53 protein-coding genes, 1 tRNA gene and 1 pseudogene (2 of these 55 running past the window's edge) are annotated in these 57,514 nt (G+C 62.9%); 38 read left to right on the top strand and 17 right to left on the bottom strand.

Going from position 1 to position 57,514, the window contains the following annotated elements; genetic code table 11:
- The 7 genes from ACWIVK_RS03640 to pgl all read left to right on the top strand — a co-directional run.
- On the top strand, nt 1-1,790 hold the 3' portion of the coding sequence (locus ACWIVK_RS03640; RefSeq protein WP_448575197.1) for an AMP-binding protein. It extends 175 nt beyond the left edge of the window; the window shows 1,790 of its 1,965 coding nt (coding positions 176-1,965); its start codon lies beyond the left edge, outside the window; it ends in the stop codon at nt 1,788-1,790.
- Nucleotides 1,787-2,308, top strand: coding sequence for a nitroreductase family deazaflavin-dependent oxidoreductase (locus ACWIVK_RS03635; protein WP_448575196.1), 522 nt, complete (start codon nt 1,787-1,789; stop codon nt 2,306-2,308). The genes ACWIVK_RS03640 and ACWIVK_RS03635 overlap by 4 nt, the downstream gene beginning before the upstream one ends.
- A gap of 116 nt (nt 2,309-2,424) precedes the next feature.
- Nucleotides 2,425-5,250, top strand: a complete 2,826-nt coding sequence (locus ACWIVK_RS03630; RefSeq protein WP_448575195.1) for a bifunctional transaldolase/phosoglucose isomerase — start codon at nt 2,425-2,427, stop codon at nt 5,248-5,250.
- On the top strand, nt 5,247-6,197 hold the full coding sequence (gene gnd / locus ACWIVK_RS03625) for a phosphogluconate dehydrogenase (NAD(+)-dependent, decarboxylating) (protein ID WP_448575202.1): 951 nt from the start codon (nt 5,247-5,249) through the stop codon (nt 6,195-6,197). Before ACWIVK_RS03630 ends, gnd begins: the two co-directional genes overlap by 4 nt.
- Nucleotides 6,194-7,738: a glucose-6-phosphate dehydrogenase gene (gene zwf / locus ACWIVK_RS03620; protein WP_448575194.1), complete on the top strand. Its 1,545-nt coding sequence runs from the start codon at nt 6,194-6,196 to the stop codon at nt 7,736-7,738. Before gnd ends, zwf begins: the two co-directional genes overlap by 4 nt.
- Before the next feature lie 25 nt (nt 7,739-7,763).
- On the top strand, nt 7,764-8,918 hold the full coding sequence (locus ACWIVK_RS03615) for a glucose-6-phosphate dehydrogenase assembly protein OpcA (protein ID WP_448575193.1): 1,155 nt from the start codon (nt 7,764-7,766) through the stop codon (nt 8,916-8,918).
- A gap of 12 nt (nt 8,919-8,930) precedes the next feature.
- A complete protein-coding gene (gene pgl, locus ACWIVK_RS03610) occupies nt 8,931-9,716 on the top strand; it encodes a 6-phosphogluconolactonase (RefSeq protein WP_448575192.1) in 786 nt (261 codons plus the stop codon).
- On the opposite strand, the gene ACWIVK_RS03605 is transcribed toward pgl, so the two are convergent.
- Nucleotides 9,713-10,891 (bottom strand): polyamine ABC transporter substrate-binding protein, encoded by a 1,179-nt coding sequence (locus tag ACWIVK_RS03605; protein ID WP_448575191.1) that lies wholly within the window; start codon nt 10,889-10,891, stop codon nt 9,713-9,715. The two genes, pgl and ACWIVK_RS03605, sit on opposite strands and share 4 nt — an antisense overlap.
- 105 nt (nt 10,892-10,996) lie before the next feature.
- Between ACWIVK_RS03605 and ACWIVK_RS03600 the strand changes: the two genes are divergently transcribed.
- Genes ACWIVK_RS03600 through ACWIVK_RS03585 form a run of 4 tightly spaced genes read left to right on the top strand, consistent with a single transcriptional unit; the run spans nt 10,997 to nt 14,210 of the window.
- A complete protein-coding gene (locus ACWIVK_RS03600; RefSeq protein ID WP_448575190.1) occupies nt 10,997-11,407 on the top strand; it encodes a DUF420 domain-containing protein in 411 nt (136 codons plus the stop codon).
- Between the two features lie 7 nt (nt 11,408-11,414).
- A complete protein-coding gene (locus ACWIVK_RS03595; protein ID WP_448575189.1) occupies nt 11,415-12,524 on the top strand; it encodes an alkaline phosphatase family protein in 1,110 nt (369 codons plus the stop codon).
- On the top strand, nt 12,521-13,480 hold the full coding sequence (locus ACWIVK_RS03590) for an ABC transporter ATP-binding protein (protein ID WP_448575188.1): 960 nt from the start codon (nt 12,521-12,523) through the stop codon (nt 13,478-13,480). Before ACWIVK_RS03595 ends, ACWIVK_RS03590 begins: the two co-directional genes overlap by 4 nt.
- Before the next feature lie 7 nt (nt 13,481-13,487).
- Complete coding sequence (locus ACWIVK_RS03585) at nt 13,488-14,210, top strand: ABC transporter permease (RefSeq protein WP_448575186.1); 723 nt, start codon at nt 13,488-13,490, stop codon at nt 14,208-14,210.
- Between the two features lie 3 nt (nt 14,211-14,213).
- Here ACWIVK_RS03585 and tsaA read toward each other — a convergent pair whose 3' ends face one another.
- The 3 genes from tsaA to ACWIVK_RS03570 are packed head-to-tail and all read right to left on the bottom strand — an operon-like array spanning nt 14,214 to nt 16,747.
- Nucleotides 14,214-15,029, bottom strand: coding sequence for a tRNA (N6-threonylcarbamoyladenosine(37)-N6)-methyltransferase TrmO (tsaA, locus tag ACWIVK_RS03580; RefSeq protein WP_448575185.1), 816 nt, complete (start codon nt 15,027-15,029; stop codon nt 14,214-14,216).
- A 30-nt stretch (nt 15,030-15,059) separates the two neighbouring features.
- Nucleotides 15,060-16,508 carry a molybdopterin-dependent oxidoreductase gene (locus ACWIVK_RS03575; protein WP_448575184.1) on the bottom strand — a complete coding sequence of 483 codons (1,449 nt, stop codon included), beginning with the start codon at nt 16,506-16,508 and terminating at the stop codon, nt 15,060-15,062.
- Entirely contained in the window at nt 16,505-16,747 is a 243-nt protein-coding gene (locus ACWIVK_RS03570) for a hypothetical protein (protein ID WP_448575183.1), read from the bottom strand. The genes ACWIVK_RS03575 and ACWIVK_RS03570 overlap by 4 nt, the downstream gene beginning before the upstream one ends.
- A 548-nt stretch (nt 16,748-17,295) precedes the next feature.
- On the opposite strand from ACWIVK_RS03570, the gene ACWIVK_RS03565 reads away from it, so the two are divergent.
- Complete coding sequence (locus tag ACWIVK_RS03565; protein WP_448575182.1) at nt 17,296-17,772, top strand: CpXC domain-containing protein; 477 nt, start codon at nt 17,296-17,298, stop codon at nt 17,770-17,772.
- Nucleotides 17,769-18,143, top strand: a complete 375-nt coding sequence (locus tag ACWIVK_RS03560; protein WP_448575181.1) for a hypothetical protein — start codon at nt 17,769-17,771, stop codon at nt 18,141-18,143. The genes ACWIVK_RS03565 and ACWIVK_RS03560 overlap by 4 nt, the downstream gene beginning before the upstream one ends.
- A 30-nt stretch (nt 18,144-18,173) precedes the next feature.
- On the opposite strand, the gene ACWIVK_RS03555 is transcribed toward ACWIVK_RS03560, so the two are convergent.
- Nucleotides 18,174-18,845 carry a 50S ribosomal protein L25 gene (locus tag ACWIVK_RS03555; RefSeq protein WP_448575180.1) on the bottom strand — a complete coding sequence of 224 codons (672 nt, stop codon included), beginning with the start codon at nt 18,843-18,845 and terminating at the stop codon, nt 18,174-18,176.
- A 408-nt stretch (nt 18,846-19,253) separates the two neighbouring features.
- Here ACWIVK_RS03555 and ACWIVK_RS03550 point away from each other — a divergent pair.
- Nucleotides 19,254-19,457, top strand: a pseudogene (locus tag ACWIVK_RS03550) (MarR family transcriptional regulator); the annotation flags it as partial.
- 158 nt (nt 19,458-19,615) lie between these two features.
- On the opposite strand, the gene ACWIVK_RS03545 reads toward ACWIVK_RS03550, so the two are convergent.
- On the bottom strand, nt 19,616-20,839 hold the full coding sequence (locus tag ACWIVK_RS03545) for an MFS transporter (protein ID WP_448575179.1): 1,224 nt from the start codon (nt 20,837-20,839) through the stop codon (nt 19,616-19,618).
- Between the two features lie 234 nt (nt 20,840-21,073).
- Here ACWIVK_RS03545 and ACWIVK_RS03540 point away from each other — a divergent pair, with 234 nt between their 5' ends.
- The 9 genes from ACWIVK_RS03540 to ACWIVK_RS03500 all read left to right on the top strand — a co-directional run bounded on the left by ACWIVK_RS03540 (nt 21,074) and on the right by ACWIVK_RS03500 (nt 32,589).
- Nucleotides 21,074-21,649: a TetR/AcrR family transcriptional regulator gene (locus tag ACWIVK_RS03540; RefSeq protein ID WP_448575178.1), complete on the top strand. Its 576-nt coding sequence runs from the start codon at nt 21,074-21,076 to the stop codon at nt 21,647-21,649.
- A 487-nt stretch (nt 21,650-22,136) separates the two neighbouring features.
- Nucleotides 22,137-23,075: a phytoene/squalene synthase family protein gene (locus ACWIVK_RS03535; RefSeq protein ID WP_448575177.1), complete on the top strand. Its 939-nt coding sequence runs from the start codon at nt 22,137-22,139 to the stop codon at nt 23,073-23,075.
- Complete coding sequence (locus ACWIVK_RS03530) at nt 23,051-23,878, top strand: alpha/beta hydrolase (protein WP_448575176.1); 828 nt, start codon at nt 23,051-23,053, stop codon at nt 23,876-23,878. The genes ACWIVK_RS03535 and ACWIVK_RS03530 overlap by 25 nt, the downstream gene beginning before the upstream one ends.
- Complete coding sequence (locus ACWIVK_RS03525) at nt 23,875-25,053, top strand: glycosyltransferase family 2 protein (RefSeq protein ID WP_448575175.1); 1,179 nt, start codon at nt 23,875-23,877, stop codon at nt 25,051-25,053. The genes ACWIVK_RS03530 and ACWIVK_RS03525 overlap by 4 nt, the downstream gene beginning before the upstream one ends.
- Nucleotides 25,019-26,590, top strand: a complete 1,572-nt coding sequence (locus ACWIVK_RS03520) for a carotenoid biosynthesis protein (protein ID WP_448575173.1) — start codon at nt 25,019-25,021, stop codon at nt 26,588-26,590. The genes ACWIVK_RS03525 and ACWIVK_RS03520 overlap by 35 nt, the downstream gene beginning before the upstream one ends.
- Entirely contained in the window at nt 26,591-28,132 is a 1,542-nt protein-coding gene (gene crtI, locus ACWIVK_RS03515; RefSeq protein WP_448575172.1) for a phytoene desaturase family protein, read from the top strand.
- The gene (ispH, locus tag ACWIVK_RS03510; protein ID WP_448575171.1) at nt 28,129-29,112 is read left to right on the top strand and encodes a 4-hydroxy-3-methylbut-2-enyl diphosphate reductase; all 984 of its coding nucleotides are present in this window, start codon (nt 28,129-28,131) and stop codon (nt 29,110-29,112) included. Before crtI ends, ispH begins: the two co-directional genes overlap by 4 nt.
- 73 nt (nt 29,113-29,185) lie before the next feature.
- Nucleotides 29,186-32,125, top strand: a complete 2,940-nt coding sequence (locus ACWIVK_RS03505) for an FAD-binding and (Fe-S)-binding domain-containing protein (RefSeq protein ID WP_448575170.1) — start codon at nt 29,186-29,188, stop codon at nt 32,123-32,125.
- Between the two features lie 38 nt (nt 32,126-32,163).
- Nucleotides 32,164-32,589, top strand: coding sequence for a hypothetical protein (locus ACWIVK_RS03500; RefSeq protein WP_448575169.1), 426 nt, complete (start codon nt 32,164-32,166; stop codon nt 32,587-32,589).
- Here ACWIVK_RS03500 and dnaA read toward each other — a convergent pair.
- Nucleotides 32,583-33,980: a chromosomal replication initiator protein DnaA gene (gene dnaA / locus ACWIVK_RS03495; RefSeq protein ID WP_448575168.1), complete on the bottom strand. Its 1,398-nt coding sequence runs from the start codon at nt 33,978-33,980 to the stop codon at nt 32,583-32,585. The two genes, ACWIVK_RS03500 and dnaA, sit on opposite strands and share 7 nt — an antisense overlap.
- A gap of 320 nt (nt 33,981-34,300) precedes the next feature.
- Between dnaA and ACWIVK_RS03490 the strand changes: the two genes are divergently transcribed.
- From ACWIVK_RS03490 to ACWIVK_RS03460, 7 genes are all read left to right on the top strand, one after another.
- Nucleotides 34,301-34,765 (top strand): MarR family winged helix-turn-helix transcriptional regulator, encoded by a 465-nt coding sequence (locus ACWIVK_RS03490; RefSeq protein ID WP_448575167.1) that lies wholly within the window; start codon nt 34,301-34,303, stop codon nt 34,763-34,765.
- A gap of 2 nt (nt 34,766-34,767) precedes the next feature.
- A complete protein-coding gene (locus ACWIVK_RS03485; RefSeq protein WP_448575165.1) occupies nt 34,768-36,390 on the top strand; it encodes an MDR family MFS transporter in 1,623 nt (540 codons plus the stop codon).
- Between the two features lie 502 nt (nt 36,391-36,892).
- Entirely contained in the window at nt 36,893-37,456 is a 564-nt protein-coding gene (locus tag ACWIVK_RS03480) for an OsmC family protein (protein ID WP_448575164.1), read from the top strand.
- A gap of 60 nt (nt 37,457-37,516) precedes the next feature.
- A complete protein-coding gene (locus tag ACWIVK_RS03475) occupies nt 37,517-38,416 on the top strand; it encodes a sulfurtransferase (protein WP_448575163.1) in 900 nt (299 codons plus the stop codon).
- Nucleotides 38,417-38,507: 91 nt separating this feature from the next.
- On the top strand, nt 38,508-38,951 hold the full coding sequence (locus ACWIVK_RS03470; RefSeq protein WP_448575162.1) for an iron-sulfur cluster assembly scaffold protein: 444 nt from the start codon (nt 38,508-38,510) through the stop codon (nt 38,949-38,951).
- A gap of 43 nt (nt 38,952-38,994) precedes the next feature.
- A complete protein-coding gene (locus ACWIVK_RS03465) occupies nt 38,995-40,392 on the top strand; it encodes a selenium-binding protein SBP56-related protein (protein ID WP_448575161.1) in 1,398 nt (465 codons plus the stop codon).
- Between the two features lie 78 nt (nt 40,393-40,470).
- Nucleotides 40,471-41,139 (top strand): hypothetical protein, encoded by a 669-nt coding sequence (locus ACWIVK_RS03460; RefSeq protein WP_448575160.1) that lies wholly within the window; start codon nt 40,471-40,473, stop codon nt 41,137-41,139.
- A 3-nt stretch (nt 41,140-41,142) separates the two neighbouring features.
- Here ACWIVK_RS03460 and ACWIVK_RS03455 read toward each other — a convergent pair whose 3' ends face one another.
- On the bottom strand, nt 41,143-42,051 hold the full coding sequence (locus tag ACWIVK_RS03455) for a PHP domain-containing protein (protein WP_448575159.1): 909 nt from the start codon (nt 42,049-42,051) through the stop codon (nt 41,143-41,145).
- 135 nt (nt 42,052-42,186) lie between these two features.
- Here ACWIVK_RS03455 and ACWIVK_RS03450 point away from each other — a divergent pair, with 135 nt between their 5' ends.
- The 5 genes from ACWIVK_RS03450 (at nt 42,187) to ACWIVK_RS03430 (ending at nt 45,847) form a co-directional block, all read left to right on the top strand.
- Nucleotides 42,187-42,945 carry a Nif3-like dinuclear metal center hexameric protein gene (locus ACWIVK_RS03450; RefSeq protein WP_448575158.1) on the top strand — a complete coding sequence of 253 codons (759 nt, stop codon included), beginning with the start codon at nt 42,187-42,189 and terminating at the stop codon, nt 42,943-42,945.
- Nucleotides 42,946-42,974: 29 nt separating this feature from the next.
- Nucleotides 42,975-44,330: a phosphoglucosamine mutase gene (glmM, locus tag ACWIVK_RS03445; RefSeq protein WP_448575157.1), complete on the top strand. Its 1,356-nt coding sequence runs from the start codon at nt 42,975-42,977 to the stop codon at nt 44,328-44,330.
- Between the two features lie 7 nt (nt 44,331-44,337).
- A complete protein-coding gene (locus ACWIVK_RS03440) occupies nt 44,338-44,829 on the top strand; it encodes a DUF402 domain-containing protein (protein WP_448575156.1) in 492 nt (163 codons plus the stop codon).
- Nucleotides 44,830-44,980: 151 nt separating this feature from the next.
- Complete coding sequence (locus ACWIVK_RS03435) at nt 44,981-45,595, top strand: MerR family transcriptional regulator (RefSeq protein ID WP_448575201.1); 615 nt, start codon at nt 44,981-44,983, stop codon at nt 45,593-45,595.
- Nucleotides 45,596-45,631: 36 nt separating this feature from the next.
- Entirely contained in the window at nt 45,632-45,847 is a 216-nt protein-coding gene (locus tag ACWIVK_RS03430; RefSeq protein WP_448575155.1) for a hypothetical protein, read from the top strand.
- Nucleotides 45,848-45,852: 5 nt separating this feature from the next.
- On the opposite strand, the gene ACWIVK_RS03425 is transcribed toward ACWIVK_RS03430, so the two are convergent.
- Together ACWIVK_RS03425 and purN are read right to left on the bottom strand one after the other, a co-directional pair.
- Complete coding sequence (locus ACWIVK_RS03425) at nt 45,853-46,965, bottom strand: alanine racemase (protein ID WP_448575154.1); 1,113 nt, start codon at nt 46,963-46,965, stop codon at nt 45,853-45,855.
- 11 nt (nt 46,966-46,976) lie between these two features.
- Complete coding sequence (gene purN, locus ACWIVK_RS03420; RefSeq protein WP_448575153.1) at nt 46,977-47,600, bottom strand: phosphoribosylglycinamide formyltransferase; 624 nt, start codon at nt 47,598-47,600, stop codon at nt 46,977-46,979.
- Nucleotides 47,601-47,750: 150 nt separating this feature from the next.
- Here purN and guaA point away from each other — a divergent pair, with 150 nt between their 5' ends.
- Nucleotides 47,751-49,334 (top strand): glutamine-hydrolyzing GMP synthase, encoded by a 1,584-nt coding sequence (gene guaA / locus ACWIVK_RS03415; RefSeq protein ID WP_448575152.1) that lies wholly within the window; start codon nt 47,751-47,753, stop codon nt 49,332-49,334.
- A 3-nt stretch (nt 49,335-49,337) separates the two neighbouring features.
- Nucleotides 49,338-50,654 carry a phosphoribosylamine--glycine ligase gene (gene purD, locus ACWIVK_RS03410; protein ID WP_448575151.1) on the top strand — a complete coding sequence of 439 codons (1,317 nt, stop codon included), beginning with the start codon at nt 49,338-49,340 and terminating at the stop codon, nt 50,652-50,654.
- On the opposite strand, the gene ACWIVK_RS03405 is transcribed toward purD, so the two are convergent.
- The 6 genes from ACWIVK_RS03405 to ACWIVK_RS03380 all read right to left on the bottom strand — a co-directional run bounded on the left by ACWIVK_RS03405 (nt 50,620) and on the right by ACWIVK_RS03380 (nt 55,572).
- Nucleotides 50,620-51,351: a response regulator gene (locus ACWIVK_RS03405; RefSeq protein ID WP_448575150.1), complete on the bottom strand. Its 732-nt coding sequence runs from the start codon at nt 51,349-51,351 to the stop codon at nt 50,620-50,622. The two genes, purD and ACWIVK_RS03405, sit on opposite strands and share 35 nt — an antisense overlap.
- Nucleotides 51,352-51,504: 153 nt before the next feature.
- Complete coding sequence (locus ACWIVK_RS03400) at nt 51,505-52,047, bottom strand: NUDIX domain-containing protein (RefSeq protein ID WP_448575149.1); 543 nt, start codon at nt 52,045-52,047, stop codon at nt 51,505-51,507.
- A 699-nt stretch (nt 52,048-52,746) separates the two neighbouring features.
- Nucleotides 52,747-52,820 (bottom strand) — tRNA-Cys (locus tag ACWIVK_RS03395).
- 142 nt (nt 52,821-52,962) lie between these two features.
- The gene (gene ade / locus ACWIVK_RS03390; RefSeq protein WP_448575148.1) at nt 52,963-54,672 is read right to left on the bottom strand and encodes an adenine deaminase; all 1,710 of its coding nucleotides are present in this window, start codon (nt 54,670-54,672) and stop codon (nt 52,963-52,965) included.
- Between the two features lie 17 nt (nt 54,673-54,689).
- Nucleotides 54,690-55,160 carry a hypothetical protein gene (locus ACWIVK_RS03385; protein ID WP_448575147.1) on the bottom strand — a complete coding sequence of 157 codons (471 nt, stop codon included), beginning with the start codon at nt 55,158-55,160 and terminating at the stop codon, nt 54,690-54,692.
- Entirely contained in the window at nt 55,147-55,572 is a 426-nt protein-coding gene (locus tag ACWIVK_RS03380) for a MerR family transcriptional regulator (RefSeq protein ID WP_448575146.1), read from the bottom strand. The genes ACWIVK_RS03385 and ACWIVK_RS03380 overlap by 14 nt, the downstream gene beginning before the upstream one ends.
- Nucleotides 55,573-55,675: 103 nt before the next feature.
- On the opposite strand from ACWIVK_RS03380, the gene ACWIVK_RS03375 reads away from it, so the two are divergent.
- Nucleotides 55,676-56,503, top strand: a complete 828-nt coding sequence (locus ACWIVK_RS03375; RefSeq protein WP_448575145.1) for a BtpA/SgcQ family protein — start codon at nt 55,676-55,678, stop codon at nt 56,501-56,503.
- Nucleotides 56,504-56,593: 90 nt separating this feature from the next.
- Here the strand turns inward: ACWIVK_RS03375 and recJ are convergent, their stop codons facing one another.
- Nucleotides 56,594-57,514, bottom strand: the 3' portion of a protein-coding gene (recJ, locus tag ACWIVK_RS03370; RefSeq protein WP_448575144.1) for a single-stranded-DNA-specific exonuclease RecJ. The gene runs 765 nt beyond the window's last position; 921 of the gene's 1,686 nt are visible here — the last part of the coding sequence; the start codon falls outside the window, past its right edge; its stop codon occupies nt 56,594-56,596.

The raw sequence follows: 57,514 nt of genomic DNA, 5'->3' as shown, positions 1-57,514 counted from the left end.
CGCCCACTCAGATTCTCGACCTTTCGCATGGTCTACCCTGGGCGACCTTCTTCCCTGACGCTGTCTACAACTATGTCGCCGACACACTGGGCCGGTGGGGAACCGAGAGCCGTCCCGCTCTCATCTGGGAAGGCGATGACGGCTGCGCAGTCGTGCTCACTTTCCGCGACATCGCGACCGCCGTGCCCCGACTCGCCGCCGGTTTGTCCGCCCTGGGAGTTCGACCGGGCGACCGCGTCGGCCTCTTCCTCCCGATGATCCCCGAAACTGCTTTGGCCACGCTGGCGCTGGGCTGGCTCGGCGCGATCGTCGTTCCGGTCTTCTCCGGCTTCGGTTCCGAGGCGGTCGCGACCCGCTTGCGCGACGCCGAGGCGACGGTTTTGATCACCGCTGATGCTTTCCCGCGTCGAGGTCAACTCGTGCATCTCAAAGAGATCGCCGATCGCGCCGTCGCTGAGTGTCCCACGATCCAGCATGTCGTCGTGGTGCGGCGCAGCGGCACTCCTGTTTCCTGGACACCGAACCGCGATCGATGGTGGGACGACCTGGCAGACAACTCCTCCGAGGCGCTCCCCGCCACAGCTACTCCAGCCAACGCCCCCTTCATGCTCATCTATACTTCCGGCACCACCGGACGACCGAAGGGAACCGTTCACGTCCAGGCTGGTTTTCCTCTCAAAGCAGCCCATGACCTCGCCTTCTGCTTCGATGTCCAACCGTTCGATCGCGTCTTTTGGCTGACCGACATTGGCTGGATGATGGGCCCCTGGCTCATTCAAGGGACACTGCTCCTCGGTGCGACCATCGTCTTGTACGAGGGCACTCCTGATTGGCCAGTACCGGACCGACTGTGGCGCCTCGTCGCGACTCACCGCACCACGGTGCTCGGCCTCACACCGACGGTCGTTCGCGCACTCATGGCCCGCGGTGCTGCACCGACTGCACAGCACGATCTCTCGAGTCTGCGCGCCTTTGGGTCGACCGGTGAGCCCTGGAATCCGTCTCCCTGGTGGTGGCTCTTCGAAACCGTAGGGAACCGCCAACGTCCCATCATCAATTACACCGGTGGGACGGAGATCGGTGGTGGTATCCTCGCCTGCACCACTATCGAGCCGCAAGCCCCGTGTTCCTTCACGGGGCCAGTCCCCGGAATGGCTGCCGACGTCGTTGACGAGAATGGCCGACCAGTGCGCGGGCGCGTCGGAGAACTCGTCATTCGGCAACCGTGGGTCGGTATGACGCGCGGCTTCTGGCGCGATCCGGAGCGCTATCTCGCTACGTACTGGTCGCGCTGGCCTCACCTTTGGGTCCATGGCGACTGGGCACTCATCGACGATGGCTTTTGGTTCATCCTCGGACGATCGGACGACACGCTGAAAATCGCGGGAAAGCGTCTGGGACCGGCGGAAGTGGAATCGATCGCCGTCTCGCACCCAGCCATTCAAGAAGCAGCAGCGATCGGTATCCCCGATCCGGTGAAGGGGGAAGCGTTAGTCCTCTTCTGTGTGACTCGAAGCGGTATCCAACCGTCGGAACGACTCGCTGAGGAGATCAGCGATCTCATCGCTCAACAGCTCGGCAAACCGCTTCGGCCCCAGCGGGTGTACATCGTGCGCGACCTGCCTCGAACACGCAATGCCAAGATCATGCGTCGGGTGATCCGCGCTGCTTATCTCGGCCAAGATACGGGAGACGTTTCCGCGCTCGAGAATCCGGCGGCAGTCGCCGAGATCGCGGCGCTCGGACGAGCCGCCGGTGTCGAGGAGACAACGGAAGGGAAACATCCGTGAGCGAACGCCCACCGACGCTCGTTCGACATCGGCCACGCGGTCTCCTTCGCCTCGCTTTCAAGTTGCCGGTCTACCTGTATCGCGGACCGCTGGCGAGTCTCCTCGCCTGGCGGTGCGTGATCCTCCTCACCACCATCGGCCGCAAGACCGGCTTGCCTCGGCGCACGGCAGTCAGCGCGATGCGCTTGGATGACCGTTTCATCGTCTTCGCCGGCTTCGCGGGCGTACGCGCCGACTGGTACCGTAACCTGCTCGCGCACCCGGAGGTGATCGTGCGCGCCGGTCACCAGTGTTGGCGTGCCACGGCCCGAGTGGTGCTCGATCCGGCCGAGCGACGTGCCTTGATGGCACGGATGGCCGAGTACTCCCGACGCTGCGGCCCCCCGCTGGCCGTCCGCCCTCTGCTTCGCGTTTTGCACATCTTCGACTACGACGCCGAGATCGCTTTCGCTCTCGCCCACGCAGAAGAACTACCGGTCGTCGAACTTCGACCACACAGCCAGATACCTTGTTCATAGCTCGGTCGGTGAGAGTGACTGCGCGGCTGCGCTATGATTGAGTGCCGGTCCGGTTCCCCAACCCGGCGACCGGTTCGGCTATCCGGCAGCCTCCGGATAGTTAGGAGGGTAGCAGGATGACGAACCCGCTTCGACAACTCGCTCTCTTCGGTCAGAGTTTCTGGCTCGATTATTTGAGCCGTTCCTTGATTACCTCCGGCGAGTTGGCTCGACTGATCGAAGACGATGGGCTGAGCGGTGTGACGTCCAATCCCACGATCTTCGATAAGGCGATCGCGAGCACCGAAGAGTATGATGAGGAAATCGGCGAACTGGCCGCACGCGGACTCTCCGATGAGGCGATCTTCGAGGAACTCGCTGTCCACGACGTACAGAAAGCCTGTGACCTGTTGTGGCTCGTCTACGAGGCTTCCCAGGGTCAGGACGGCTTCGTTTCGCTGGAGTTACCACCGGCGCTCGCTGACGATACCGAGCGAACCATCGCGGAAGCCCGACGACTCTTTGCCAAGATCGACCGTCCCAACGCGATGATCAAGGTGCCGGGGACACCGGCTGGCATTCCCGCCATCGAGCAGTTGATCGCCGATGGTGTCAACGTCAATGTGACCCTGCTCTTCGCACTCGATACCTACGAGCGCGTGATGGAGGCGTACCTGCGCGGAATCGAGCGCCGTCTCGCAGCCGGGCAAGCAGTCGACCGCATCGCGTCAGTAGCCAGCTTCTTCGTCTCTCGCGTCGACACCGCGGTCGACCAGCAGTTGGACGCCTTGCTCGCGAGGGTGACGGATACCGAAGAGCGGGCACGCATCGAGTCCTTGAAGGGCAAGGCTGCGATCGCCAATGCCAAGCTGGCTTACCAGCGCTTCAAACGAGTGTTCCTGCAAGGAGAGCGATTCGCCCGCTTCCGCGAACGCGGTGCGCAGATCCAACGGATCCTGTGGGCCAGCACCTCCACCAAGAATCCGGCCTACTCCGACGTGATGTATGTCGAGCATCTGATCGGCCCCTATACCATCCAGACGATGGCTCCGGTGACCGTCGAGGCCTATCGCGACCACGGTAGACCGCGAGCCAACACGGTCGAGGAAGGCCTGGACGAAGCTGAACGCATTCTGGCCACCCTCGAGGAATTGGGAATCTCCTACCAAGAGATCACGCAGAGGCTCCAACGCGAGGGAGTGGAGTTGTTCCAAGCATCGTACGAAAGCGTCTTGCGTCGCATCGCTGAGCGGCGACGCAGCATCATCACGACGAGCGAACGCCTGGGCAGCGAACTCGCTCGCTACGGATCGGATATCGAGCGGACGATCGACGCACTCCTCGCAGCGGATACGGTGGAAAGGATCTGGCAACGCGACGCCAGTGTCTGGACCGACGATGCGAAACGGCAGCGGACGATCAGCCAGCGGCTCGGCTGGCTCTCCATCGCTGACCAAATGCGACGACACCTCCAAGAGTTGGAGAGTTTTCGGCAAGAGATCCGCGAACGCCGCTACACGCATCTGCTTTTGCTCGGCATGGGTGGCAGTAGTCTCGCGCCCGAGGTGTTCCAGCGTGTGTTCGGCCACGATGCCGAGCACCCCGAGCTCCTCGTTCTCGACACGACCAATCCTGACACCATTCGCCGGCATCGCGAACGCCTCGACCTCGCCCGTACGCTCCTCCTGGTCAGTTCCAAGTCGGGAACGACGCTGGAGACGGTGAGCCTGGCTGCCTATTGGTTCGCCGAGTTCGAGCGCGAATTGGGCGAGCGTGCCGGCCAGCATCTGGTCGTCATCACCGATCCCGGTACACCGCTCGAGGACTGGGCACGCAGCCGGCAAGCCTGGCGCATCTTCCTCAACCCACCGGACATCGGTGGTCGTTATAGTGCACTGTCCTTCTTCGGCCTCGTGCCAGCAGCGGCGATCGGTTTGCCTCTCGCAGCACTGCTGGATCCCGTTCCGGCTATGGCAGAGCGCCTCCGCCGCTCCACACCGGAGAATCCTGGCCTCTGGCTCGGAGCCACCCTCGGCACACTGGCGCAGCTCGGGCGCGACAAGGTCACGTTCGTGCTCGAACCAGCCGTCGCCCCGTTGGCTGATTGGTTGGAACAGCTGATCGCGGAGAGTACCGGCAAGCAAGCGACTGGGCTCATCCCAGTTATTCATGAACCCCACCTCGCTCCCGAGCAGTACAGCAACGACCGCGTCTTCGTGACCTTGGATCTGGCCTTGCAGCCGCACACTCCGACGGAAGCCCTGCTCAAGGCGATCGAGACGCTCGGTCATCCCGTCGTCCGCACGCGATTCTGGAACCTCTGGGAACTCGGTGCCGAGATGTTGCGGTGGGAGTTCGCCATCGCTGTTGCCGGGAAAGTCCTCGGCATCGACCCCTTCGACGAGCCGGATGTCCAGGCAGCCAAGGATCGAACCGCACGGTTGCTCGCTCATTATCAGCAAACCGGTGAACTCGTCCGGCCACCGGCCGCATTCAGTGAGGGCTCGCTCGTGGTCGGAGGCACCGAAGCCAGCGACCTGCGCAGTGCGCTCACCGATCTCATCGGTCGTCTGCCGCCGGCCGGCTACCTCGGCCTTCTCGCTTTCATCGACCCGACACCCGATGCCCTCGAGCGGCTCCATGCCATCCGTCAACTCCTGGCTGAACGCCTCCGCATCCCGACCGTCCTCGGAATCGGACCGCGCTATCTCCATTCGACCGGTCAGCTCTTCAAGGGTGGTCCGAACACCGGTGCTTTCATCCAACTCGTGAGCGAACCGGCGAACGATCTCCCCGTGCCAGGCCAGCGCTACAGTTTTCGCACCATGTTCCTGGCTCAGGCATACGGCGACTACGAAGAACTGGTGAGTCGGGGACGGCCGGTTCTCCAGATCACCGTGCGGGACGATGCACTGAAAGCGTTGGAGCAACTCGAGCAAGCGCTCGTCGTGACGGTGCACTGAGATGCAAGACAGAGGAGCGAGCGATGGAACTCGCCATCGTGGGACTCGGTCGAATGGGTAGCAACATGGCCCGCCGCTTGCTCCGCGGCGGCCACCGGGTGGTGGCCTACAATCGAAGCCCCGAGCCGATCGCTGTCTTGGAGCAGGAGGGAGCGATCGGTGTCTACACGCCAGAAGACGTCGTTCGAGCGCTGACACCGCCACGCGTCGTCTGGCTGATGCTGCCCGCCGGCGACCCCACTGAACAGATGCTCTGGCACTTCGCTGGCCTTTTGCAACCCGGGGATATCCTCGTCGATGGTGGAAACACCTATTGGAAAGACTCGGTTCGGCGCGCAGCAGCACTGCAGGAGCGCGGTATCCGGTTCCTGGACATCGGAACGAGTGGGGGAATCTGGGGACTCGAGTACGGGTACTGTCTCATGATCGGCGGTGACGAGTCCGCCTTTCGTCACCTCGAGCCGGCGCTCGTCACGCTGGCTCCCGAGGACGGCTACCGGTATCTCGGACCCGCCGGAGCCGGTCATTTCGCCAAGATGGTACACAACGGAATCGAGTATGGTCTCATGCAGGCCTATGCCGAGGGCTTCGAGATCCTCGAACGATCCCCCTATCGGTACGATCTCGCCGAACTGGCAGCACTGTGGAATCGCGGCAGTGTCATCCGCTCCTGGCTATTGGAACTGAGCGAGCGGGCCTTCCGCCGAGACCCGTCGCTCGCCACGATCCGCGGTTACGTCGAAGACTCCGGCGAGGGACGCTGGACCGTTCTGACCGCGATCGAAGAGGACGTGCCTGCACCAGTGATCACTCTCTCGCTCCAAATGCGCTTCCGCTCGCGTCAGGAAGATTCTTTCGCCGCAAAGGTCGTCGCAGCCCTCCGTCGCGAGTTCGGTGGACACGCTGTCAAAGCAGCTGAGCACGAGTCGTCTGGAGCGAGTCCATGACCATCACGACAGCGCAGAATCCGCTCCGCGAAGGTCTCCGCTTCGAGCGATTGCCGGACCCGTGTATCATGGTCATCTTCGGGGCATCGGGCGACCTCACCCATCGCAAGCTCATCCCAGCACTGTATAACCTGGCTTATGACGGGCTGCTCCCACCGGGCTTCTCGGTCGTCGGCTATGCCCGCCGACCGTACACGGACGAGGAGTTCCGGCAGGAGATGCGCGCTGCCGTCGAGCGCTTCTCGCGTCGGCAGCCGATCGATCCGGATGTTTGGGAAACCTTCGCCCAAGGTCTCTTCTATTTCGCGGCCGACTTCCACGACGCATCGGCCTACCCCAAGCTCGGTGAGCTGCTGGAGCGGATCGATCGCGATCGGGGAACAGTTGGTAACCGGATCTACTATCTGGCGACCCCCCCTGACGCCTACGAGACGATCACGCAACTGCTCGGGGAAAATGGCCTCTCTCGCCCGAACCGACCGGAAAGCTGGGTTCGGCTGATCGTCGAGAAGCCTTTCGGACACGATTTGGAGAGTGCGATCGCGCTCAACGAGCATCTCCTGCGGTACTTCCGCGAGGATCAGATCTACCGAATCGATCACTATCTCGGCAAGGAGACAGTCCAAAATATTCTGGCGCTCCGCTTCGCCAACGGCATCTTCGAGCCGATCTGGAACCGCAACTACATCGATCATGTGCAGATCACCGTCGCCGAGACGATCGGCATCGAAGGTCGAGGAGGGTACTACGACCGGGCTGGTGCGTTGCGCGACATGGTCCAAAACCATATGCTCCAGCTTCTGAGCGTCGTCGCCATGGAACCACCGATCGCGTTCGAAGCCGACCCCGTCCGCGACGAGAAGGTCAAAGCACTGCGTGCCATTCGGCCGATCCGCCCGGAGGAGGTGAACGAACTCACGGTGCGGGGGCAATACGGGCCCGGATTCATCGCCGGTCGTCCGGTACCAGGCTACCGCGAAGAGCCGCGGGTCGCGCCGAACTCGTTGACCGAGACCTATGTCGCCCTCAAGCTCTTCATCGACAACTGGCGCTGGGCCGACGTTCCCTTCTACTTGCGCACTGGGAAGCGTCTGCCACGTCGCGTGACCGAAATCGCTATCCAGTTCAAGCGAGTACCCCATCCCTTGTTCAAGGGTATGATCACCGCAGGCGTCGAGCCGAACTGGCTGATCATCCGCATTCAGCCCGACGAGGGTGTCTCACTGAACATCGCCGCCAAGGTTCCCGGTCCACGGATCCGCTTGCGAACGGTCACGATGGGGTTTCTCTACGGGACCTCGTTCCTGGTACCGACACCGGACGCCTACGAGCGGCTCCTGCTCGACTGTATGCTCGGCGATTCCACGCTCTTCACGCGGCGGGACGAGACGGAGGCCGCCTGGGTGCCGATTACGCAGATCCTCCGTGGGTGGGCAGAAGCCCCTCCGCCGGAGTTTCCCAATTACGATGCTGGAACGTGGGGACCGCCCGAAGCTGAGCAGTTCATTGCCCGAGACGGTCGCCGTTGGCGACGTCCTTAGTCGTGTCCCGGCGCGGAGGTGCGCTGTGTCTACCGTTCCCCCACCGACACTTCCTTTCGATATCGATGCCATCGAGCGCGAGCTCGCTCGTCTCTGGCAGTCCGCACCACTGTCCTATCGCCGGAACGAGCTCGCCCTCAGCCGCACCAGTGTCCTGACCCTTTTCGTGCACGCTCCCGATGTGGAACGAGCAGAGTGGGCACGCGACATCATCTCGCGACTCTCGACGCACCACCCGTCGCGCGTCGTGATGCTGGTCGCCGTCCCGCGCGAACACTTGACCGAACCAGCGATCAGTATCCAGTGCAACCTCGGGTTAGCCGAGCGGTACGCACCATGCTACGAGCAGATCACCATCACCCTGCCGGTCGATCATCTCGTCCTACTCCCGAGCGTCCTCATGGCGCTCGCCTTACCTGACCTCCCAGCATTTCTCTGGTGGTTGGGACCGCTTCCCTGTCACGAGCGACGGTTCATTCCGGTCACGCGGGCGGTCGATCGTCTGATTTTCGATTCCCTGGAAAGTCGTCACCCGTTGGAGGATCTCATCGCCACGCGTCGGCTCGTTCAACAGGTCTCGCGCACCACAGCCGTTTCCGATCTGAACTGGGCACGACTGGGGCCATGGCAGGAAACGACCGCCCGGATGTTCGATATCGAGCACTGCCGCTGGGCCCTCGAGGCGATCACGACCGTCGAAGTGCACTACGGGCACTGGCCAGAGCGCAGCGTGCGCAACCCGACTCAGGCTTTGCTCTACCTCGGCTGGCTGGCCAGCCGTCTCGGTTGGCGTTCGACCACCGTGCTCCCGGAGGGCGAAGGCTGGGCCTTTTCTTGCCGCGCACCTGGCCAGCGCTCGATCGCGTGCACGATCCTGCCGGAAGACTGTGCGCAACCGTTTCACGGTCAGGTGCTTCGGGCTCGGTTCGTCGCGCAACATGACCAGGACGCCGCGAGCTTTTCGATCGAGCTAAGCGGGCAAAATGGTGCCACGGTTCGCCTCCGGGCACACGACCGCAACCACTGTCTATTGGAACACGCGTTCCATCACAACTTGCTCGAGATGCAGCGACTCCTCATCGGAGAACTCCAGGAGACTGGGCCGGATTGGCTCTACGAGCAGGCGCTCGACGAAGCAACGGGCTTCGCGGTTGAGATCCGCAAACTGGCCAAAACCTGAGTGAGGAACCGCATGACGTGCCGTGTACAGGTATCCGAGACGACCGAAGAAGCAGTCAGGCAGGCCGCAGACGCGATCGTGCGCATCCTTCGGGATGCTATCGAGGAGCGCGGCTGGACCAGCCTGGCCTTGGCCGGTGGACGAACACCTCGCCCGCTCTACCTGCAGCTCGCCCAGCCTCCGTACCGCACGGCCGTCCAGTGGGAACGTGTCGAATGGTTCTGGAGCGACGAGCGCCCCGTACCACCGGATCATCCAGACAGCAATTACCGGCTCGCAGCCGAAACGCTCTTTGCTGAGCTCGCTCCCCCGGCATCGCGCATCCACCGCATCTTGACCGAACTCGATCCTCGCGAAGCTGCTTGCCGGTACGAGGCGACGATCCGGAGCGTCTTCCGAGTCGGTCCGCCCGCGATTCCGCGCTTCGATCTCATCCTCCTGGGAATGGGTGCCGATGGGCACATCGCCTCGCTCTTCCCGGGAACGGCGGCGCTCGAGGAACAGGATCGGCTCGTCGTCGCCAACGAGGTACCGCAGTTGCAGACGACACGCTTGACCTTCACACCGCCCCTCCTCCGCGCTGCCAGGGCTATCCTGGTCCTGGTCACGGGAGAAGAGAAGGCTCCGGCCGTGCGGGATGCGCTCGAGGGACCGCTGGATCCCCAACGCCTCCCGGCTCACCTGCTTCGCCAGGCGGAAGGCCAGGTGCTCTGGATCCTCGATCGAGCGGCTGCCAGCCAATTAGCCGGTCACTACGGTCGTCGCGGTTCTTCACAGCCGAGCGCCGATCGCGGCTAGCCAACTCGCAGTTCCGTCCAAATCCGGTCGTACTTTACGTAATCAGGACCGAGATCTTTGAACCATTGCAAACGCTTCCACGTCGTGTCGTCGAGATAGACCGCCGGATCGCTCACGAGATTCGGGTCGAGCAATCCCTGCTCGCGGGCTGTCCGGTTCGGGCTCGCGTACCCAACGTAGGTCGCATTGCGAGCCGCGATTTCCGGCCAACAGAGATAATCGATGAACACCATCGCGGCATAGCGATGCGGCGCTCCCTTCACGACGCACAGGTTGTCCTGCCACACAGCACACCCCTCTTTGGGGATGACGTACCGGATCGTTGGTCGCTCTCGCTTGGCCAGGATCGCCTGCCCCGTCCAGCAATGTGCGATCACTGCTTCGCCAGCGATCACGAGTTCGTCGTTGTTCTCGCTCGTGTACGTGAGGACGAACGGCTTCTGCGCCTTGAGAACTTCGAGGGCTCGCTGCAGAGCCTCGTCGCTCGTCTCGTTCAGCGGATATCCGAGCCACAAGAGCGCCGCCGCGATCGTCTCGCGGTAGTAGCCGTGCATGACGATCTTGCCGCGCGCCGCCTCGGCCGGCTCGAAAAGTGCTGACCAACTGTCCAGGTCTGGACCGAGCACAGCGGTGTCGTACGCGTAACCGGACGTTCCCCAGAAGTACGGCACGCTGTAACGGTTTCCTGGATCATAAGGGCCGTTGAGATTGTTGGGATCCAAGTGCTCGATCGCGCGCACGACGGAGCGGTCGAGCGGTTCGAGAAGGCCGAGGCCGATCAAAATCTGCACCGCATAGTCGGTCGGCACGACGATATCGTACGCAATACCACCCTGCTGCAGCTTGGCGATCGCCTGTTCGTTGGTGTCGTACGTATCGATCGTCACCTTGACACCGGTTAGCCGTTCGAAGTCGCTTAGGACATCCGGATCGATGTAGTCGCCCCAGTTGAAGACAAACAGTTCCCCCTCCAAGCGCGCCCGGTCCACGTAGGCTGGTAACTGTAAGCCGGAGGATGGAACCACTGTTGGGACGGGTGCCGCGGCAGGAGAGGAGCGGGGAGCCGCACTTTCGGGTTCACCGCTTCGGCAGCTCAGTGCGAGCGGACTTCCCATCGCGAGTGCCCCGAGCAACCGGAGCAGCGCTCGTCGACTGTAAACGCGACCGTTGCTCATGTTCCCCTCCACTGCGGAATTTTCCCGACCGTTTCTATCCTCTGGTTCGGTATGCTATGCACGCGATGCGAAAGTCGCATCGTCGAACGAGAAAGGGCCGACTCGATGGAAACCTGGCTACCGATCGTCAACACCGCACTCATCGCGCTCAGTGGAGTGAGCGTGCTCATAGGCTATATCGCGGTGCGCCTGCGTCGAATTCAGTTCCACCACCGTGCGATGCTGGTCGGCACGGTGTTTGCCGCATTATTCCTGATCGTCTACGTGCTGCGCTACTTCCTGCTCGGCACCAAGCTCTATACGGGAGAGGGTTGGGTTCGACTCGTCTACTTCGCCATTTTGATTTCCCACACGATTCTCGCCATCATCCTCGGCCCACTCGTCCTGGTTACCCTCGGTCGGGCATTCCGCCGACAGTTCAGCCGACACCGCGCGATCGCCCGCTTGACTCTGCCCATTTGGCTCTACGTCGCCGTGACCGGCTGGATCATTTTTGCGATGCTGTACGGACTTTAGGTGAAGCATGAAGACTCCTTCCCTGCTGCTCATTCTCGATGGTTTCGATCCGAGTTACGTTGAGATCGCATCGCCACCTCATCTCGACGCGCTTCGTCATCACAGCTCATTCGCGTTGGTCGAGGCAGTCTTGCCGACCGTCACGAACGTGAACCATGCTGCGATCATCACGGGCCAGTTTCCCGAGCGAACTGGCATTGCCAGCAATTTTCGTTTCGACCCGAACACCGGTCGTGGTGAGTTCATCGAGTCCAGCGAAGCTCTGCGATGCCCGACCGTGCTGGAGAGCATCGCTGCGCGGGGCGGTAAGACAGCCCTGCTCACCTCGAAGCGCAAGCTGCTTCGTTTTCTTGGTCGGGGAGCCCACTTCGCAGTCGCTGCGGAAGAGCCACCCCGCGAATTCGTCCAGAGACTGGGAACCCCACCCCCGATCTACTCCGACCGAATCGACGATTGGACACTCCGTGCGCTCCTCCATCTCGTTCGGACAGAACACCCGGATGTGGTCTATTGCACGACGACCGATTACGTCACGCACCGCTGGCCCCCCGATGCGGGCGAGGCTATCGCTTATGTCCGGGGGATCGACCAGCGGATCGGAGAACTGCTCGAACTCGCTCACGACTACCGTATCGTGATCACGGCCGACCATGGCATGCGAGCGAAGACCCGCGCTGTCGACCTCGTTGCTGCGCTGGCCGCTGCCGGTATCCGGGCGACCTTCGTTCCGCCGATCAAGGATCGCTATGTCGTCCATCACCAGAACATGGGAGGATCCGGTTACGTCTTTCTCCATTCCGGTTCGGTGAAGCACGCTCGGACAGTCTTGGCACGGCTTCCGGGCGTTCTCGCTGTGGAAGAACGGGAAACAGCCGCGCAGCTCTTCCGGTTGCCCCTCGATGCCATCGGCGATCTGTTCGTCCTCGCGGACGAGGCGACAGTCTTTGCGCCCTCAGGGGTGTTCAGTGACATCGTGACACCGGTCAGTCTCCGCTCGCACGGGAGCCAGCACGAGCGGACAGTCCCGATGTGGGGTGCTGGGGTCGACGTGAGGAGCGCCCGCTGGAACTTGGACGCCTCTCGCCTTCTCGGTCTCGTTCCGGAGGAGAGGACATGATCGACACGAGCGCCACACCTGCTCGTACCGAGCAACCAGCCACCGAATACGCTGTCATCGTCGATGGACTCGTCAAGGAGTACGAAGGTCGTCGCGTCGTCGATGGATTGAGCTTCGCCATCCGGCGCGGTGAGGTCTTCGCCCTGCTCGGACCGAACGGAGCGGGAAAGACGACGACGATCGAAATTCTGGAAGGTTACCGGCGCCCCGATGCAGGCCGGGTGCGCGTGCTGGGCCTGGATCCCTGGCGCGACAGCGATCGATTGAAGCCGCGTATCGGCGTGATGCTCCAGAGTGGAGGCATCTATCCGACGGCGACGCCGCGCGAACTGCTGGAACTGTTCGCAGCTTTTTACCCGGACCCGCTCGATCCCCGCGAACTCTTGCGTCTGGTCGGGCTGGAGGAGGTGAGCCGGGTCCGCTATCGTCGCCTCTCCGGTGGACAACAGCGCCGTCTGGCACTTGCGCTGGCTCTCGTGGGGCAACCGGAACTGCTCTTCCTCGACGAGCCGACGACCGGTATGGATCCGCAGGCACGGCGATTGACCTGGTCGCTCATCGAGTCGCTCAAGGCACGCGGTATCACGATCCTGCTGACGACGCATTTTCTAGAGGAGGCTGAGCGACTGGCGGATCGGGTCGCCATCATCGACCACGGTCAGCTCGTCACCTCGGGAACGCCGCGCGAACTCATGCATCACGACGCTGACTCGTTGACGATCGCGGCAACGACTCCGCTCGATCTGACAGAACTAGCCCGACTGAGGACAGTCGACGAAGCACGACGACTAGCCGACGGACGCGTCGTGCTCACGACAACGCAGCCGCTGGAGACACTGGTCGAGCTCGCGATCTGGGCGCGCGACCGCGGTATCCTCCTCACCGAAATCCGCGTGGGGCAGCAGTCGCTCGAAGACGTTTTCTTACGACTCACCGGGACCGATGTGAGGGAGTGATCGCACGATGCACGCACTCTGGGCTCAAGCGCGCATGGAAGTGCGGCTCACTTTGCGCAGTGGGGAAGGACTCCTCGTCACCCTCGTCATACCGACCGCGCTGCTCGTCTTCTTCGCACTGCTGGGTCTAGCGCCCAATCAGTACGCGCGACCGATCGATTTTCTGCTACCCAGCATGCTCGCCCTGGCAGTGATCTCGATCGGCTTGGTTAGCCTCAGCATCCGCACGGCATACGAGCGCCATTACGGTGTCCTCAAGCGGCTCGGAGCGACGCCGCTCGGCCGTGGTCGCCTGATCGTCGCCAAGATCGCCTCGGTGGTCACGATCGAACTCCTGCAGACGGTGTTGCTCGTCGCGGTCGCCCTCGCCTTTGGCTGGCGCCCGACTGGCTCCGCGCTGTTCGCCAGCTTGGTTCTTCTCCTCGGGACGGCAACCTTCGCCAGTCTCGGCCTACTGATCGCGGGAGCGGTGCGCGCCGAAACGACGCTCGCTCTTTCCAACGGGCTCTACCTGCTTCTCATATTGCTCGGCGGTATCGCTTGGCCAGTCGAACACCTACCCGGTCCGCTCGCACTGGTCGGTCTTCTCCTCCCTTCCAATGCGCTGGCCAGTGCGCTCCGTTCGGTCTTGTCACCGGTGCCCGCGATTCCTCTTACCCAACTCGTGGCGCTCGTCCTGTGGACAGCCCTTTTTCTCGCGGTCGCCAAGCGTACCTTTCGCTGGGAGTAGCCATCAAGAACATTCGTCGATCAGGTGTTCGATCGCCAGGGAACGGAGTGCCTCGAGCGGGAGATCGGGCAATGGCCGGGGAGCGACCGTCCAACGTCGCTCGCGCCAGGTAAACGACACCTGCCGCTCGCTCGTGACACGCAGCCGCCCATTACCCAAGGTCGCCGCAGTCACGGCCTGCAAGGCGTCGGCCAAGTGAGTGAGCGCCGGATCATCGCTCACCGTCACGTGGAGATCATCGTCTTTCGGGTGAACCCTCCAAAGCAGGCCGATGTGCTGGATGAGCCGCGCGCCGATGACGATCCACCCACACAGCTCCCCGTGGAAATTGGTCGCCTCGCGCTCGTATTCGGCCAGGCGCTCGGGACTGTCCCAGTCGATGAGATACCGATCGCGCGAACTTCGGGCGGAAAAGATGCAGTCCCAACTCGGCGAGTACCGTTTCAGATCGACGATCGGCGTTCCATCGATGAAGTCGAGCGGTGCGACCCGTAACCGCAATCCCTCCACAGCCAGCAGGCGTGTTGCCGTCAAGGCGATCGGATTCGGCCGGGCGACCGAACGGAGACCGAACACACCGCGCCGTCGACGCGCCGGATCGTACTCCGGCCGCACCAACTCCAGGCGCTCGCGGTCTGCGTCGACGAACCAACCGAGCACCCAGAGGTGACTGTTCTCCTCGATCCGCAAGAGGCCATCGGTGAAATCTGGAAAGATCTCGATCTCTGCCTCGACTCCCTCGGGAGGCATGAGGCGTCGATCAGCGATCGGTGAGTGGACGACCCCAATGGGAACCAACCGAAAGGCTTCGTCGTTCACCTTGCCTGCTCCTCTGCGTCGTGCTCCGTTTCACGCGCGCACTTCGACGGTGATGCGATGCCAACCGGTCGCTCCATCGGGGAGCGGCGGCCGCTCCCGCTCTTCTTGGAGTCGACCGTCACCGTCCCAGGCGCGCACCACCAGGCGAGCACGTCCTTCTCGATTCGGACGCCAGGCGCTCCACCAGCGCACCCAGGAATACGGCGAGAGCGGACTCTCCAATTCGGCTGATTGCCAGGTGGCTCCTCCATCGACCGACACCTCGACACGCTGGATCCCGCGCGTTCCAGCGAAGGCGATACCACCGATGAGCACCTCCTGCCCGAGTGTCAGCACGCTCCCACCTCGGGGCGTATCGATGCGCGAGTGGATCTGGACGATCGCACTGTCGCTCCAGCCACGCTGTTGCCAGTACCCGAGGTAGTCGAAATCGACCAACTCGATCTCGGTGATCCACTTCACATTCTTCATGCCGTAAATACCCGGCACGACGAGGCGCAAGGGAAACCCATGTTCACGCGGGAGAGACTCGCCATTGAGACCATAGGCCAAGAGCACTGCAGGATCCAATGCGACCGAAAACGGGATGGAATCCGAGTAGTCATCGGCTGCCCGCAGCACGACGTCGACCAGTGGGTCCACCGGTTCCGCCTCCAACAGGAGATCGCGCAAGCGCAGACCGATCCACTCGCCGGTACTGATATACGGTCCCCAGACGTCATTGCTGATGCACTCGAGCGTCGAAATCATGCGCACCGCTGGTCGAGATCGCAAGGCCGCGAGATCAAGCTCCAAGGGGCGACGGACTCGTCCGCTGACCCGCAGCCGCCAGCGTGCGGGATCGACCTCCGGATCGGCGACATTCTTGGACACGACGTAGAAATCAGCGAGCGGTGTAATAGCGGGCGAAAGCCCACGCTCATCGACCGCGCGGGGCGCGCGCGACCGCGCCCCCAAACGAGTGAGGAGCCGACCAGCAGCCACCAGCCCCAACACGGCGCCTACACCGAGGAAGATGTGGAGCAAGCGCCGCCGGGTTTGCGAACTCGGTTGCGTCTCGGCAGAAACGATCGCCAATCCACTGACGAGAAAGAACGTACTCCCGGTCGCGACGACCAAGACGGTCGAGAGCGTCCCGCCGTACTCGTACGCGATCCAGGCTGCGCTGGACCACAGCACGACAGCGAGCGCTCCGAGTAACCAGATGCGGGCACGCCCTCGCAGCACGAGAGTCATCAATGCGGCAATGAGTGCGAACAGGGCCAGCGTTCCAACTACGGCGAGCGGCTTGGCCGCATTTTCGGCACGTCCGAGTATCCGACCGAAAAGGCCGACCGGAAGGATCCGCGTAGTCGCATCGAGGACCGCCCGGAGCAGCGTCGCGGCACCGACGAGCCACTCCACGAGGAGCAGGATAGTACCCCAGAGGAAGCCGACGACGGCTCCGGTGGCCAATCTCGACAATCGGTTCTGGTTCATCGCGCCCGCCTAGTCTCGTACGACCGAAGTTGGCTGAGGAAGGAAGCGACATCGAACCGGTCGAGGCGCTGCCGCGCAACCTCAGCGCCGCTCGTTTCCGCGACGACGTACACCGTCCCGACACGCACCATGATGCCGGGCGACTTCGGGTGGACGAGGAAGACGAGCGCGCTCGTCCGGCGCACCACCTCGTATCCTCGCTGCTCCAATGCTCTCACCACGCTCTCCTGGAGATCCATGTGCAGCCTCCTCATGAAGTCTAACCTCTGCCGGTAACCGATCGAGCTTCTTTCACCATTTGGAAAATCGACGCGAGTCGGGAGTAGTCTTCGCAGCAGCTTCCTGGTCTCCGGATGGTCGGCACCGCTATCGTCGGGAATCGACATCGCGAACCGTGACAGTGCTGCGACTCGTCTGTGAGCGACCGCTCCAGTCACGCGGCTCGATACACTGGCTCGCACGTCTCGAACGCTCGGCATCCACCGAGCGCTTGCCCATCGGTCACCCGCTCACCCGCCGATCGACGACCCAGTACACCCACTTTTTGCTCGAAGGCGAATCCGTCGCTCGACTCGCATCCGACCGACTCGAACCAGACCCGAGTTACCGGTAGGCCTGGCGCATCGTTCAGCGATCTTCTCGCCGGCAATCGTCATGGGCATCACGAGACTGAACGGCGCAGGTGACCACGGCCGCAGACTCGAGTCATTGTCTCCCGGAAAACCCCCTCGATCCGGTACAATCCAGACCGATCGAGCGTGAGCGGCGGGGAACGAAGGACGATACCATGACCGAACGACCCGAGCAGGCAGTGTCCGTTCCTGACTTGCCGACCGAATTCAGCGAGATCGAGATGCGCTGTGCAGCTTGTAAGACGATTTGGTCGGCGCCGGTCGCCCGTCGCATCAACGTCGCCACACATCCCGATGCACGATACGGAATTCTCCTCAAAACCATCCACTGGACACGCTGCCCGCTGTGCAAGGAACCGCGCCAGATCGAGACGATCTTCGAATATTACGATCCTGAGCAGCGACTCCTGATCCAGGTGCGACCAGAGTGGGAGATCCACGCCGGGGGTGGAGAAGACTGGTACTGGGCTCGTTACGAGGATCTCGTCCTCGAGTATCGCGATGTCGACGTCCGTGTCGATGTCGTGTTCGGTTTGGACGAGCTGATCGCAAAATACTTGGGTGGCGAAGAGGCAGTTGCAGCTGCACGCAGCTGGTGGGAGCAGCGACGGCAGGAGCAGAAACAGTCATGACACGGCCGCTTCCCGCACCCCTTCCGGAGCGATCGGTCATCGAAACCGCGCAGCCGCATATCCAGTTGCCGGTGGTGACGGCACTCGATTGGGTAACTCGTCTGGCCCCACTTCTCGGACAGATACTGCAGCGCTCGGCGGATCGAGGTTCCCGGCGATCGGTACCGCCGCTCACCCCCTTTACCGTCGTCGAGAGTCTGCGTATCGAACTCATCGAGCACGCGGACGGACGACGCGAGTGGCAGCTCGAGCACGTCAAGATGGCAGCGCCCCGGCGTCGTCGGCTTCCGGGACGCTGGTCGCTCGCATTTCCGCTGCTCGGGCTGCTCACGGTGATCGTGGCACGGGTCGCCCGTTCAGCGACCCGCTGACGAACGCGAGCCCGGTGCGAGCCCGGGGATTCATTCGCTCTCGCGCAGCTTCCGCTCTCGCACCGGTGCGGCCCCCTCCTCCGCCGAGCGCGGCCGGTCACCGATCTCCTCAGCGAGCACGTGGGTCGCTTCCTCCACCGCCTCGGCTTCTTCCGCCTCCTCCAGCACGACGACGACCACGTCCGGATCGGTCTCGAGTTCGACGCCGACTGGCAGCGGGATCTCACCTGCATGAATGGCTGTGCGCTCGCGAGAAAGCAAGCTCAAGTCGACCTCGATATGCTCCGGAACGGCATCCGGAAGCGCCCGAACCTCCAACTCTGGCGTCTGGATAGTGACGACACCGACGACATCCGGAGCCAATTCACCGACGGTGATGACCGGCACGGTGACCGTCACGGGTCGAGCCAGGTCAGGAGCATAGAACTCCACGTTCAGAATTTCGCGGGTGACCGGATGCAGCGCGACCTCACGAATGAACACCGGATACGTCGTCCCGTCGACGACGAGATCCACGAGTCGCGCGGTCCCAACGCGATGGAATGCCCGCTCGAACTCGCGCTCATCCACCGCGACCGGAATCGGCTCAGGAACGACCGGTCCCGCAATGACACCCGGCGTCTTCCCGAGCCGGCGCAGGCGCTTGACCTTTTTCCCGAAAACCGTACGACGTTCGCCATTCACTACTGGATGCTCAGTCATGATCGCCCGCTCCGTCTCTTCGCCTTCCCACCCTGCACCATGTCCACCACCATGGTAGCCTACACGAACACCCAGTCCTCGCCAAATCGTCGGCCTCTCGCGAGCCTCGCGAGCAAGGGGAGACCTGCTCCCAGGCCAGAACGAATTGATCATGGTTCTGCGTGACGCGAGTCACGATCGGTCAGCAGGATGAACGTCAGCTCGATTCGTGACCTTTAGGGGAGACGTCCGGCCGGCGTCATCTGCCAGAGTGCAGATGACGCACGACCCTACCGGGCGCCTGGAAACGGATCGACACTCGTGGAACCGCGGTCAGCACGACAATCGGAGAGTGACCCACCAGTCACTGAACTTCTCCTGTACGTCGTTGTGGCTGCCCGAGTACTCGGGCTTCTGGAGCAGAGGCTGATGACCCAGCCCCCCTCACTCGAGCGCGAAATCACCGCGCTGCATCTCCTGATCGTGCTCGGCCCGCTCCGCGCCAGCGAACTAGCTGCACTCTTGGGCATTTCGCGCGCCGCTGCAACACGTCTGATCGATACGCTGGAACAGGCTGGACTGGCGCACCGGGAACCTGATCCTCGGGATCGGCGAGCGATTCTCGTCGCCGCCACTCCGGCAGGGCGCCTAGTGGCTCTTTCGGAAATCGCTCCACCGGCAGTGATCAGCCTCGCCGCGAACCGTTTGCCACCCGAGATATCGGCTGCGCTCTCCAGAGGACTAGAAAGGCTTCTCGGGGAACTCACTCAGGGGCTCCCCGAAGCACGCCGTCATAACGCGACTTCCTCGCGTGTGCGCCGCTCGAGGAACGGAACCACACAACCCAGTGCCGACACCGCGGCGCCAACGACGAGCGGCCAGCCCGAGGCCCGCCCAGCGAACTCGGTCAACCAGCCACTCGCCAATGCCCCGAGTACCACGCCGAGGGAATAGAGCGCGTAGAAGACACCGAACGCCCGTCCACGCATGCCCGGTGGTGATCGACGCGCCACCTCCGCCGTCACCGTCGGGAAGAGCAGTCCGAATCCGATGCCGAAGATCGCAGCACCGATCAGGGTCAGCTGCTCGAGAGCGTTTGGCGAAACCGAGCGTACGGCACTCGCGACCAGCAAGCCGATACTGATGAGCGAGAGTCCCCCTGCACTCGCCTGAAGGCCAGCGCGGCGCAGGAGACGGCTCGGCAGCGGACTGATCATGACGAGCGCGGCCAAAATACCGTACGTGCTGAACGCTGCGCCACGAACGGAAGCAGGAATCCCGAGGAACTCGAGCCGCTCTGGTACGTGCGTGACGAAGATGCCGAGCGCGATGGCAAAAGCGAGTATCGTCGCGAATGGGCCGATCTCTTGCCGGACCAACCCACTCCATCCCCCGGTCGTGGAGGGCTCCCGATCGCGCACCCGTCCACTCCGGGCGATGCGCTTCCAGAAACCCAGGAGAACGATGCCGGCCCCCGTGAGAACGAGAGCATCGAGGAGGAAAACCGCAGCGTATCCGACGCGCTCCTGCAGGATTCCAGCCACAGCCGGTGCGACGATCGCCGCCAGTGCGATCATCGCGCCATTGGTTCCCATCAGCCGCCCGCGTTGCTCAGGCGGGGCTAGATCTCCCACCAAGGCGAACGCCCCGGGAGCCAAAACTGCGACCACGACGCCATGAACGAGCCGAAGACCGAGTAGTTGCCCAGGTGTGCGCACCAGGGCATAGCACGCGACCGTCAGAGCGGTGAGCAGGAGACTCGCCAAGAGCGGCCTGCCCCGCCCAAACCGATCCAGGAGCGCTCCAGCGACCAGATTCGCGCCCAAATTCGCCATCGAGTAGGCGGCGACGATCAGCCCGACGAGTGCCGGGCCCGCGCCGAGCGTCGCCGCATACGGTGCAGCGATCGGATACTGGAGAAAGAGATCGAAGAAAGCAGCGAAGACGAGTAGGCGAATCACCCAGAAAAGCGTGCCCTGCGAGGGGCGAGACCAACCGACGAGCTGCTCTCCCATACTCGCTCCTTCCCTCCGCTGATCATACGCGAATGGCGCGAATTGAGCAGATCTCGAATAGTAGCTCATGGCAAAATGATCCTGATTCGGCAAACCAGCATCGGACCTTTCGCACAGTTCACCACACCTCGATCGCTCGAGAAGATCGGAACGGCCGGTTGACCTCAGCGACAATTTTTGCTATAGTGTGACTGGCCGTTCAGTAGAAGTCCTGACGATAGGGAGGGTACCGTGGTGAGCACGATCAGTGCTGCACGAGAACGAGTTCAGGCGGCCGCCGAGCGTTTGTTCGCCGAGCGCGGTTACAAGGCTGTGACACTGCGCGACATCGCGCAGGAACTCGGGATTCGGCAGGCGTCGTTGTACTATCACTTCCCCGGCGGGAAGGAAGAACTCTACGTCACCGTGACCGAGCGCGGGCTGCAAGCCCATCGCGAGGGGCTGGAGCAGGCGATCGCCGGAGCTGGTGCATCACTGGAAGCCGGACTCCGCGCGGTGCTGCAGTGGCTGGCTAGCCACCCGCCGGTCGACCTTGCGCGTATGCTCTTAGCCGATTTCCCGGCCATCTCCGAAGAGCACCGCAAGCGGTTGATCGAGCTGGCGCTCGATTGCCTCGTTCGCCCGATCGAGAATCTGCTCCAAGCAGCGCAACAGCGCGGTGAGGGACGTTCAGTCGATACCCGTTTCGCAGCCCTGGCGATCCTCTCGACCGCGGAAGCGATGCATGCCAATGCACGTTTGAGCGGCAAGGAAGCGAGCGAACTGGTCGAGACGGCTTTGCCGGTCCTTCTCCAGGGATTGCGCGCCTAAGCGCTCGACGCTCGCGCAGCTTCGGGGAACGAGCCGGGGTGCTGCACACGGCCGGTGCCCCGGCTCGTTTCGTGCTAGGCTCGGCATCACCTCGGGCGAAATCAGCGCCTCCTCAAGAGAGCGCCCCAAAGAGCTGAGTCCGTTCTGTCTCCGGATCGATGCGACCGGTATTTCGCAGAAAAGTCTCACACGCAGCACCGCACGAATCGACCAGCTGCAAGCCGGGTTCGCCCGCTTACCGCATGAAGACAGCACGTCCGATTTTCACCCGAGAACCTCGGTCAGCAGGCTCACGCCAGCTTTCCGCGCGCTGCAGCATGTGTCCCGACGATCCGCGACGATCCTCCGTGCGGTGCACGAAGTCCGCGGCGCTCGAGACGCGGTGCCTTGGCAAGCTGGAAAGCGAAGGCTATACTGCTAGGGGAGACTCGATTCGCTGTCGAGAGATGGATAGCATCGGTTCAATTGCGTCGTATCGGGTCAAACAATGATTAGTTCATTTCCCTGGGAATCAGTCGGGATAGAGCACGACAGCGCTTGGAACGAGACACTCGCCCGCTACGGTCGGAGTTTTTGGCTGGCGAGTCGCTTTTTGCCGCGCGAGACGAGACACCACGTGACCACCATCTATGCGTTCTTTCGCCACCTGGATGATATCGCAGACACTGGGCGGTTGGAACCACAGCTGGCCGAAACGATGCTGCGCAGCTGGCAAGCTTGGCTGGTCAGTCACTTCGCCACACCGGTACCGAATCCGTCGCTCGCTCGAGCGGTCGCGCGTGTGTACACGCGGTACGGTCTTCCGGCCCAGTACGCCTGCGACCTGATCGACGGACTGCTGGATGATCTCTTCCCTCGACGCATTCGATCGCACTCCGAGCTCTATCACTACTGCTACCGAGTCGCCGGTGCGGTCGGACTGACGCTGGCTCCTCTCCTGGGTGTTCACTGTCGACCCGGGCTATCGGCCGCGAATGCACTGGGTATCGCGATGCAACTGACCAATATCGCACGAGACGTGGGCGAAGATCTTCGTCGCGGGCGGCTCTATCTCCCGATCGAAGATCTCGCCCGCTTCGGCGTCGACCCGAGCGAAGTGGAGCGACTGGCGAACGAGTTCCGTCCACCCGATCACCGACTGCAAGCCGTGATCCGGCTCCAGGTGGCGCGGGCCCGTCAGTTCTACAGGCAGGCGATCCGTGGTTACCCGTGCCTGCCGCCTCGCGTTCGCCTCGCCATCATCGTGTCCGCCGAAGTCTACGGCGCGATCCTCCACGTCATCGAGCGCAACCAATACGACACCATACGGCTGCGGGCAGTTGCCGGCTACGATGACAAAGCAGCGGCTCTGCTCCGAGCCTGGAAAATCCATCGTCGTCTCTCGCGCGGAGGAAACTGCCCATGTCCGAGCTTTGGCATCGCTTGAGCGAGCCTTTCCGCTCACCGGAACACCAACCGATCGAGTTGCCTGGTCGATCACCGGCATTCATCTTGATTCACGGATTCATGGGTACACCGGCCGAGTGGCGACCACTCGCCGAAATCCTTCACCGTCAGGGCTTCACGGTTTCGGCACCGCTTCTGCCAGGATTCGGTGCCCGGATCGTCGAACTACCCGCGGTGACGCTCCGCGATTGGGAGGATACGCTCCTGCGGGCCGCCAGCCGGATCTCCTCGCATGTGGTCATCGTCGGCTTCTCGCTCGGCGGTGCACTCGCGACCTTACTCGCGGCACGCTTACAACCGGCTGCGCTGGTTCTCCTCGCTCCATTCTCACGAATGCCCCTGCCCTTCTGGTACCGGTGGCTGATCCCACTCTTCGAACGATTCAGCGCCGGCCCGCGACCATTCGCCCGCGTCGACTTCGATGACCCAGCCGTCCGGCAAGCGCTTTCCGGATGGAATCCCTTGCTCGATCCCTCGGATCCACTGGTGCGCGACGAGTTACGGTCGCTCCGCTTCCCCTGGCGTCTGCTGCGCGAACTCGCGATGACCGCGGAGCGCGCCCGTCAGGCAGCTCGATCGGTCGAGAGCCCAGTCTCCATCGTTCAGGGCCGCAACGATACGACTGTCTTGGCACGCGATACCCGGAAGTTCGTCCGCGCGTTCGGGAACCTGCGATTCTTTATCGAAACGCCGGGTGATCACCAACTCGTCCGGCCCGAACACCCCGCTTTTCCGCTCATGTCGCGACTGCTCATCACGTTGGGGGAAGGGATCGGCGGATGAGCGGTCGCGCTTTCTCACGGTTGCTCTCGACTCTCGTGATCACCGCGCACAGCGTCGCATTGGCACGACTCGTCCACTCCGCTCGCCAGCGCCTGCGGCACACCCTCCTTTCGGCGAGTGACGCTCGACCACCCAATGAGCGCGTCGTCGCGATCGTGCCAGTCCTGAATGAACAGAGTCGGTTGGCACCCTGCTTGGAGGGATTGATAAGCCAACCGCCGCTCGTCTCCGCCATCGTGGTCGTCGACACCGGGTCGAGCGATCGAACAGCCCAGCTAGTCACCGCCTACCAGCTGCGCGATCCACGCGTCCGCTGGCTTTCCGTCGGTTCACCGCCGGTTGGATGGAACGGCAAGGTGTGGGGCCTGGTAGCTGCCTGCCGGGAGTTCCCAGCGAACTGGTACCTGATCGTCGACGCAGATGTGCGGCCGGCACCGACCCTCGCCGAGCGGATGCTCGCGCTCGCTCTGCAGCACGGCGTCACCTGTGGGAGCGTCGCCCTCCATCAGCGACCGATGCCGGACATCGGTAGTTGGCTCCTCCATCCCGCTTTCCTGACCACTCTCGTGTATCGCTACGGAGTACCCGGCCGACTCTTTTCCGAGCCCGGCGACGCCTTGGCCAATGGGCAAGCCATGCTCCTGCACCGTCGGGCCGTCGAGGCGCTCGACGACCTCCGCTCTCTCGCCCACAGCAACGCCGAAGATGTAGCAGCGGCGCGTCGACTCGTGCAGCTCGGTCACCGGGTCGCCTTCTGGGATGCGCTGGATAACTCCTACGTCACGATGTATCGGGACGGTCGAGCGATCTGGCACGCTTGGCCGCGCTCGCTGCCTGCGCATGAGGAGCGGCCCGTTTGGCGGCACCTGCTGGACATGGCACTTCTCCTCGGCACCCAGGGTGCCTGGTTGCCGCTGTTCTTGGCGAGCCGACGCGATGCTGCCTTGCGGCCAGCCGCTCTTTTCGCGCTCGCGGTTCGGCTCGGGATGGCATGGGGAATCCGACGCGCTTACCCACGGCGACCGATCTGGTACTGGCTTGCCCCCTTGGCTGATCCGCTGGTGGTGGCTCGCTTGGTGACCAGCGCCTGGAACCGGCAGCCGACCTGGCGTGGACGAGCGATCGGAAAGGACGTGCAGCATGCGCGCGAGTCGCTTGGCGTGGGCTCTCTATAGCGCTTATGTCGTAGCGCTCCTCTTCGGCGTGGGAGGAATCGCGATCGCACTCCAGCGACCGGACCTGTGGGCTCATCTCGAACTCGGCCGCTCCGTCTATGGTTTCGGCATGCGGTGGGGCGGCGTCGGCTACATCGTGCTCGGTGCTGCCGCGCTTTTCGTTTATGCCTGGAGTGCGATCGGCCCACGTCGAACGCTCACCTTCTTTCTGCTCAGTGTCGCCATCTCCTTGAGCGCCGAACTCATCGGTACCAGCACTGGCTGGCCCTTCGGTAACTACAGTTACACGAGCGGACTCGGCTACAAGATTCTGGGTCGCGTGCCGTTCACCATCCCGCTCTCCTGGTTCACCGTTGGGCTCGCGTCCTATCTTTTGGCGCTTCGGCTGCGCCGATACTTGCCCCGTCGCGGGTCATTCTGGCCTTCAGTGCTCGCTGGCGTTTGGCTTCTAGTCGTTTGGGACCTCGTGCTCGATCCGGCGATGGCGCACGAGGCGATGCAAGCACGCTTTTGGGTGTGGCATCAAACCGGTTCCTACTTCGGGATGCCGGTCATCAACTTCGCCGGTTGGGCTCTCACCGGAATCGCGTTCACAGCCGCGAGCCGCTGGGCCTGGCGCGCCGAACCCGTACTCCGCTCCGCGAGCTTCCCGTATGCCATCTACGCCGCCAACATCCTATTTGCGAGCGCCTTGTGCGCAACGGTGGGACTGTGGGGACCGATCGCGCTGGCGTTCGTTGCCGGCCTGCTCCCCGCAACGCTGGCACTCTTCGCCGCTGACCGGACACGTGTTGGCACACACCGTGCGGATCGGCAACAGCCCGAACCTGTGGTGGAGCACATCTCTTGGCTCGTGCTCCGCAGCCTTGCCCGTCTCACCCTCCGTCGACCGATCGCCTTCCACACCGCCCAGCCTCTACCGTCGGGGCCAGCGATCCTAGCTGCTCAGCACGTTCATCACCTCGACGATGGTCGAGCTCTCCTGGCGACGATCGATCGCCCGTTGCGATTCCTGGTAGCCCTCGATTGGGTACCCGATCGACGCTGGCGTCGCTTGATGGAACTGCTCTGCCGGACCGCTGGCTGGCCGACGATCGTCCGGCCGCGCGAGATCGACCGACCAGGACAGATCTACTCGCCACGAGAGGGACAGCGCCTCCTCGTCGGCGGCCTGCGCGAAGCAGTCCGGCGAGTTGCCGCTGGTCAGTTGCTGGTCGTCTTTCCGGAGGGATATCCGCTGATCGACCCGCATCTTCCGGCACGTCGCAGCGAGAACGATCAGCTCGCCCCAGGAGCCGTCTGGATCGCCCGTGCGGCGGCAGCCCGAATCGGCACCTCGATTCCTGTCTACCCCGTCCAATTGGAGACCACTGGCTCCCCGATCGTGATCACGATCGGGGAACCGCTCCTGGTCACGAGCCACACCGACGTTGCACAGGCGACACGTGAGCTCGAGATCGCACTGCGAGCGACGCAGTCGGTCGCGGCGCGCTTCGACGAACATTTGGCCACGCAGCTCGCTGGAGAGGAGCGCTGAATGACGCGCGTCGTCGTCATCGGAGCAGGATTCGGTGGACTCGCTGCAGCAGTTCGCCTGCTCGCTGCTGGGTACATGGTGACCGTCGTCGAGGCCCTGGAACGACCCGGGGGTCGAGCTGGCTATCTGGAATTGGGCCCCTATCGCTTCGATACGGGACCGACGCTGATCACGCTTCCCTCCCTCCTCGACGAACTCTGTCGACTCGCCGGAACGACCCTCGAGAACGAACTCGAGCTGATCCGGCTCCGACCAGCGTATCGGATCTTGTTCAGCGATGGAGCCTGCTTCGACTACTGGGGGGATCCAGAGCTCGATGAAGCGGAGATCGCTCGGTTCGACCCCGCTGCCGTTCCTGCCTTTCGGTCCTACATGAACGCGACCCGCCGCATCTACGAGCGGGCGTTCGGCGATCTCGCCCGCGAACCGTTCGATTCGTTGTTGGGTTTCCTGCGGGTGGTTCCCGAACTCCTCGCGCTGCGGGCACACGAAAGTGTTTACCGGTTCGCCGGTCGGTTCTTCGGCGAACCGCACCTCCGTATGGTCTTCTCTTTCCATCCGCTGTTCATCGGCGGTAACCCGCTGCGGGCGAGCGCGATCTACAGCATCGTCCCCTACCTGGAACGGTTGGAAGGGGTCCACTTCGCGCGGGGCGGCATGCGCGCTGTGGTCCTGCTTTTGTCCCGCCTCGTCGAGCGACTGGGGGGAGAGATCCGCTACGGGTCACCGGTGACTCGAATCCTCACCGACCACCGCGGAGCCGTGTCTGGGGTCGAACTCGCCAATGGGGACCTGGTCCCGGCGAGAGCTGTCGTCGCCAATAGCGATGTGGCGACCACCGTTCTGGAGCTGGTGCCACCAGCGACTCGTCCTCGTCTTCTCCGGCTCATGCTGGCGCGAGCGCGCTACTCGATGAGTTGTTATCTCCTCTATCTCGGAGTCGCTCGGCGCTACGAGCGACTCAGGCACCACACGATCATCATGCCGCTCGACTACGAACAACAATTGCGGGAACTCTTCGACGGCAATGGCACGCTCTCCGAACTCGCTTACTACCTGCATGCTCCCGCGCACACCGACACGAGCTTCGCCCCTCCGCAGCACGAGAGTCTCTACATTCTCGTTCCGGTCCCGCATCTCGGGAAGACCGGTGATTGGTCCGCTGAGCAACGACGAGCCTTCCGCGACCGTGTCCTGACGACGTTGGAAGCACTCCACGGACTCGAGGACCTGCGCGAAGCGATCACCGCCCAGGCCGAGTGGACGCCGATGGAATTTCGCGACGTTCTTCGCAGTCGCTACGGCGCGGCCTTCTCGTTCGAACCGACGCTCCTGCAATCCGCCTACTTCCGACCGCACAATCGCTCCGGCATCCCGGGCCTTTACTTCGTCGGCGCTGGCACGCACCCCGGCGCAGGTCTGCCCGGCGTTCTGCTCTCTGCCGCCGTTACGAGCCGTGTCTTGCGCGAGGACATACCACCGGAGAGAGATCGGCTCGTCTTGACAGCCGACATCGTGGCCGGAGAGAGGGGGACACGATGAACAGTCGAGGCATACCGTCGAACGTCACCATCGGCGAGAAGGAAATCGTGGTCGCCGAGGTGCTCGGGTTCTGTTGGGGCGTTCGCCGCGCCCTGGAAATCGTGCGGAACGCCGCCCGCGAGCGACCCGTCGCGGCACTCGGTGACATCATCCACAACCCGATCGTCGTCGAGCAATTGACGCGCGAGGGTGTCTTTCCGGTGACCGACCCGGTCGATGCCCGACGACGCGGGCTCGATCGCGTCGCGATCACCGCCCATGGCGCCCCACCGACTCGCTATCAGGAGGCGTCGGCCTACGATCTCGAGGTCATCGACACCACGTGCCCGCTGGTCACGAAAGTACAACGATTGGCTCAGAAGCTGGCTCTTCAGGGTTACTTTCTCGTCGTGTACGGGGACGCACAACACCCTGAAGTGCGTGGTGTCCTGGGTTGGGCAGGGACCGAACGTGCCTGTGCGGCCAAGAGTTTTCAGGACCTGCCTTGGGATGGGCCACGGGGTACCGGGGCATTGCAGCCACCGCCACGCAAGGTGGCCGTCATCGCCCAGACGACCAAACGAACCGATGAGTTCACGGCGTTCGCGCAAGCACTCGCTGCTTGGGTGCTCCCACATGGTGGGGAATTGCGCGTCGTCAACACCATCTGTCAGCCTACCTGGGAACGACAGGAAGCGCTCGCTCGCTTGGCTCGCACGGTCGACCTCGTATTGGTGATCGGTGGACGCAAGAGCTCCAATTCTGCCCGCCTCGTCGAAGTGAGTCGATCATTGGGCACCCCGAGTCTCCTCGTCGAACGACCCGAAGAGCTCGATCCTGCGCTCCTGGCTTCTGTCCGTCGCGTCGGCATTACGGCTGGAGCCTCCACACCCGATGAGGTGATCCTGGCCGTTATCGAGGAACTCGTCCGTCTCGGCTTTTCCCCACCTCAGCGCCTCTGGCGGGACGACGATCCGGACGTCGAAGAGTTCGCCGACTGACCCACACCACCCTCCGATGCTAGACTGCACCGTGCATGGTCGGTGAGCTGGCAACCCCAGAAGGGACAGCACGGTGACGAGAATATCGACCAACGCGACGGCAGAGATCGATCGGGAAACACGCGATGCTGCCGCAGCCCTCGAGCAGGCCCTCCGCTGGCGGATCGAGGGTGAAGTTCGCTTCGACCTTTACTCTCGGATGCTCTACAGTACCGATGCCTCGAATTACCAGATCGAACCGCTCGGCGTCGTCATCCCCCGAACCTACGACGATGTGCGGACGACCCTCGAACTGGCGCGCGAGCATCGCGTTCCAGTCCTCCCACGCGGTGGTGGCAGCAGCCTCGCGGGACAGGCGGTCGGGAGAGCAGTCATCATCGACTTTTCGAAATATCTGAACGAGTTGCTCGAGATCGACCCGTCCGCTCGCCTCGTCCGCGTTCAGCCGGGCATAGTGCTGGCTCAGCTCAATGCACGCCTTCGTCGGTATGGCCTGATGTTCGGTCCCGATCCCGCCAGTGCCGATCGTGCGACGATCGGTGGGGTTATCGGGAACAACGCGTCAGGATCGCACTCGATCCTCTACGGCATGACAGCTGACCATGTGGTAGAAGCCCACACGTTGTTAGCGGATGGCACCGAGCTGAGCTTCCGTGCCCTCTCGTGGGAGGAGGTAGAGCGACGCGCAGCGACCGAGTCGCGTGAAGGACAGCTGTACCGCGAGCTCTTGCGGCTGCGCGCAGAGTACGGGGAAGCGATCGCCCGCGAGTATCCCAAGCACTGGCGACGAGCGAGCGGCTACGGGTTACCCGTCCTCCTGGAGCCCCAACTCAACGTGGCCCGGCTCCTGGCGAGTTCGGAAGGAACCCTGGCCGTCGGGCTGGAATACACGCTTGCTCTGGTTCCCGTGCCTCAGCACACCGGCCTGGTTCTCCTCCAATTCGACGACCTCGTCGCTGCGATGGAGGCGGTCCCCTCCCTGCTGGAGACCGATCCAGCAGCAGTCGAGCTCATGGATGGCATGTTGATCCGGCTCACCCGGGAACAACCGGGTTACGCACCCCGCATCGCTTTCTTGCGTGGCAATCCGGAAGCGCTGTTGATGATCGAGTACTTCGCGGAAAGCGAGCCCGAACTCCGCGCGAAAATCGAACGGCTCCTCGCCATGACCAGCGAAAAACGGTTGGGTCGCGATCCACTCGCCATCCTCGACCGCCAGCAGCAAGCTGATGTCTGGGCAGTCCGCAAGGCCGGACTGGGCTTGCTCTACAGTATCCGGAGCGATTTCAAGCCGATCGCCTGTATCGAGGACGTGTCCGTGCCAGTCGAGCATCTTGCCGACTACGTCCGCGAGATCCTTCGTCTCGTGGCCGAGCATGGTACGACCGCTGCTTTCTATGCTCATGCCAGTGCCGGTTGTCTCCATGTGCGGCCATTGGTCAACCTCAAGACCGCCGAAGGCGTGCGCATCATGCGAGCCCTGACCGAAGGGTCGCTCGCCCTGGCCAAGCGATTCGGCGGTGTGTTGAGTGGAGAGCACGGTGACGGGCTCGCGCGGGGTGAACTGAACCCGCTTCTGTTCGGCCCCACTCTCTATCAGTGCATGCGGGAACTCAAAGCGGCCTTCGACCCGCTGCGTCTCCTGAATCCCGGCAAGATCGTCGATTGCCCACCGCTCGATCAGCATCTCCGGTATGGCCCCGATTACCGACCATTGGAACCCAAGACCTACTTCCGCTTTGCGCACGACGGCGGTTTTCTCCGTGCGATCGAGATGTGCAATGGCGCTGGGGTCTGCCGCAAGCTCGGTACCGGGACCATGTGTCCCTCGTACATGGCGACGCGCGACGAGCGAGATACGACTCGAGCACGAGCGAACGTCTTGCGGAACGCGCTGGCTGGGCGCATCTTGACCGTTCGTCACTTCACTGATCCCCGCACCTATGACGTGCTCGATCTCTGTCTCTCCTGCAAGGCTTGCAAAACGGAATGTCCTTCCAGCGTCGACATGGCTCGCATCAAAGCGGAGTTTCTGGCCCACTACTACGCAGCTCACGGCACGCCTCTGCGTGCTCGCGCGTTCGGTCATATCCATCTCCTCAACCGCATCGGTTCCCGGACGGCTCCGATGAGCAACCTGCTCGCCCGCAGTCCTCTCGGTGCGGTGGGCAAGCGCCTGCTCGGCGTGCACCCGGAGCGAGCTTTACCCACGTTCGTTCGTGTTTCCTTCGATCGCTGGTTCCGGGAACAGCACGTCCCGCAGACCGATGGCCTGCGCGGCCCCGTCGTGTACTTCCACGATACCTTCGTCACCTATAACTACCCGGAGATCGGCCGGGCGACGGTCGCGCTTCTCGAAGCGGCTGGCTATCAGGTGCTCGTCCTCGAACGGCGCCGTTGCTGCGGCCGACCGATGATCTCCAAGGGTCTCTTGCGCGACGCTCAGCGGCTCGCGCGGGAGAACGTGGCTCTCTTGGCACCCTTTGCCCGTGCGGGCATTCCGATCGTCGGTACCGAGCCGAGCTGCATCTTGAGCTTCCGCGACGAGTATCCTGACCTGTTACCGGACAGCCCGGACGTTGCAGCCGTTGCCGAACGCAGCTTCCTCATCGACGAATTCCTCACTCGGGCGATGGAACACGAAGGCTTGCAGCTTCCCTGGCGATCCGATCCGGGTCCACGCGTTCTCTTCCATGGCCATTGCCATCAAAAGGCGCTCATCGGTATCAAACACACGATGAGCCTGTTGCGCGCTGCCGGTTGCCAGGTCGAGGACAGCGGCGCCGGATGCTGCGGGATGGCCGGCTCGTTCGGCTACGAGGCCGAACATTACGAGATTTCGCGCAAGATCGGGGCGGATCGTCTGTTCCCCAAAGTCCTCGAGCAGCCGGACGATGCGGTGATCGCCGTCATGGGCGTCTCCTGCCGGGAGCAGATCGCCCACTTCACGGGACGTCGACCGTTCCACGTCACCGAAGTACTGGCCCAGCGGCTCGATCGCACGCATCATTGAGGGCAGCCACAGCACGCAGGCGAAACCGGGAGACGAGGATGACGCCACCCGAGCATGCGCCGACACGCTGGTCAGCCTTGGTCGATGCTGTGGTAAGCGCCGTGACGCGCTCGCGCAGCCGAACAGGACAGCCACTCGATCCGGCACTGGTCGAGGAGCTGCGGATCGCGCTCGCCGCTCGACGCGAACTCGGCCCGGACTACGATCGGGAACTGGCCGAAGCCTTTCTCACGGAAGTGAACCGGGCACTCGAGGAGCGTGTCGAACAGCTTTGGCGCCAGCACGAGCGACGACGACGGCGGACCGCGATCGGCCGCGGTCTCTTGCTCACCGTAGTACTGCTGACCTCGGTTCCTCTTACATTCGTCGCTGGTGTGACGACCGGAGTCACCGGCATCGTCGTGGTCTGGGTCGGCCTGATCGTGCTCACAGCACTCGCGCTGATCCTGCTGCGCGGTCAATGACGGCTCGCCGCTGGTGCCTTCGCGTCCTCGTAGAGTCGCGCCCGCACAGCGAGGACATCGGCTCGGAGTTGCTCATCGGTCCGCAGCTGTTCCTCTACCTTGTCCACGCCGTGGAGAACAGTCGTGTGGTCGCGCCCTCCGAGTCGCTGGCCGATCTCCACCAGAGAAAGTCCCAGCTCCTCGCGCAAGAGATACATCGCGATCTGGCGCGGCAGGACGATCTCGCGACGCCGGCCTGGGCCGACGAGCTCTGCCAGAGAAACTCGGAAGTGTTGGCAGACAGCCTGCAACACGAGTTCGGGCGTCAGCTGTTCGCGTACTGCTCGTGCGTCCCCTTCACGGAGTGCCTCGACAGCGAGCGCCAGGGTGATCGGCTGGTGTGTCAATTGGGCCAGCGCGACGATCCGATTGAGCGCCCCTTCCAACTCCCGGATATTGCTCTCGATCCGCCGAGCCACGAACTCCACGACATCCGACGGCATCTGGACACCAAGCTCGCGCCCCTTCTCGATCAGGATCGCTTGGCGTGTCTCGAGATCGGGTGGCTGGATGTCCGCGAGAAGCCCGCCCTCGAAACGGGACCGCAAGCGATCCGCTAAATCCGGAATGAGGCGCGGCGGTCGATCACTGGAAATGACGATCTGCTTCCCTGCCTGGTAGAGTGCATTGAATGTATGGAAAAACTCTTCCTGTGTGCTCTCTTTTCCGGCGATGAACTGAATGTCGTCGATCATCAAAATATCGATGGTTCGATACCGATTACGGAAGTCGTCGGTCCGCTGATGTCGAATGGCATTGATGAGCTCGTTCGTGAACACTTCCGACGACACGTAGCAGACCTTGAGGGTGGGCCGGTTCGCCAGCGCACGGTGACCGATGGCATGCAGAAGATGGGTCTTCCCCAGACCGACGCCTCCGTAGATGAACAGGGGATTGAATTTCTCCCCGGGGCGATCAGCGACTGCCAGGGCCGCGGCATGAGCCAGGCGATTGTTCGGCCCGACCACGAACTTCTCGAAGGTGTACCGGGGATTCAGGCCGTGCTCGGGGGAAGGTGTCAACGAGAGCTGCTTGGAGGCCGCCCCTTCCTCATTGGCCAGCGCCCGTCGCTGTGGACGACGCTGCGCCGGGTGTTCCTCGTCCTCCTGTCCGTGAACCGTGAAGTGAACCGCGATCGGGCGCCCCAAGAGGAGCGACAAGGTTTCTTGGATATCGGCAGCGAACTTATTGCGTAACTGCTCGGCAGCGAAGCTGGAGGGTGCAGCGATCGTGGCTCGTTCCCCCTCGAGCGTGACCAACTCCGTATGCTTGAGCCACGTCTCGAAGTTGGCCCGCGAAACCCGCTTGGCCAGATCCCCGAGAGCGACCTGCCAAAGCTGTTTCGTCCGCATCGCTGCCCCCTGACCGCTGTGTACGTACACCTTGGCTGCATCCTAGCATGCTGCATCCTGCCTGGCAACCTGTGCCAGGAAGTCGCAACTGACACCCTGATCACGTCGAGCCGGGCGCATGCCCGGCTCGAACGCGGGAAGGGGAGGGGTGGAGCGGTGTGTGCACCATTTGGTGTGCTGCAGTCGTTCACCTTCATTATACGTCAAGCTGCAGTTACCGGATCACCGGCCGATTTGAATCGACATTTTCGAATGCTTTGAAAACTTCGAAAGGAAGGCGTACACTGGCACGGGATGAGTCCTGTGTCGGAGGTGAAGGCGTGGAGCAGCGTGACGAGATCATCGAAGCGATCATTGGCGAGATGCGTGAGATCGTCGCCTCCTTGCACCGGCGCAGCCCGCCGCCCTTGCTAGCTCGGGATCTCTCGATGGCCCAACTCAGAGTGCTCTTCGCACTCGCCTGCCGCGGCCCCCTCACGGTCAGCGAGGTCGCCGAGCGACTCCGCATCAGTCCACCGACGGCGAGCCATTTGATCGAGCGCTTGACTCAGCTGGGATTGGTGACGAGGCGCGAAGACGAGCGCGATCGTCGGCGCACGCTCGTCGGTTTGACAGCCGACGGCCGAGCAGTGCTCGACCAGTTGCGCCAGGGAAGCGAGCACACCTGGCGAGACCTCTTGAGCGACCTGGCAAGCGAGGATCTGCTGGCATTGCTGCGTGGGCTCCGTGCGCTCGCCAGAGCCGCCCGTCGAACGAGTGACGAGACGATGGAACGGGAGAGCTGAATATGGAAACGCAAACGGTTCGCGAGACAACTGCAACCGAACGGGCGCAGACCGAACGAAGTCGGCTGGCTTTGATCCTTCCAGGCCTTCTGCTCGGTATGTTGCTCGCTGCACTCGATCAGACGATCGTCGGAACCGCGATGCCGCGTGTCATTGCCGAACTTCGAGGGCTCGAACACTACGCGTGGGTCTTCACTGCCTATATGCTCACATCGACCGTCACGGTACCACTGTACGGAAAGCTCTCGGATCTCTACGGTCGCCGAACCTTTTTCCTCTTCGGCATGATCGTCTTTCTGATCGGTTCTGCACTTTCGGGAATGGCGCAGAGCATGACCCAATTGATTCTCTTCCGCGCTCTCCAAGGCATCGGAGGCGGTGCTCTCTTCCCGATCGCCATCGCGATCGTCGGTGACCTCTTTCCGCCGGCCGAGCGCGGTAAGTGGCAAGGACTGTTCGCTGCCGTCTTCGGTTTCAGCGCCATCATCGGACCGAGCCTGGGAGGCTGGATCACCGACAACTGGGGATGGCGATGGGTGTTCTACGTCAACATGCCGGTCGGCGCCCTCGCTCTGCTCACGACCGGCCTGACGATGCCGAAGCTAGCCAGCGGGCGACAACATCGTATCGATTATCTCGGTGCCGCTCTGCTCGTCACTGGCGTGACACCGTTGCTCCTCGCTTTCTCCTGGGCAGGAACGGAATATCCGTGGGATTCACCACCGATCATCGGTCTCTTCGCGGCGAGCGCGCTCTCTCTCGTCCTGTTCGTCGCCGCAGAACTGCGAGCACCGGAGCCGATTCTGGATCTGCGGCTGTTCCGGAATCGGATCTTCACCCCCACCCTGCTGGCAGCCTTCCTCATCGCCATCGGGATGTTCGGGACGATCCTTTACCTCCCGCTCTTCGTGCAAGCGGTGCTCGGCCGGACAGCGACCAATTCCGGCGCAGTTTTGACCCCGATGATGCTCGGGTTCGTCTTTTCCAGCATCGTCGGTGGCCAGATCCTCTCGCGCACTGGACGATACAAGATCCTCGCCATCAGCAGCGTGGCCGTCGCGGTCATCGGTATGTTTTTGCTCTCCCGGATGGATGTCACGACGAGCGGCGCGACCGTCGTCCGCAATATGATCATTCTCGGGCTCGGTATCGGGACGACGATGAGCCTCTTCACGATCATCGTCCAAAACGCTTTCCCCGCCCAGCGACTGGGAGAGGTCACCTCGGCACTCACCTTCTTTCGCTCGATCGGCGGGACCGTGGGCGCCGCAATTCTGGGAACAGTGATGACGAACCGATTCCAGCATGAGCTCACGACTCGCATTCCCGATGCGATCCGCGCGAGTATCCCTGCTCAACAACTCGACGCGATCGAGAATCCGCAGGTCTTCATGAGCCCAGAAGCGATGCAGCAGATGCAGCAGCAAGCTGCCGCGTTCGGCCCACGGGGGCAGGAGATGCTCCAACTCTTGCTCACTGCTGTTCGCGAATCCCTGGCCAGCGCGATCGACACCGTGTTCTTCGTGGGGATGCTCATCTTGATCGGCGCGTTCCTCCTCACCCTCTTCATCCCGGAAATCCCTCTCCGCCGCCGCTCGCCGGGTGGAGCACCGTTGGCTCACTGACGAGTCGAAAGAGTCGTTCCGGCCAGTCGTCATTGCAGAGCGACTGGCCGGAACAGCCGCCACGGGAGAAGCAGGAGCGAGCCGAGGCGCGACGACCACTGCCGAGAGACCTCGCTCGCACTCGAGCCGTGTTTTCGGTGGTCGCGACGAACGGTTTCCGCCATGACTGGAGCCGGAGCGAGCGAAGCGAGAGCTCCCTGCTTGACGAGCAGCTGCTTCAACAGTAGACTTGGTCCTCGCAAAGGAATCGGTGGGACCGATGCTGCTCCCGAACTGGTACGACCGCGATCACAGCCGATTGCACTATTGTCTGGTACCCCCTTGCCCGACGATGATCGGGGTCTATTCCTTCTGGCCTCGTATCTGCGACTGTAGCCTCCGTTAGAGGTTCTCCCGACCTCTCATCGCTCACCGAGTGAACGAAGAACGCGAGTGGTTTTCCGCTGTCACGCACGGCAGCAGGAGCCTGTCCGCGATGGTTCGACGTGTGCGGAGGAGAGTCATGACCGTTCGCACCAACGGTATGCTCGTGAAGGAAGCCGTTTCCAATCTCGCAGCGGCGATTCGCGCCAATCCTCGGCTCGCGACCGGTACGACGACCGTGCGTGTCCATTGGCAAGGCGGAACGCGAGCGATCGGCCACGTGCGCCAGTTCGAACCTATCGTCATCGACGAACCCCCAGCCTTCGGTGGTACGGACCGCGGACCCAATCCTGCAGAACTGCTGCTGGTCGCGCTCGGTGCTTGCCAGGAACTGACACTCGCTGTCCTGGCTGAGCAGCTCGGACTCCGGATCGAGACGATCGAAGTCGAGGTCCAGGGCGAACTCGATCTGCGAGGCTTCCTGGGTATCGATCGCGCGGTCCGACCAGGGTTCCAGCGTATCGAGATGACCGTGCACATCACGAGCCCGGAACCGGAGGAGCGTCTCCGCGACCTACTCGACCTCGCTGACCAGCTCTGTCCGGTATCCGACATGCTCCGCCATCCAGTTCCGACCGAGACGATCCTCGAGGTATCTCGCCCGATGAGTACCGGTGCCGATCGTGTCTTGACCACACGCTGACGGTGCGATAGAGTATGGATGGCAGCTCAGTTGTCACGAGAGGAAAGGGGAGGTCTCAGGATGGCGACACTGGAGATTGATCCGCGTGTTGCTGCCCGCGGGTACGCCCATCCGGAATCGCTCGTGACGACCGAGTGGGTCGCCGAGCACCTCACCGACCCGAATGTGCGCATCGTGGAGAGCGACGAAGACGTCCTGCTCTATGAACTCGGGCACATTCCGGGCGCTGTGAAGGTCGACTGGCATACCGATCTGCAAGATCCCGTCGTTCGCGATTTCATCGGCCCGGAGCAGTTCGCGGAACTGTGCTCCCGGTTGGGCATCACCCCGGAAACGCGCGTCGTATTCTACGGCGACAAGAACAACTGGTGGGCCGCGTACGCCTTCTGGTTCTTCCGTTACATGGGCCACGGTCCATTGTCCATCATGGACGGCGGACGCAAGAAGTGGGAGGCCGAAGGTCGACCGATGACGCGCGAGGTTCCCACCTATCCTCGCACCAACTATCCGGTACCGAAACCGAATCCTGAACTCCGCGTCTTCCGTGACGAGGTGCTCGCCTTCATCGGTTACCGAGACCGCCAGAAGGTCAGCGAGCCGCGTGGTGCCTTGGTCGACGTGCGCAGTCCCGGCGAGTACCGCGGCGAACTCCTGCACATGCCGGACTACCCCCAGGAAGGAGCGCTCCGCGGTGGCCACATCCCGGGTGCTGCCAATATCCCCTGGGCACAGGCTGTCAACGAGGACGGCACATTCAAGTCGCCGGAAGAGCTCCGCAAACTGTACGAGAGCCAGGGCGTGACACCGGACAAGGAAGTGATCGTCTACTGCCGCATCGGCGAACGATCCTCGCACACTTGGTTCGTGCTTCATGAACTGCTCGGCTATCCGAAAGTCCGTAACTACGACGGCTCATGGACCGAGTGGGGGAACGTCGTCGGAGTTCCGATCGAGCGGTAAGCGACAGGGTGCGGCTCCACCGCACCCTGTCGCGCCTTCGCTCGAGTTGGCTCCGGCCGGTCCGGTGCACGGGATCACCGGGGGGTGGGGGATGAGGCAAAGTACCTTCGAGCTCCTCCGCGACCACGTCCGCAACCCACGTCATCACGGTCCCCTGGAGGATGCCACCGTCGTTCTCGAAGGCGGGAATCCGGAGTGCGGTGACGTGGTAACGGTCTACTTGAAGATCGCCGCTGATGGCGAAACGATCGAGGATGCGCATTTTACAGGGCAAGGCTGCGGTGTCAGTCAGGCCGCCGCGTCGCTTCTCATGGAGCGATTGCACCAGGGACATTGGACGATCAGTCGCGTTGCAGCGGTCGACTTCAGTTTGGTGCAAGACCTCGTCGGCGCGGAAGCTGCTCGCTCCCGCCCCCGCTGTGCCTCGCTCGCCTTGAGCGTCCTCAAGGCAGCGATCCAAAAATACGAGCGTGAACGCCGGCAGGCCCTGCTCGACATCGCCAGCGGAGAGCAACGCGACGAGTCTTCACCGTGAGCGTGCTGTGGGACGAGGCGAGTAGGACATGGGAGGTGCTGCGATGGCTACCTGGCGACCGGACCCGACCTTTTACCCCTCACCGCGCCTGGCGATGAAGGCACCGCCGGAGAAACTTGCGTATGTCGTTCGGCTCAACCCGAACGGCAGCGGCAACGGCCAGCGCGATGCCATGTGCGTCGTGGATGTCGATCCGCACTCGAGTACGTACGGCAAGATCGTCGGCGTCACCGAGATGCCGTACGAGGGGGGCGAACTCCATCATTTCGGCTGGAACGCCTGTAGTTCGATGCTCTGCCCGAATGCACCGCACCCCCACGTGGAGCGACGCTACCTCGTCGTGCCTGATATCCGTAGCTCGCACATCACGATCCTCGACACGAAGGAGGATCCCACGCAGCCTCGCGTGGTCAAAGTCATCGATCCAGAGGAGTTGTACGAGCGCGCCTACTACGCCCGGCCACACACGGTGCACTGCGGTCCGGACGGCATCTACATCTCGGCACTGGGCACCCCGGAAGGCGAAGGCCCTGGAGGGATCTTCATTCTCGACCACGATACCTTCGAGGTACTCGGGCGGTGGGAGATCGATCGCGGTGACCAGTATCTGCACTATGACTTCTGGTGGCATCTCGGCTACGACACCATGATCACCAGCGAATGGGGTACACCGCGCATGGTCGAGCATGGCGTCCTCGGGGAGGAGCTTCTCGCTGGTAAGTACGGCCATCGAATCCACCTCTGGGATCTCCATCGGCGGCGCCGGCTCCAAGCGCTCGATTTGGGTAGCGAGCATCAGATGATTCTCGAGCTCCGCCCGGCTCACGATCCCACCAAGGCGTATGGTTTCGTCAATGCCGTCGTGAGCTTGAAGGATCTCTCCTCGGGTATCTGGCTGTGGTATCGCCAGAACGGTGAGTGGAAGATCCAGAAGGTGATCGAGATTCCAGCTGAACCAGCCGACGAGGACCAACTGCCGGATATCCTCAAGCCGTTCAAGGCGGTACCGCCACTGGTCACCGATATCGACCTCAGTGTCGACGATCGCTTCCTCTATGTCTCGTGCTGGGGAACCGGCGAACTCCGCCAGTACGACGTCTCGGACCCGTTCGCTCCCAAGCTCACCGGACTCCTTCAGATCGGGGGAATCGTCCGGCGCGCGGGGCATCCCGCTGTGTCCGGTCCGCTCAACGGCGGCCCACAGATGGTCGAGGTCAGCCGCGACGGTCGCCGCGTTTACTTCACGAACTCTCTCTATCTGCCGTGGGATGCGCAATTCTATCCGGACGGTATCCGCGGCTGGATGGTGAAGGTCGATGTCGACCCAGAGGGCGGCATGCAGTTCGACCCCAACTTCTTCGTCGACTTCGGCGATCAGCGAGCACACCAGATCCGCCTCCAGGGAGGAGACGCATCGAGCGACTCCTACTGCTATCCGTGAGGCGATGACGCGGCCGCACCGGGGCGCCCCGCCAGGGCGGCGGGGCGCTCGTCTCGTGTTCGGCTGAACGGAGACGGGATGGAGCACGATCTCTGGGCCTGGTTCTCGCTGGTTTTGCTCGGCGCCTTTCACGGCGCGAATCCAGCCATGGGCTGGCTCTTTGCCGTCGCGCTCGGCTTACAGGAACAACGGCTCGCAGCGGTTTTCGCCGCGCTTCTTCCCATCGCGCTGGGCCACGCTGCAGCCATCGCCCTGATCGCGGTGGTGACCGTCGTCCTCGGCGAGACAGTTCCGCAGCCCATCCTCCTACTCGGCGCTGGAGTCGTGCTGATCGGCTTCGCTGGATGGCGCCTGTGGCGTCGCTTCCGTCACCCACGCACGCGTTTTCGCGCGACCCAACGCGAACTCGCCGTGTGGTCATTTCTCATGGCCACCGCCCATGGCGCCGGGCTGATGATCGCTCCGGTTCTGATCGCGCTGACCAGCAGGGGTAACAACCTGGTTCCTGATAGTCACCTCGAGCACTGGAAGGGACTCGGTAGCTCGCTCGGAGTCGCCTTGGCCGCGACGCTGGTCCACACTGCGGCCATGTTCGCCACGATGACCGTGATCGCGATCATCGTCTACCGTGAACTCGGGGTGGAGATTCTCCGCCGTGCTTGGGTCAATATCGACCTCGTCTGGATCGTCGTCCTCGTTGCGACCGGCCTCCTGACGGCCGTACTCGGCCTGCGAGCGATCGTATGAGCGTCACTCAGCTCGACTGCTCGCCTGTTCGGCGACAGCACCGTGCTCTGTCTCTTCCTCTCCGGACAGGACATCGATTGCAAAACGGCTCAACAATCCGGCGATCGACACGGCAGGATACGGGATCGGATCGACCGGATGACCGGGTGCGTGCGAATCGGAACCCGCACTGGCCAAAAGGCCGAACCGTGCGCACCAGGCCCGCAGTGTCTCTGTTTGCTCTGGAGTATGCGAGCGGTAATGTGCCTCCAAGCCATCGACCGGGATCTCCATCCGCATGCGCTCGAGCGTCTCCTCGGTGAGGACACCAGCTCCATCGTCACGCCCGGGATGCGCCAGTACGCAGACACCGCCGGCATCGTGCGCCGCCGCTACCACGCGCGCCAACGGGACATCGACCGTCATCGGCTCGCCGAGACGCTTGGTGATCTCGTGCGCAGTGGCGAGGTTCGTAGCATAGCCCTCGTGAATCAGCGTCAAGAGAACATGATGTGGTCGCAGCGGACGCCCACCGACGATCTCTCGCAGCGCGCGCAAACGGTATCCGTTGCGTTCCAGCGTGACGATCGCTCGCGCTGCCTCCGCCCACAGTCGATCAGCTAATTCGTCCAGTATCGCGCGGAAAGCACGCGCCGCTGGCAACGCTGGATCCACCCCATAGACGAGCAGGTGCCACTGCCGGTCGGCCCAGCGCGTCGTCACCTCGACACCTGGGACGATGACGAGTCCGTACTTCTTCCCCAGCTCGATCGCCTCATCGACTGCAGCCATCGTATCGTGGTCACACAGTGCAGCGACACGAAAGCGCTTCGTGGCCAGGTAGTCGATGAGTTCGGCGACCGTCCAGCGCCCGTCGCTCGCCAGTGTGTGCAAGTGCAAGTCCACCGCATCGTGAGCGAAAATCGAGTGCATGGTCGCTTCCTCCCGCCCCAGTATTCCCGAGCACACCGCCTGTCGACCACTGCCCCTTTTTTGCACTTCCCCACTCTGGAGAGGGATTCCTCGGCGACCCAGTCCGTGGCAGAATCGGGGCAGGAGGAACCACGCATGATCGCTGTGCACGACCTGGTCCGCTACTGTGACCGACTGCTCGATGCACAACGGTTTCGCGACGCTGCGACGAACGGACTCCAGGTCGAAGGCGAGCGGATCATCCGGCGACTCGCCTGTGCTGTCAGCGCGAACCAGCGAACCATCGAGGAAGCGGTTGCCTGGGATGCCGATGCGCTGCTCGTCCATCATGGGTTGTTCTGGGGAGACGGTGTCCGCTCGATCAGCGGTGTGGTGCGGCGACGATTGCGACCATTGCTCCTGCACGGTGTAAGTCTCCTCTCCTACCACTTGCCTCTCGATGCCCACTCCGAACTGGGCAACAACGCCCAGTTGGCTTTCGCGCTCGGACTCGAGCCGGTCGAACCGTTTGCCGAAGTGGGAAGTACCCCCATCGGATCGATCGCACGCCCACCGCAGCCGTGGCCGCTGGACCAGCTGGTCCTGGCGATCGCGCGCGTGACGGATCGCCAGCCGACAGTTCTGGCTGGAGGACCTTCCATCGTCGAGCGGGTCGCCATTCTCAGTGGTTCAGGAGCGAGTGCGGTCGTCGAAGCGGCAGAACGACACTGCCAAGTGCTCGTGACCGGCGAAGCGCGCGAGACGACGATGGCCTTGGCTCGGGAACTGGGCATCACCGTCATCGCGGCGGGACACGAAGCGACCGAACGACTGGGGGTACAAGCACTGGCCAAGCATCTCTCCGCGACATTCGGTCTCGAGAGTACGTTCCTCCATGACCCCAACCCGATTTGAGACTGTCGAGTTCGGAAAGGAGCGACCCCTTGGCTGGTACGATCGCACGAGTCTTCAAGGCCTACGATATCCGGGGAATTTATCCGGAGGAACTGGACGAGACCCTCGCCTACCGGATCGGCCGTGCCTTCGCGCTCTATCTGCGTCCGAGGAACGTCGTCGTTGGGCGCGATATGCGCGTGTCCTCGCCAGCCCTTGCCGAGGCCGTGATTCGCGGCCTACTCGATCAGGGTGTCCACGTGACTGATGTTGGGCTCGTGAGCACCGATGCCCTGTACTTTGCGGTGGGGAAATATCGCTTCGACGGCGGCATCATGGTAACGGCCTCGCACAACCCGCCGGAATATAACGGGTTCAAACTCTGTCGCGAAGAGGCGCAGGCGCTCAGTCTCGACCGCGGGATCGGCGAAATCCGCGATCTGGTTCTGCGGGGGGAGTTCCCCCAGCCTGACCAGCGCGGGACGCTCGAGCAGCGAGACATTCTCGACGATTTCGCAGAACACGTGTTGTCGTTCATCGACCGGAATGTCATCAAACCGTTCACGGTCGCCGTCGACGCTGGAAACGGCATGGGAGGACTGATCGCTCCCAAGGTCCTCGGACGACTCCCGCTCCGCATCATTCCGCTCTACTTCGAACTGGACGGACGCTTTCCCAATCACGTGCCGAATCCGATCGAGCCAGAGAACATTCGTGACCTCCAGCGAGCCGTGCTCCACCATCAGGCTGGTCTCGGTATCGCGTTCGATGGTGACGCCGACCGGATGTTCATCCTGGACGAGCGTGCCCGGTTCGTTGGTGGGGACATGGTGACGGCACTCGTCGCCAAGGCACTGCTGCACAAGCACCCAGGGGCCAAAATCGTCTATAACCTCATCTGCTCTCGCGCCGTTCCCGAAGTGATCCGGGAAAACGGTGGCATACCGATCCGCTCGCGCGTCGGGCATTCCTTCATCAAGGCGCTGATGCGCGAACAGGACGCGATCTTCGGCGGCGAGCACTCCGGACACTTTTACTTCCGGGACAACTGGTATGCCGACTCCGGGATCATCGCGGCAGTGACCGTCCTCGAGCTCTTGTCACGCGAGGGCGTGACTGTCTCGCAGGCGATCGCACCGATCGACCGGTACTACCGCTCGGGCGAGATCAATATCGAGGTGCACGATTTCCAAGCCGTTCTGAGGGCGCTGGAAATCCACTTCCACGATGGGAACATCGATCATCTCGATGGTCTCACGGTCGAGTATCCCGATTGGTGGTTCAACGCGCGTCCCTCCAATACGCAACCGCTTCTGCGCATCAACGTGGAGGCGACGACGCCCGAGCTGCTTCGCCAGAAGACCGAAGAAGTGTTGTCGGTCGTTCGCCGAGCCGCTGCAAGCTGAGGCGAGCGTGCGGTTCCGAGGTGAGCACACACTCACCATCGTCAAGCTGGACCCGGTCGGTCGAGTAGTCGCTCGTTATTCCGGCACGATCCACCCGGCCGCCCCTGGGTGGATCGCGATCGTCGCTGACTGGCGACTCGGAACGGTCGAAGCTGGTCCGCTCCGATTCGAGCCTGGTGACCGGCTCATCGAATTTTTCTCTTTCGTCGAACCGATCAACGCCTTCGCGCTTTTTGCCCCCGATGGAAGGTTCAAGGGCTGGTACGCGAACGTCGCTTGCCCTGCCTACCTGGAAGAGAGAACGCTCTTCTGGCGTGACCTGTACATCGACGTCATCGGAGAACCTGATGGGCAGATCACGGTGCTCGACGAAGAAGAACTGGAGGAAAGTCAACTGAGCCAGCGCGATCCGGAAGGGTACGCCTGTATCCTCGCCGCGCGCGACCGCCTGCTCAGCGCGCTGCGCACGCGCGCTTATCCGTTCGAGCTTTATGGCTGACCAGCATGAGGCGTCATCGGCGAGTACAATCGACCATGCGTGACGACTCCGAGAGCGAGGGTGGGACGTGGCGCGGCTACCAGTGACACGACGGCAGACATTTGCTCAGCAGCACGCGCAGACCGACGAGGCCGGCAATCAGTGGCTCAGTATCGAGGAGGCAGCTCGTCTTCTCGGTGTCGGGCAATCGACGTTGCGCCGGTGGAGCGATGCCGGACTGGTTCCAGTGTATCGAACGGCTGGCGGTCACCGCCGGTATCGGGAAGCTGATCTCCTGGCTCTTCTCAAGAGCGAGGCGCGACCCCGTCGACGGCTCTCGCGCAAGGCACTCGTCGATCTCTCCTTCGCACTCTATCACTCGCAATTGATGGCACAAGTCGTCAATCGCACTTGGTACGCGCGATACCAGCCGGAGCACCTCGCTGAGTTGCGCGCTCTCGGGCGCCAACTGGTCGAACTGGCTTTCCGAATCGTCAACCGGGCAGTCGATCGCGAGGAACTCCTCCGAGCTGGTCGGACGATCGGACAGCGGTACGGTGAAATCAGTGCTCAGGCAGGACTGACTCCGGCCGAAGCGGCGGAAGCGTTCCTTGCCTTTCGTGCGCCGACTTATCTCGCGATCACGCAATTCGCTGAGCGCGAGGACATTCCGACTCGTCGCGTCTTGCGCCTGCTCGGAGAATTGACCATTTTGATGGACGAGGTCCTCCTCGCGACGCTGCGCAGCCTCGAGCCAGCCATCTCACCGACCTCGTCAGTATTCTGACAGTCGTGACGATCGTGGAAGGAGAAAAGGCCATACATGCAAGAAGAAGAACAACTGATTCTTCGTCATGAACTTCTCGGAGATGAGGAACTTTTCACTTGTGCGCTCTGTCAGCATGTCCTTCCGATGCACGAAGCTCGAACCGTCCGCGGAGACGAGATCGGTATGACCGATGTCGAGTACGTAGTCGTCTGTCGCGAGTGCTTGCGCGAACTACGCGGGCGCGACCATGTTCTGCCGCCACCCGGTTGATGGCGTCAGCGGACACAGCCACGCGCGATGACACGCCATGTGCCGACGAACTCTCCTCCCCGAACGACGAAGAGTTCGTCTTGCAGGTTGACCACTGGGCAGACATGATTGGGAATGATTTCGATGCGTTCTCCGACCTGTGGTCCCTTCGTCTCGGGCGGGAACTCGAGCACACCGTGTTCCTCGCTCAGCCGGCTGATCACCGCATCCGGATACTCCACAACGTAGCCGTAGCCGGTCCGCGCTGGTGGGGGCGGATCGTAGGTGAGTGTCTTGCTCCCTGCGTCGATCACTGCGCGATCGGGAGCCGGACGGCTGATCACCGTGGCCAGAACACGCAAGGCGACCCGATCCGGACCGATCCGCCCAAAGCGAAACGCTGCCGCATCGTAGAAAACATACGTACCAGGGCGCATTTCGGTGATACCAGGCACGCGCGTCGTCGCGAACGCTGCCGGCGTCGAGCCTACGCTCACGACATCGACCGGGATCCCCTCCCGACGGAGAAGCTCAGCTGACCCGACCATCGCCTCGCCCGCCATCCGCGCTAGGCGCTCGAGTTCTTCCGCGGTACTCGCTCGACCAGCATGACCCTCGTGCGTCATCAGGCCTCGCAAGCGGAGTCCAGGCATCTGACTGATCTCGCGTGCCAACCGGAGCACCGGCTCACCCGGCTCGACCCCTGCCCGGCGCAGACCGGTATCGACCTCGATGACGACATCGAGACGCATTCCGCGGGCGAGGGCCGCCCGGCTGAGTGGCTCGGCGACCGCGACGCTATCTACCGCCACCGTGACCTGCACCCGTTCGGCCAAGCGCAGGAGACGTTCGATCTTCTGATCTCCCACGATCTGATACGCGATCAGGACATCATCCAGCACACCGGCGGCAGCGAATGCCTCCGCCTCGGTGATCTTGGCACAGGTGAATCCGACCACCCCGTGCGCCCGCTGCGCGCGAGCGATCTCAGCCGTCTTGTGCGTTTTCAAGTGGGGACGCAAAGCGAGGCCATGCGTGCGAGCGTACTCGGCCATCTCGGCGATATTGCGCTCCAAACGATCGAGATCGACGACCAGGCACGGGGTATCCAACAGCACTCGATACGATGCACAGTTCACGGTCGCCCTCCTCATGGAGAAGGAAGAATACGCACCCGTCGACCTTCCACTCGCAACCGACCAGCAGCATAGAGCCGCACAGCCTCCGGATAGAGTCGGCATTCTTCGGCGAAAACGCGCGCTGCGAGCGTCTCTGGTGTGTCGTCATCCAAGACCGGCACACAGGCTTGCAGGATGATCGGTCCTGCATCGAGTTCATCGGTGACGAAATGCACCGTGCAGCCGCTCACCTTCACACCGCTGTCTAGGACAGCACGATGAACACGCTCGCCGTACATCCCACGTCCGCCAAACAGTGGGAGAAGGGACGGATGAATGTTCATGATGCGCCATCGATAGTCGGCACGGACCGGCAAATGCCGGAGAAATCCAGCCATGAGCACCAAATCGATCGCGTACTGGTCCAGAAGACGATACACCTGCTCGGCGAAGACAGACTCCGGCACTCGTCTGGAGGGGATGATCGCCAGGGGCACCCCAGCAGCACGAGCGATGTCGTTGCCAGCGACATCCGGGCGATTACTGACGACGAGTTCGATGCACCCCGGCAGTTCACCCCGGCCTTGCACGGCGAGCAGATTAGCCAGTGTCCGCCCGCTTCCCGAAATGAGGACAGCGATCCGCAGTTGCCGCACGCTGGCTCCTTCACCTGACGTGCTCCGTTTTCAGCCGTAGTATGGGGGAGCGCACCGCCGATGTCACGCACCTTCGGTACAATCGTCGTATCGGCCACGTCGCCTGATCGGCGCGGGCCGACCAGCAACGAGCATGGAGGCGAGAGTCAGGTGTCGCGATCTCTTCCCTCGACGGCGAACCAGCACCCAACCTTTCCATCATTCGATAGTGTCGTCATCTTGGATTATGGCTCCCAATATGCACAACTCATCGCGCGACGCGTGCGCGAAGCCCATGTCTACTGTGAACTCGTGCCGCACGACACCGACTGGTCAGCTCTGGCGCACCTTTCGCCGAAAGGGATCATCCTCTCCGGTGGACCCGCCAGCGTGTACGAACCGGATGCGCCGCAACTCCCCAACTGGGTTCTCGAGAGTGGCCTCCCCGTTCTGGGCATCTGTTACGGCATGCAACTTTTGGCCCACACATTGGGCGGCAAGGTCGCGCCCGCGCAACAACGCGAATACGGTCCCGCAGTGGTCGAGCGTGTCGCAGACCATCCGATTTTCGCCGGGCTTCCGGCACGCTTCGACGTGTGGATGAGTCACGGCGACCGCATCGACGCGCTGCCTCCCGGATTCGAGGTACTGGCGCGCTCGGCCAACGCACCCTTCGCGGCAATGGCACGGGACAATCTCATCGGTCTCCAATTCCATCCGGAAGTCGCGCATACACCGCTCGGGAGCGTTATCTTGCGCAACTTCCTCTTCGATGTCTGTGGTTGCGCACCGACCTGGACAGCCGAGTCGTTCGTCGAGCAGGCTGTCCGCGAGATCAGGGAGCGGGTCGGTAACGATCGGGTCCTGCTTGCGCTTTCCGGCGGCGTCGATTCGAGCGTCGCCGCGGCGCTGATCCACCGAGCGATCGGTGACCAGTTGACACCTGTTTTCGTCGATACCGGCTTGCTTCGCGAAGGCGAAGCGGAAACGATTCGAGAAGTGTTCGGTCGGCACTTCCGCATGCCGCTCGTGGCGGTCGATGCCCGTCAGCGTTTCCTGGCTCGACTGCGCGGTGTGAGCGACCCGGAACAGAAACGCCGATCGATCGGCGAAGAGTTTATCCGCGTGTTCGAGGAAATCGCTCGCCGCCACGGGCCATTCCGTTTCCTGGCACAAGGGACACTGTATCCTGACGTGATCGAGAGTGCCGCTCCCGGAGCGTCGCGGACTGCCGCCAAGATCAAAACGCACCACAACGTCGGCGGTTTGCCCCAAGACCTCGAATTCGAACTTCTCGAGCCGTTACGCTATTTGTTCAAGGACGAGGTGCGCGCGATCGGCCGACTCCTTGGTCTCCCCGAGGAGATCGTGCAGCGTCAACCGTTCCCTGGTCCCGGGTTGGCCGTACGCATTCTCGGGGAGGTGACTGAGGAAGCGCTCGCGATCGTCCGGCGAGCCGACACCATCGTCCGCGAAGAAGTCGAGGCTGCTGGACTGGGCAATGGACTCTGGCAGTTCTTCGCCGTCCTTCTTCCGGTGCACTCGACAGGCGTGATGGGTGACCAACGCACGTACGCGCGGGTCATCGCGATCCGTGCCGTGACCAGTACCGACGCCATGACCGCCGACTGGGCACGCTTGCCGCACGACCTGTTGGCTCGGCTCGCTAATCGCATCGTCAACGAAGTGCCTGGTGTCAATCGCGTCGTCTACGACATCACCTCGAAACCACCAGCAACCATCGAATGGGAGTGAGTCATGCCGCGAGGATTGACCGTCCTAGTCGTCGGTAGCGGAGGGCGCGAGCATGCCCTCGCCTGGGCATTGCATCGGTCCCCCTCGGTGGAACGCGTTCTCGTGGCACCCGGTAACGGAGGAACCGCAGCGATCGCCGAGAATGTCCCGATCGCTGCAACGGACATCCCGGGCTTGGTCGCACTGGCCCGCGAGCGGCAGGTCGACCTTACAGTCGTCGGTCCCGAGGAGCCGCTCGCTCGCGGACTGGTGGATGCATTCGCGGAAGCGGGGCTGACCGCTTTTGGACCGACGGCGCAAGCAGCGCGGATCGAAGCGAGCAAGGCGTGGGCCAAGGACGTGATGCGAGCCGCCGGCGTGCCCACCGCTGAGGCAGTGGTCGTCACCGACTTCGCAGCGGCTCAGGCGGCGCTCGAGCGTTTCCGCTTTCCGCTCGTCATCAAGGCTTCGGGGTTGGCAGCTGGCAAAGGTGCCATCGTCGTCTCTTCACGACGCGAGGCGGAAGAAGCACTCCATTGGATGATGGTCCAACGTGCGCTCGGCGCCGCAGCGGATGAGGTCCTTCTCGAGGAGTATCTCGAAGGCCGTGAGCTGTCTTTTCTCGTCGTCACGGACGGGAAGACGGTATTGCCGCTCCTGCCCGCTCGGGATTACAAGCGTCTCGGCGACAACGACACCGGCCCCAACACCGGCGGGATGGGAGCCTATGCGCCCGTTCCTGAGGTCACCGATGAATTGCACCGGACGATACTGGAACGGATCATTCATCCAACCCTGGAGGAACTGAGGCGACGGGGCATCGTCTATCGCGGCGTGCTCTATGCGGGTCTGATGCTCACTCCTCGTGGTCCGAAAGTGCTCGAGTTCAACTGCCGGTTCGGCGATCCGGAAACGCAGGCGATCCTGCCGCTCCTGGAAACTGATCTCGCGATGCTTCTCCTCTCTGCTGCGCGGGCCGAACTCTCTGGTAACTGGTCGCTCGACTGGAAACCAGCAGTCTGCGTGACGGTCGTCGTCGCATCCGGTGGCTATCCGGGTACCTCTGCGACCGGATTTCCGATCGCCGGTTTGGATACCGTTCCGAGCGATGTCGTCATCTTCCACGCCGGGACGAGACGAGCGAACGATCATGTCGTGACGGCCGGCGGTCGTGTACTCGCCGTGAGCGCTATCGCCGCGACATTCGCTGAGGCGCGCGAGCGCGTCTATCGCGCGATCGAGCACCTCTCCTTCCCTGGCATGACGTTCCGCCGCGACATCGCACTCACCGAAGTGGGAAAGAGCGTCATGCCGACGCCGCCGCCGAGCGGGACGGCGTGATCGCGACCCACCCCTGTCGCACCGCTGCCAAAATGACATCCACGCGATCCTGAGCACCGAGCTTCCGTAGGATCGACGTCATGTGGTTCTTCACTGTCTGTTCCGTGATGAAGAGCGCCTCCGCGATCTCCTTGTTGGACATGCCCTGCGCCACACAGTCGAGCACTTGCAGTTCGCGCACCGTGAGCACCGTGTCCGGACTTTCGACGCCGCCTTCCCCGACCACGTAGCGCTGGAGTTCACCGAGGACCCGACGCGCCAAATGGGGCCGGTCGAGGATCTGCTGCGGCAGCCGATCCTCGCCGGCAACGACGGCTTCCAACACCGCCAACATCTCGCGGGGTTCACTGTCTTTCGCGAGGAAAGCCGCAGCACCGACTTGCAGAGCACCGAGCAGCCACGATTCGTTTTCGTCCGCCGAGAGCAACACGACGGGGAGTTTCGTATTCTGCCGTTTGAGGAGGCGCGTCACTTGCAACCCGTTGATACCTGGCAAGCGAAGATCGACCAGGGCAAGGTCCGGCCGATGGAGCTCAGCCTGCTGGACCGCCTCATGCGCTGAGGCTGCTTCTGCCACGACGCGAAAACGCTCGTGTCGGTCGAGGAACTGACGCACCGCAAAACGAAACAGCGGATGATCATCGACGACGAGCACTTTGACGGGTGTTCTCCGCTGCCCTAACCCGTTACCCCGCATCGTCTTCCCCCCTCCGGTTACCGCGAATCTCGGAAACAGTTTCGTCCGGAGACAACGATTCGACGATGCGGAATCAGTCACCCTTCTTCAATCAACACTCCTAAGGACAGTGAGTACTGATGCCGCATGTACGTACTGTGCCCTCTGGGCACATCAAAGCAACGTCCAACCGAAGTATCCGAGCAGTGCGATCACGCTTTTGGCATCGCGGATCGAGCCAATACGGAGAGCCTCCCGTGCCTCCTCCGGAGCGAGCTCGACGACGTGCAAGCGTTCGTCACCAGCCGGGCGTGCTGCACCCGCAGTCAGCGCTTCGGCTACGAACACTACGAGTTCTTCGTCCGTCCAGCCCGGACTCACATAGAAGCGGATCAACTCGCGGAGCCGTCCTGCCCGATAACCGGTCTCCTCCTCGAGCTCCCGCAAAGCACACGCAACCGGTTCCTCGTCAGCCTCGCGCGTCCCGGCTGGAATTTCCAACAACATCCTCCCGACCGCATACCGGTACTGGCGAACGAACACGATCCGCCCGTCGTCCTGGATCGGGAGGATGGCAACAGCCCCCGGATGGTGCGCCACCTCGCGGATCGCCCGCCGGCCATCGGCCAGCAGAACCTGATCGCGAGAGACCCGCAACAACCGCCCTGAAAACACCGTCTCGCTTCGCTCGACCCGCTCGACCTCCACCGTGTCCATCCTTCCCGTTCACGCACCGAAACCATCCTCGCTGGTGGGAAGGTTCTACCGGATCACGTCGCTCTGCGGGTGCCTGTCGCCGTGCCTTCCCAGCAGCAGGATTCCAAATGTTCGAAGAGATCACCAGGCGTGCTGAACCGCCCCGCACCGAGAAGCAGGTGGTTGCCCCCGGGAAGTCACACGCTGCTCCGGTTTAGGCTGCGACCGAACCTCCACAGGGCAAGGCGATCGCTGCGCATCTCGGCTTTCCCAATACGGGATCGCCGAGCTGGGTACGAGGACGCATGTGGTACTTTCGAGTCGAAAGGAATAAACTGCTCGAGAAAAGCACGAGCCGAACAGCTGGATCGGTCGCCTGCGACCAGCGCTCGCTCGCGTCGACTCACGCAGAGTCGGACTCCAATCGGCTGCGCCACGACCGTCCGAACGCCCGCCGATCCCATCGATCGCCGCAGAAGCGCTGGCACGCCAGCACTCGGGATCCTTGCGTGCCACGAGTGTGGGATTCGTCCGCCGACAGGGATCAGCCCGTGACGATTCGTTACCCCGACTGCGGGAACGATCGTGCCCCTGACGGCGTCATGCGTGACGGTTCATCGTCCGAACCGGTGGCTCGAACGTCTTTTTGTTCTTCCTGGTGCGCAGGCGCTTCGTCTGGGGATCGGTAACGACGCACCTCAGTCTTATGACGGATCGCGGAGGCGGCGGGCGGATTCGAACCGCCGAATCGCAGTTTTGCAGACTGCTGCCTTAGGCCACTTGGCTACGCCGCCGCTGCCACTCCATGCATAGTATAGCAGCTTCGCGCAATCAGCGCTCGGACTGGCGAGCTCGTTTCTCCTGGCAACTCGCGCCGAAGTCTGGCGTACAGTCGTTCCGCCACCGACCAGACGTGCCAGACCACCGACCCTCATGTCAGCGCAGCACGACCACGCCATGATCGGTGACGCGAGCCTCCGGAATGACCGAAAGCGCCATGAACGAGAGCAGCGCGAACGGTGCCGGCACGCGACTTCCCATGTCGCGCGCTGCCTGCTCGACCGCTTCGTACTGTTCGGCCACCGTCTCCAGTGGTTCCGGTGACAAAATCCCTGCGACCGGGAGCGGCAGTCGCGCTCTGACCAGCCCATCGGAGACCGCGACCAGACCACCGCGCATGGCCACGACCGCGTCGATCGCGGCCAAGATATCCCCGTCGTCGATTCCAACGACGACGATGTTGTGGGCATCGTGCGCGATGGACGAGGCCAGCGCACCACGCCGCAGGCCGAAGCCCCGGACCAACCCCACTCCAACGCGTCCGGTCGCCCGGTGGCGCTCCACGACGACCAGCTTCGCCAAGTCGCGCTCTGGATCAGCGACCACCTCCCCGTCACGCACCGTCGGTTCCACTTCGATCGCTCGCGTCACGATCTGCCCCGGGATCGCCTCCACGGCGATCATCCGATCGCAAGCGGGCAAGCGAAGTCGACCACGATCGAGCGGTGCCACGCGCACCGTATCCAGGAGCCACTCGGGAATCGTCCGGCTGGTCTGGAAGGTCGCCTTGCCGTCCTGAGCGACCACCTCACCCTGGAACAGGACGAGCCGCGGGCGGATATCGTCGAGCCGGTCGAATGCGACCACATTGGCCCAGTAGCCGGGCGCGACCAGCCCATACCCGTCAAGCCCCCAATACTCGGCCGTGTTGAGCGTCGCCAGGCGGATCGCCCGAATCGGATCGAGGCCAGCCGCGATCGCCTTGCGCACGATGGCATCCATATGGCCATCGTGGAGGAGGGTCGCGCAATCCCGGTCATCGCTCGCGAAGCAACAGCGCGGGTAGGTAGCCTCGGTCACGAGCGGCAACAATTCGAGTAGGTTGTGCTCGGTCGATCCCTCCCGGATCATGACCCGGAGTCCCCGCCGCAGCTTCTCGCGGGCTTCCTCCAGTTGCGTCGACTCGTGATCGGATCCCATACCCGATGCGATATAGGCGTTGAGACGGGAACCACGCAAGCCAGGTGCGTGCCCATCCCGCCGCCGCGCCGGGAGGCGAAGCTTCTCGTAGATCGCCGCGTCACCGGCGAGGACACCCGGAAAATTCATCATCTCACCCAGCGCAACCGCGTTCGGTAACCGCAGTCCCTCGGCGATCGCAGCCGCGTCCATGACCGCTCCGGCACTTTCGTATGGACTGGCTGGAACACACGAGGGTATCGTCAAAAACACACCGAGCGGAAGCCCTGACGCTGCCTCAGCCAGTGCACGGATTCCCGCGAGTCCAGCCACATTGGCGATCTCGTGCGGATCGGTCACGACCGCTCCGGTCCCGTGCGGTACGACCGCCCGTGCGAATTGGTCTATCCAGAGCAGCGAACTCTCGACATGGACATGTCCATCGATGAAGGAAGGCGCGAGATAGGCTCCAGCGAGATCGATCTCCTCATGTCCATCGCGATACGTTCCGATTCCGGCAATGCGTCCGAACACGATCGCGACATCGGCTTCCTCGATTTCACCGCTCGCCACGTTCACGATACGGGCGTGTCGCAACACGAGATCAGCCGGTTCTTCGCCGAGCGCGACACGCAGGAGACGTCGCCACTCCTCCAGTTGGAGCGCTTCGATCCCCAATCCAACCATTCTGTTCCTCCTCGCTCTCAGTCGAGTAAACGCTCTTCGAGTCGCCCGAGCAGCTCATTGAGTCGTCCCAAAAGATCGGTCACCAGCTCCGGTATGGATGCGCTTGCACTGAACGGGATCTCGAGCCCGAGCCGCAGCCCGACCCCGTGCTCCGCCTCGTCCCACCACGCGTCGCGCAGCAGTCGTTCCGTGTCCGTCACCGGTGCGTGCCGGATCGTCTCCACGAGCCGGGAGAGCGTGAGCCGAGCGAGGCGCTCTTTGACTGCTCGTCTTCGCTCGTCCTCTTCGTCGTAGTAGAGGCCCGGCGAGACATCCCAGACCTCGACCAGATAGCCGTCAGTCCCGATCCGCACATCGATCCGACCGCACTCGGTATCGCACGCGACGAGCCAGCCCTCATCACCATACAATGGGTACGCCCAGAATCCGGCCTGACGCAGGAGAGATACCACTGGTTCGAGCGCTGCTCGCGTCTCACGCGTGTTCATCGTCGCTTTCCACCTCGCGTCGCTTCAGCCAGAGTCGAGCGACCTCGACCAAGCCTTCGACCTGATCGAGCTTTGCGTCCGGCCAGTCGAGTCGCGCTGCCAACACGATACCGGGGGCAATTTCCCAGACGCGCCAGTGCATCGCGTCACCCGCCCTTCGATCCGGTGCGACGACCTCCCGTTGTGCCAGGTGCTCGCGGATCTCCTCCAGACCGAAACGCTGCTCCCGGAGTCGCCGAATCTGCTCGAGGCGCCGGATATGTTCCGGACCATACCGCGCAGTCGGTCCTCGGCCGCGCGGCGGGGGCAGCAGGCCACGAGCGACATAGAAACGAATGCGCCGCGGTGGAATCCCCGTTCGCGCCGCCAACTCCCGAATGGTCAACGATCGATCAGCGTTCTCGGCACTCATCGACTTCTCGCAACGTTACTCTCGCTTGAAGCATACAGCCGCTCCGATTCTGCCGTCGCACGGTATGCTGACCATGAAGATCGACGATCGGAGGAAGGACGACATGAGCTCCCGGCTCCTGGACAGCGTTCCGTTCCTGCTCGTCGGTGTGGTCCATCTCCTCCCGCTACCTGGCTCCCCCCGTGCGACGCGGGACGTGGCACGGATCCGCGAGCGTGCTTGCCGCGACGCCGAAGCCTACCGGGAAGGGGGTGCCCACGCCCTCATCGTCGAGAACTTCGGAGATGCTCCATTCCGGAAAGACGGTGTCGAGCCTCATGTCATCGCGCTCATGGCAGTCATCGTCGAGGCGGTCCGCGTGGCGACCGGACTGCCGGTTGGGGTCAACGTCTTGCGCAACGATGCCCGTGCAGCACTCGGTATCGCGGCGGCAACCGGTGCTTCCTTCATTCGCGTCAACGTGCATGTCGGCGCGATGGTGACCGATCAAGGTATCATCGAAGGCCGCGCTGACGAAACACTCCGCTACCGTACGCTGCTCCAGAGCGAGACAGAGATCTGGGCCGATGTCCTCGTCAAGCACGCCGTACCGCTGGCACCGCTCGCTCTGGAGGACGCCGCCCAGGAAACGGTCCAGCGCGGGCTCGCCGATGCCCTGATCCTCACTGGTCCGATGACCGGACGCGCACCCGACCCAGCCGATCTCATGCGCGTCCGCGAACGATTGCCGGCAACTCCGGTGTTGGTGGGAAGTGGAGTCACGGCCGACAATGTCGCGCGCTACGTCCACGCTGCACGCGGCGCGATCGTTGGGACATGGACCAAGGTCGATGGCAAGACCGAGAACCCGGTCGATCCCGCCCGGGTTCGGCGACTCTGCGAGGCGATCTCTCGAGCCCTTCCGCACGAGCGGCATGGACCAGCCTCCTGAGAAGGCGAGGCATCGCTTTGGCCAGCGCATCGCTGCCTTCTGCTCGAGGGTCGCGGAGCACGATGGATCGAGATTTCTCTTAGATAGGAATCAGGTGGCTGGACGAATGTCGATCACGTCCAGCTCCACCTGTTCCTGACCGTTCCAATCGCTCCGTCGCAACGTGAACGCGATATCGATGCGGTCAGCGCCGGCCAAGCGAGCGATCTCCCGCCCCCCCTCGAACCAGACCGCCTGGCGCACGGTGCCATCCGGTGCGACGACGGTGAAGCGCAGGTGCCGCTCGTTCTGCATACTCGTAATGTCGACAGCTCGAACGCCGCGGACGAGGAAGCGCGGAACCGGGTTGCCGTGACCATAAGGTTCCAGCTGCCCCATCACCTCCCACGTCTCCAGCGCGATTTGGTAGGGGTAGAGTTCCGCATCCAACTCGAGCGGTAACGCTGGTTCCTCGTGGCCGAGGTGTTCCTCGGCGATTTCGAGGAGCCGCGCTTCCAGTTCGGCGAGACGTTCCGTCGCCACCGTCAATCCCGCTGCCGCACGATGTCCACCATGGTCGATCAAGAGATCACGGCAGCGAGCCAACGCTGCCGAAATATCGAAACCATCGATGCTGCGGGCAGAACCACGACTGACCTCGCTCTCTCGGGCGAGGAGCACGACCGGACGCGCATAGCGACTGACGAGCTTGCTGGCGGCGAGCCCGACCAACCCAACGCTCCACGCACTATCAGCCAGTACCAAGACGGGGGGCAAGCTCCCCCGCGCGTCGATCCGTCGCTCGGCTTCCGCCAACATCCGCTCGATCGCACGTTGCCGCAGCGCGTTGAGTTCGGAAAGTTTCCGAGCCAGTTCCTCCGCTCGCTGCGTGTCCGCCGTCAACAGGAGCTCGAGCGCGACGCGCGGATCATCCATTCTCCCAGCCGCGTTGAGCCGCGGCCCCAGGACATACCCGCAGTGCCAACTGGTGACCCGCTGTCCTGGTACGCTGTCGAGTCCGCTCAGGCGCGC

The sequence above is a fragment of the Thermomicrobium sp. genome (assembly GCF_053493975.1).
This window is presented reverse-complemented; position numbering and strand designations above follow the sequence as displayed.

Excerpts from the sequence above, each read along its gene's own strand:
- dnaA (WP_448575168.1), bottom strand. The coding sequence starts at position 33,980 with ATGCGGACGAAACAGCTTTGGCAGGTCGCTCTCGGGGATCTGGCCAAG.
- ACWIVK_RS03450 (WP_448575158.1), top strand. The coding sequence starts at position 42,187 with ATGATCGCTGTGCACGACCTGGTCCGCTACTGTGACCGACTGCTCGAT.
- ACWIVK_RS03475 (WP_448575163.1), top strand. The coding sequence starts at position 37,517 with ATGGCGACACTGGAGATTGATCCGCGTGTTGCTGCCCGCGGGTACGCC.
- ACWIVK_RS03465 (WP_448575161.1), top strand. The coding sequence starts at position 38,995 with ATGGCTACCTGGCGACCGGACCCGACCTTTTACCCCTCACCGCGCCTG.
- zwf (WP_448575194.1), top strand. The coding sequence starts at position 6,194 with ATGACCATCACGACAGCGCAGAATCCGCTCCGCGAAGGTCTCCGCTTC.
- ACWIVK_RS03520 (WP_448575173.1), top strand. The coding sequence starts at position 25,019 with ATGCGCGCGAGTCGCTTGGCGTGGGCTCTCTATAGCGCTTATGTCGTA.
- ACWIVK_RS03400 (WP_448575149.1), bottom strand. The coding sequence starts at position 52,047 with ATGGACACGGTGGAGGTCGAGCGGGTCGAGCGAAGCGAGACGGTGTTT.
- ACWIVK_RS03565 (WP_448575182.1), top strand. The coding sequence starts at position 17,296 with ATGACCGAACGACCCGAGCAGGCAGTGTCCGTTCCTGACTTGCCGACC.
- purD (WP_448575151.1), top strand. The coding sequence starts at position 49,338 with ATGCCGCGAGGATTGACCGTCCTAGTCGTCGGTAGCGGAGGGCGCGAG.
- ACWIVK_RS03530 (WP_448575176.1), top strand. The coding sequence starts at position 23,051 with ATGTCCGAGCTTTGGCATCGCTTGAGCGAGCCTTTCCGCTCACCGGAA.
- ACWIVK_RS03560 (WP_448575181.1), top strand. The coding sequence starts at position 17,769 with ATGACACGGCCGCTTCCCGCACCCCTTCCGGAGCGATCGGTCATCGAA.
- ACWIVK_RS03375 (WP_448575145.1), top strand. The coding sequence starts at position 55,676 with ATGAGCTCCCGGCTCCTGGACAGCGTTCCGTTCCTGCTCGTCGGTGTG.
- ACWIVK_RS03460 (WP_448575160.1), top strand. The coding sequence starts at position 40,471 with ATGGAGCACGATCTCTGGGCCTGGTTCTCGCTGGTTTTGCTCGGCGCC.
- ACWIVK_RS03545 (WP_448575179.1), bottom strand. The coding sequence starts at position 20,839 with ATGGGAGAGCAGCTCGTCGGTTGGTCTCGCCCCTCGCAGGGCACGCTT.
- ACWIVK_RS03480 (WP_448575164.1), top strand. The coding sequence starts at position 36,893 with ATGACCGTTCGCACCAACGGTATGCTCGTGAAGGAAGCCGTTTCCAAT.
- ACWIVK_RS03570 (WP_448575183.1), bottom strand. The coding sequence starts at position 16,747 with ATGGATCTCCAGGAGAGCGTGGTGAGAGCATTGGAGCAGCGAGGATAC.
- ACWIVK_RS03590 (WP_448575188.1), top strand. The coding sequence starts at position 12,521 with ATGATCGACACGAGCGCCACACCTGCTCGTACCGAGCAACCAGCCACC.
- ACWIVK_RS03405 (WP_448575150.1), bottom strand. The coding sequence starts at position 51,351 with ATGCGGGGTAACGGGTTAGGGCAGCGGAGAACACCCGTCAAAGTGCTC.
- ACWIVK_RS03605 (WP_448575191.1), bottom strand. The coding sequence starts at position 10,891 with ATGAGCAACGGTCGCGTTTACAGTCGACGAGCGCTGCTCCGGTTGCTC.
- ACWIVK_RS03470 (WP_448575162.1), top strand. The coding sequence starts at position 38,508 with ATGAGGCAAAGTACCTTCGAGCTCCTCCGCGACCACGTCCGCAACCCA.
- ACWIVK_RS03430 (WP_448575155.1), top strand. The coding sequence starts at position 45,632 with ATGCAAGAAGAAGAACAACTGATTCTTCGTCATGAACTTCTCGGAGAT.
- ACWIVK_RS03575 (WP_448575184.1), bottom strand. The coding sequence starts at position 16,508 with ATGAACCAGAACCGATTGTCGAGATTGGCCACCGGAGCCGTCGTCGGC.
- ispH (WP_448575171.1), top strand. The coding sequence starts at position 28,129 with ATGAACAGTCGAGGCATACCGTCGAACGTCACCATCGGCGAGAAGGAA.
- ACWIVK_RS03535 (WP_448575177.1), top strand. The coding sequence starts at position 22,137 with ATGATTAGTTCATTTCCCTGGGAATCAGTCGGGATAGAGCACGACAGC.
- ACWIVK_RS03385 (WP_448575147.1), bottom strand. The coding sequence starts at position 55,160 with ATGAACACGCGTGAGACGCGAGCAGCGCTCGAACCAGTGGTATCTCTC.
- ACWIVK_RS03380 (WP_448575146.1), bottom strand. The coding sequence starts at position 55,572 with ATGAGTGCCGAGAACGCTGATCGATCGTTGACCATTCGGGAGTTGGCG.
- ACWIVK_RS03585 (WP_448575186.1), top strand. The coding sequence starts at position 13,488 with ATGCACGCACTCTGGGCTCAAGCGCGCATGGAAGTGCGGCTCACTTTG.
- crtI (WP_448575172.1), top strand. The coding sequence starts at position 26,591 with ATGACGCGCGTCGTCGTCATCGGAGCAGGATTCGGTGGACTCGCTGCA.
- ACWIVK_RS03600 (WP_448575190.1), top strand. The coding sequence starts at position 10,997 with ATGGAAACCTGGCTACCGATCGTCAACACCGCACTCATCGCGCTCAGT.
- ACWIVK_RS03485 (WP_448575165.1), top strand. The coding sequence starts at position 34,768 with ATGGAAACGCAAACGGTTCGCGAGACAACTGCAACCGAACGGGCGCAG.
- ACWIVK_RS03500 (WP_448575169.1), top strand. The coding sequence starts at position 32,164 with ATGACGCCACCCGAGCATGCGCCGACACGCTGGTCAGCCTTGGTCGAT.
- ACWIVK_RS03555 (WP_448575180.1), bottom strand. The coding sequence starts at position 18,845 with ATGACTGAGCATCCAGTAGTGAATGGCGAACGTCGTACGGTTTTCGGG.
- ACWIVK_RS03455 (WP_448575159.1), bottom strand. The coding sequence starts at position 42,051 with ATGCACTCGATTTTCGCTCACGATGCGGTGGACTTGCACTTGCACACA.
- ACWIVK_RS03630 (WP_448575195.1), top strand. The coding sequence starts at position 2,425 with ATGACGAACCCGCTTCGACAACTCGCTCTCTTCGGTCAGAGTTTCTGG.
- ACWIVK_RS03595 (WP_448575189.1), top strand. The coding sequence starts at position 11,415 with ATGAAGACTCCTTCCCTGCTGCTCATTCTCGATGGTTTCGATCCGAGT.
- ade (WP_448575148.1), bottom strand. The coding sequence starts at position 54,672 with ATGGTTGGATTGGGGATCGAAGCGCTCCAACTGGAGGAGTGGCGACGT.
- ACWIVK_RS03525 (WP_448575175.1), top strand. The coding sequence starts at position 23,875 with ATGAGCGGTCGCGCTTTCTCACGGTTGCTCTCGACTCTCGTGATCACC.
- pgl (WP_448575192.1), top strand. The coding sequence starts at position 8,931 with ATGACGTGCCGTGTACAGGTATCCGAGACGACCGAAGAAGCAGTCAGG.